This window comes from Streptomyces sp. NPDC047453, from assembly GCF_040643155.1.
GTDB lineage: Bacteria > Actinomycetota > Actinomycetes > Streptomycetales > Streptomycetaceae > Streptomyces.
Map to the genome: position 1 here is coordinate 1 of NZ_JBEYTS010000033.1, position 57,671 is coordinate 57,671.

Here is a 57,671-nt window from a genome sequence, read left to right on the forward strand (position 1 = left end):
CGGGCTTTCCTCCGGGCGCTTCCCTTCGGTGTTTCCGACTCTATCAGATCTTTTTCCGATCCGATTTCCTCGGTGCTTTCCAGGTTTCCGCTCTCGCGTTTCCCTTTCCGGCGATTCCGACTCTATCAGATCCTTTTCTCGACCTGACACCCAGTCAGCGGGGTTTGCCTTCGCGGCCGTTGGGCCGTTCCGACGTCCCAAACCTTAGCGGATTCTCTCGGCGATTCCCAATCGGGCCCTTGGGGCACCGGATCAAGATCGACGAGCCCCACTCGAATTGAATTCGCGCACGCCGAAAACAACCCCGGATGGGAGATCGTGCTGGTGGTTTGGGTGCCGCTCATGCGGCGGAGGTGTCGTCGACGGTCTCTTACGGTCCCGCGGCAACCCGGAGAACATTACGGATCCGGCAGGCGACTGTCAAGCGTCCCCGCCGAGGTGTCAGTCGAGATCGGTGAGCCGACCGCCGGCGTCCGGCTGGTCGTGCTCCACACGGCGCAGGATCCTGGTCAGGACCTCGCCGAGGGCCGTGCGCTCGGCCGGGGACAGGTCCTGGAGGAGGTCCCCCTCGAAGACCGTGGCCAGGCGCATGACCTCGAGCCACTTCTCGCGGCCCTCGGACGTCAGCTCCACGATGACCCGGACCCGGTTGGCCTCGTCTCGCTCCCGGGTGACCAGGCCCTCGGCCACCATCCGGTCGATGCGGTGGGTCATCGCGGCCGGGGTGAGGCCGAGGCGCTTGGCGAGGTCGCTCGGACCCAGGCGATAAGGGGCGCCGGAGAGGACGAGGGCCTTCAGCACCTCCCAGTCGGCGTTGCTGATGCCGAGCGCGGCGGTCTGCCGGCCGTAGGCCACGTTCATCCGCCGGTTGAGCCGGGACAGCGCGGAGACGATCTGCTCGACCTGGGGGTCGAGGTCCTGGAACTCGCGCTGGTAGGCGGCGATCTGTTCGTCGAGCGCTGGCTCGGTGCCGATGCCGCCGGGTGTGTCGCCCATGTCCGCAGTATGGCACGGGGCTGCTTGGCGTTGAAGTCCTTCCAGGTGTACCGTTTAGCATCGAACTTTAGCTTCAAAGTCTTCAGTTCTAACTACTGACCACTTCAAGCAACCTCCTGTCCACTACTTGCTACCTGTTTAAGAGAGGGTGAACGTGACCAGGGCGATGGGCGCAGCGATGCGCCGGATCCACGTGGGCAACGCACTCAGCGCGTTCGGGCTGGGCTTCACCGTTCCCTACCTGTACGTCTATGTGGCGCAGGTGCGGGGTCTGGGAGCCATGACGGCAGGGTTCGTCCTCGCCGTCTTCGCCGTCGCCGCGCTGATCGTGCTGCCGTTCGCCGGCCGGGCGATCGTGCGGCGCGGCCCGCTACCGGTCCTGCTCGCCGCCCTGGTCACGGCCGCGCTCGGCGCGCTGAGCCTGGGGCTGGCGGGTGGAGCCGGAGCCGTACTGCTGTCGGCGGCGGCGCTCGGCGCGGGTCAGGCCGTGATGCAGCCGGCGCTGGCGACGATGATCGTGGACTGCTCGACGACGGAGACGCGGTCGCGGGCGTTCGCGATGCAGTTCTTCCTGCAGAACCTCGGGCTGGGCGTGGGTGGCCTCATCGGGGGGCACCTCGTCGACACCACCCGGGTCTCCTCCTTCACGCTGCTGTTCGCGATCGAGGCGGCGGTGTTCCTGCTGCTGGTCGTGCTGATGTCGACGGTGCGGATGCCGCACTCGCCGCGGATCGCCGACGACCCGGCGGAGGCCGGAAGGGCGGCGGGGACCGGCTGGCGGCAGCTCGTCGGGAACCGCGCGATGGTGCAGCTGTGCGTACTGGGCTTCGTGCTGTTCTTCGCCTGCTACGGGCAGTTCGAGTCGGGCCTGAGCGCGTACGGCGTGGAGGCCGCCGGCATCGACACGTCGACGCTGGGGACGGCGCTGGCCGCGAACACGCTGATGATCGTGGTGGCGCAGTTCGCCGTGCTGAAGTTCGTGGAGCGTCGGCGGCGGTCGCGGATGATCGCGGCCGTGGGGCTGATCTGGGCCGTGGCGTGGGCCGCGGCGGCGTACGCGGGACTCGGGCACGGCAGCCGGGCGATGGCCACGGCCGCGTTCATCTCGACGTACGCCCTGTTCGGGCTCGGTGAGGCGATGCTGTCGCCGACGGTCGCGCCGCTGGTGGCGGACCTCGCACCGGAGGGGATGGCCGGGCAGTACAACTCGGCCTTCGCCCTGGTGAAGCAGCTCGCGCTGGCGCTCGGCCCGGCTGCGGGCGGCCCTCTGGCGGCCTCGCTGCCGGGACCGTACGTGGTGACGTTCCTGCTGTTCTCGCTCCTGATCACCGTCCTGGCGCTGCGGCTGGGGCGGGGGCTCAGCACTGTGCAGGACCATCCGTGGGCCGCGCGGAGCCGGGTGGTCGCTCGAGGCGGGGTGGCCGCGGAGCCGGTGGGCGCGGAGGCCTGAGCCCGCGCCCGTCGGCCGGCCGTGGGGCCGCGCCCCGGACCCCCGCTCCCCGGTGGGCGGTCCGCCTCAGCGCAGGCCCCGCCGGCTCACCTCCCCCGGCAGGGTGAACTCGCACCACACCGCCTTGCCGCCGCCCGGAGTTCTGCGTGAACCCCAGTTGGTGGCGATGGTGGCGATGATGGCGATGCCGCGGCCCGACTCGTCGCCCGGGTCGGCCCGGCGGCGCCTCGGGAGGTGGTCGTCGCCGTCGGTGACCTCGACGATGAGGCGGCGGTCGGTGCGCCGGAGCCGCAGTCGCATGGGCGGGGTGCCGTGCTGGAGGGAATTGGCGACCAGTTCGCTGGCGGCGAGGACGCCCAGGTCGTGCAGATCGGGCGGGAAGCGCCAGCTGGCGAGGACGCCGGAGGCGAACGCACGCGCGCGTGGGGCCGCTTCCACTCCGCCGAGCAGTTCCAGTGCGGCGTTGCGGAAGAGTTCGCCGTCCGGGCCGGTGCGGGCGGGGTGCTGGAGGACGAGGACGGCCACGTCGTCGTCATGGTCGGCCTGCACACCGGCCGAGCGGACCAGTCGGTCGCAGACCACCTGCGGGGAGCCGGTGGCGCCGGCGAGCGCGCGCTCCAGCGCGGCGATCCCCTCGTCGAGGTCCTCGTCGCGGCGTTCCACCAGGCCGTCGGTGTAGAGGACCGCCGTGGAGCCGGGGCCCAGCGGGACCGAGCCGGAGGCGTGCACCCAGCCGCCGGTGCCGAGCGGCGGGCCGGTGGGTTCGTCGGCGCGCAGCACGGTGCCGTTCTCGTCGCGGACCAGAATCGGCAGGTGCCCGGCGGAGGCGTACACCAGCCGGCCCTCGTTGGGGTCGTGGACGGCGTACACGCAGGTGGCGATCTGGTTGGCGTCGATGTCCGCGGCGAGGCCGTCCAGGAGTTGCAGGACCTCGTGCGGGGGCAGGTCCATGCGGGCGTAGGCGCGGACGGCGGTGCGCAGTTGGCCCATGACCGCGGCCGCGCGCACCCCCCTGCCCATCACGTCGCCGATGACCAGTGCCGTGCGGCCGCCGCCGAGGGTGATGACGTCGTACCAGTCGCCGCCGACCGCGGCCTCCGTGCCGCCCGGTTGGTAGGTGGCGGCGATGCGCAGGTCGTCGGGCTGCTCCAGCACCTGGGGCAGGAGCGAGCGCTGGAGGGTGACGGCGGTCTCGCGCTGCCGGCGCTCGCTGGCGCGCAGGCGTTCGGCGGCGTCGGCGTGGTCGGTGACGTCGGTGGCGAAGACCAGAACGCCGCGGCCGTCGTCCTTCGGTTCGGCGACCGGTGTGCACGTGAACGTGTACGAGCGGCCGTCGGGTGCCTTGCGGGACTTCAGGGTGCGGGGCCTGCCGCTGCGCAGCACCTGGTCCAGGAGCGGGAGCAGACCCAGTTCGCGCAGTTCGGGCAGGGCCTCGTGGGCGGGTCCGCCGAGCGGGCGTACGCCGAAGGCCGCCGTGTAGGCGTCGTTGACGTAGGCGATGCGGTGGTCGGAGCCGTGGACGAGGGCGACGAGGGCCGGGACGCGGTCGAGGACCTCGCGTGCGGGGAGTTCGTCGACGGCGGGCACCGGCACCGTCTCGTCGGTCAGTTGTTCGACGCGGGCCGCGGGTACGGTGCCGTCCGCCCGCCGGTCCGGGACGGTCGCGAGATCGGGCCGAGCCGCCGTGCGGCGCTGCGTTCCGTTGATTCCGGGGAGCCGGGCGCTCCAGCGCGTGAAGTTCACGAATCCTTGCCTCGTGTCGTCGTCTCAGGCCAGCTCCGGGCCCGGCCGGGGGTCAGGGGCCGCGCGGCGGTGACCGCACATTCTTACTGTCCCGGCGGTGCGGCACAGCGGGAATGCGTCATCCGTGCCGGGCGGGCGACTGCCCGTCCTCGGCCGCGGGCCGGTTGGGCGGTGTGGCCGACCGCGCCGACATCCGTTGGACGCCGGGGCGTGCGGCGGAGTTCCCCGGTCCGGTCAGGACGACCCTTTCGGGTTGATGTTCGGGTCGAGAGGATGTTTTCCACCAGCCGCGAGTTCGAACTCCGCGCGGGGATGTTCGAGCGAACCCAGGGAGACGATCTCCCGTTTGAAGAGTCCCGCCAGCATCCATTCGGCGAGCACCCGGGTCTTGCGGTTGACCGTGGGCACCCGGCTGAGGTGGTAGGCACGGTGCATGAACCAGGCGGGGTAGCCCTTCAGTTTGCGCCCGTAGACCTGCGCGACGCCCTTGTGCAGTCCGAGCGAGGCGACCGAGCCGGCGTATGTGTGCGCATACGTCTCCAGGGGTTCGCCGCGCAGGGAGTGGCTGATGTTGTCGCCCAGGAGCCTGGCCTGACGGACCGCGTGCTGGGCGTTGGGGGCGGTCAGGCTGCCCGGTTCGCCGGTGGTGACGTCGGGGACGGCGGCGGCGTCACCCGCGGCCCAGGCGTGCTCGACGCCCTCGACGGTCAGCTGCGCGGTGCACTTCAGGCGCCCGCGGCCGTTCAGCGGCAGGTCGCTGGCGGCGAGGATCGGGTGCGGTTTGACGCCCGCGGTCCACACGACCGTACGGGTCGGGAAGCGCTGCCCGTCACTGAGGACGGCGACCCGGCCTGCGCAGGATTCGAGGCGGGTCCGCAGGAGGACCTGGATGTTGCGGCGGCGCAGTTCGGTGACCGTGTAGCGGCCCATCTCCTCGCCGACCTCGGGCAGGATGCGGTCCGAGGCCTCGACGAGGATCCACTTCATGTCCTCGGGCTTGACGTTGTGGTAGTAGCGGGCGGCGTAGCGGGCCATGTCCTCCAGTTCGCCGAGCGCCTCCACGCCCGCGTACCCGCCGCCGACGAAGACGAAGGTGAGGGCCGCGTCGCGGATCGCGGGGTCGCGGGTGGAGGAGGCGATGTCCATCTGCTCGATGACGTGGTTGCGCAGGCCGATGGCCTCTTCGACGGTCTTGAAGCCGATGCCGTAGTCGATCAGGCCGGGGATGGGCAGGGTGCGCGAGACGGATCCCGGGGCGAGGACGAGTTCGTCGTACGCCAGCTTCTCGGTGCCTCCGGCCTCCTCCGTGGCGAGTGTGGTGAGGGTCGCGGTGCGGTGCGCGTGGTCGATGGAGGTGGCCTCGCCGACGATGATGCGGCACCGGTCGAGTACGCGGCGCAGCGGGACGACGACATGCCGGGGTGAGATCGCGCCGGCCGCGGCCTCGGGCAGGAAGGGCTGATACGTCATGTAGGGATCGGGCGTGACCACCGTGATCTCCGCTTCGCCCCGACTGAGCTCCTGTTTCATCCGCCGCTGCAGGCGCAGGGCCGTGTACATCCCGACGTAGCCGCCGCCGACAACGAGAATGCGCGCACGTTCCTTCACCATCCCATGACGCACCCGACGCTCTCGTTTGTCCACAGCCCCGACGAATTGTGTGACCGTCGGCCGGAGCGGTGCGGGGTTGGCCGAATTATCGGGGTGTGAGGAAAGGACGCAGGTCAGTGGGTGCGCGCCGGGGGGCGGAAGGGGGCGCAATACGGACGTATGCGGCTCGTACTCCGATCGGGGGGCGCTCCGTGCGGAACCTGCCCCTTCTGAATTGACTCCCTCTCAACTATGTTCGTGTGTCGACGGGGTGTGGGGGATGTGATCCGAGCGAGCCCGCCGAGTACCACCGGCTCTCGGGGGCGGGCCCGATCGTGCGTGATCCCGTTCCGCGCACTCCGGAATCAGGGACGGGGAGTCTCCGGGGGGAGACGTCATTACCGGGGGATCACATATGCACATTCAGGGCACTCATTGGTCCACCGCGTCCGCCGTGGCACCCGGTGGCGGGGCGATGGGCGCTGCGGCGGGCAACGGGCGCGGGGACGAGCCCCGGACGGGCCGGACGGCGCCGCTGCGCGTGGACGCACAGCGCAACCTCGAGCACGTGCTGCGGGCTGCCCGCGAGGTCTTCGGCGAGCTGGGGTACGGCGCACCGATGGAGGACGTGGCGCGGCGCGCGCGGGTCGGCGTCGGCACGGTGTACCGGCGCTTCCCGAGCAAGGACGTCCTGGTGCGGCGGATAGCCGAGGAGGAGACCTCCCGGCTGGCCGACCAGGCGCGGGCCGCGCTCGGCCAGGAGGACGAGCCGTGGTCGGCGCTCTCCCGCTTCCTGCGGACGTCGGTGGCCTCCGGCGCCGGGCGGCTGCTGCCGCCGCAGGTGCTGCGGGTCTCGGTCGCCGAGGACCGGGCCGACCCCCGGGTGCCGCAGCAGCGCGCCCAGCCGGGCTCCGGGGAGCTCAGGCTCGTGGCCGACGGGGCGGCGCTCAAGTCCGGCGCGGTGGAGGACGACGCGGGGGCGGCGGCGCTGCTGGAGGTCGTGGGCCGGCTCGTGGAGCGGGCGCGCGCGGCGGGCGAACTGCGGCCGGACGTGTCGGTGTCGGACGTGCTGCTGGTCATCGCGACGGCGGCGCCCTCGCTGCCGGACGCGGCGCAGCAGGCCGCCGCTTCGGCCCGGCTGCTGGACATCCTGCTGGAGGGGTTGCGCTCGCGGCCCGCGTGAGCCCTGTCCCCCGCGTGAGCCGTGTCCGACGGGCCTCCCTCTTACGGGTGAGGACGGTACCCGGGCACGACCGGGCCCCACGGACGAGTGGTGGATCCCTGCCACCGGGGCCCGGTGGCGGTCGGTGTGGCAGTCTGGCCCGGTGATCGGGACGGTCTGGCCGACTACGGGGGCGTTTGCGCGATGAGCGTTGACGGGCGTGATGACGGCGCCGGTGACGGCGGGTCGCGAACGGAAGGGCCGGATTCTCCGCAGGTGCCGGCCCAGGGCGGGCCGTCCGAGGTTCCGCGCGACGCCGGGCGGGCCAAGGGAGGCCCCCCGGCACAGGACGGCGTACCGGCCCAGGGCGGCACTCCGGCACACGGTGGCGTACCGGCGCAGCGCGAGCGGCTCGAGGAGAGTGAACCGCCGTACGCGGCGGAGCCGGCGTACGTGGCGGACCTGCCGCCGTCGGACGCCGAGCTGATCGGGCGGGTGCGCTCGGGCGACGACAGCGCGTACGAGGAGCTGTACCGGCGCCACGCCGACGCCGTACGCCGGTACGCGCGCACGTGCTGCCGGGACTCCCACACCGCCGACGACCTGACCGCCGAGGTGTTCGCCCGGGTGCTCCAGGCGGTGCGCGGCGGCTCCGGCCCCGAGCACGCCGTACGCGCCTATCTGCTCACCACCGTCCGGCGGGTCGCCGCGCAGTGGACCAGCACCGCCCGGCGCGAGCAACTGGTCGACGACTTCGCGGTGTTCGCCACGCAGGCGGCGCGGGCCGCGGAGCTGTCGGACGACGCCGCGTCCGCCGGCTCCTTCGGAGCGGGCCTGGACCTCGGCGCCGACGTGCGCGCGTTGCACGAGGCCGAGCAGTCGATGGCCATGCGGGCCTTCCGCTCGCTGCCGGAGCGGTGGCAGGCCGTGCTGTGGCACACGGAGGTCGAGGACGAGTCGCCGAGCTCGGTCGCCACGCTCTTCGGGCTGGACGCCAACGGCACGCGGGTGCTGGCCAGCCGGGCCCGGGAGGGTCTGCGGCAGGCCTACCTCCAGGCCCACGTCAGTGCCGCCCTCACCGCCGACGAGGAGTGCGCCCGGTACGCGGACCAGCTCGGCGGCTACGCCCGCGGCAAGCTGCGCACCCGTGCCGAGCGGGGGCTGCGCAGGCACCTGGAGGAGTGCGCCAGGTGCCGGCTGGCGGCCACCCAGATCGCGGAGGTCGCCGGCGGCATCCCCGCCGTGGTCCCGGTCGCCGTCATCGGCTGGTTCGGCGCCGCCGGGTACGCCAAGGCGCTCGGCATCGTCGCCGGCGGCGCGGGCGCGGCAGGAGCCGCGAGTGCCGCGTCCGGGGGTGCCTCCGGTGGCGGGGGCGCGGCGGCCTCGGAGGGGCTGGGCGCGCCGGTGAAGGCGGGGATCGCGGCCGGTGTGGTCGCCGTGGCCGCCGCGGCGGTCGCGCTCGCGCTGGTCGGTCGGGAGGCCCCGGTCGGGAAGCCGGAGGCGCGGTCCGTCGCGTCCACCCCGGTCGCCGAGCCGCAGCCGCCGACGCCCCCTCCTCCGCCCGCGCCGACCCCGACGCCCGAGCCGCCGAGGCCGGCACCGAAGCCGAAGCCGAAGCCGACACCGAGCGCCAAGCCCCCGGTGCCTCCCGCCGCGGCGACGCCGCCCCCCGCCGCTGCCACCCCCACACCGGCACCCGAGCCGTCACCGTCGCCGACGCCCACCGCGACCAAGGAGCCCGCGCCCACCGCCACGCCGGCTCCCACGCCGACGCCGACTCCTCCTCCCGTGCCGGTGGTCTACCCGTGGAACGAGCTGAAGTACGACATCACCGGAGACGGCACCCGCCCCGAGATGCGGCTCGGCGCGAGCAGTTGGGTGTGGCAGCGCCACAGCCTGTCGATCGCCGGCAAGCGGTACGCGCACGGGGTGACCGTGCACGGCGAGTCGTCCGTCACCGTCGACCTCAACCGGGAGTGCTCCGCCTACGACGCCGTGGTCGGTGTCGACGACCTGACGGCAGGGCTCGGCCGGGTCTCCTTCTCGGTGTACGCCGACGGCGTCCGCCTGTGGAACTCGGGGACCATCGCGGGCGGTGACCCGGCCGTCCCCGTCCATGTGAGCCTCGCCGGCCACCGGACCGTACGGCTGGTCGTCGAGCCGCACAGCGCCTTCGACACCGTGGCCCTCTCGGACTGGGCCGAGTCCAGGTTCAGCTGCCGGTAGGGCTCGGCCGGCCGCCGGAGGCCAGTGCGCCCCGCTGCGGGGTGATGCCCGCCGGTACCGCGCGGGCACGCGCGGGTGTGCCGGTCCAGCAGGTGCCGCGGCGGGACAGCAGGCGCCGCAGCCACAGCTCCAGGGACACCAGCTCCGCCAGGCCGTCCAGCGGCAGCGGCTCGCCCTGCGCCGCCACGCGCAGGGCCTTGCGGACCACACGGGCCTCCACCAGGCCGGCCTCGGCGAGCAGGGGGGTGGCGAACAGGTCCACCAGGTCGTTGACGGCGACGCGCAGGCCGGTGCGGGACGCCGCCGCGGCCGAGGCGTGCGAGGGGGCGCCCCAGCCGGGTGGCAGGTCGCCCACCCCGGCGCCCTGGAGGACCGTGCGCAGGATCACCGCGCGGGCGCCCGGCTGCACCCGCAGGGCCTCCGGCAGGGCCCGGCAGGCGCGGACCACCTGGTTGTCGAGGAAGGGCGTGTGCAGCCGCTGGGAGCGGACCTCGGCAGCCTGCTCTAGCACCCGCAGGTCCGCCGCCTGCCGGGCGAGGGCGGCACGCGCGCGGTAGTCGCCCGGCCGCTGCCCGGGCCCCACCCCCGAACGGATCGTCACCCCTTGCAGGCGAACCGATACTTCAGCCAGCGCCTCTCCGGTCAGCCACCGGGCCGCCGGCCCGGGTCTCGCCCAGGTGAGTGCGGCCAGCGACGCCCCGACGGTGCCCCCGGGCTCGTCGAAGCGGCGGTGCATCAGCCGCTCGGCGAGCAGGTCGAGTCCCGCGCGGTAGGGCGTCCGCGCCAGCCGCCGCGCCGCGCCGTACACGCGCGCGGGGACCATGACCGATCCGTCGGCCTTGGTGAGCGCGGCGACGGGCCGGACCAGATGGCGGCGCTTGCGGTCCATCAGCAGGTCGGCCAGGCGCGCGGGGTGGGCGTCCAGGACCTGCCGGGCGCCGTGGCCGGTGAAGTGGTCCGCGCTGCCCGCCGCGAGCCGTGCGCGGTGCCGTGCCGCCGCGACCAGGGACGGGCCGGGTTCGTCGGTGAGGGGCCCGTCCAGCTCGGCGTAGGGCAGCACGTCCTCGCCGCCGGTCACCACCACGTGGTGCAGGCGCGGGTTGGCCGCGAGCGTCCCGGCGCGTTCCAGTTCGTCCTCGCGCCCATCGGCCGTCAGGTCGTTGAAGGTGACCGCGAGCAGGCGCTCGCCCGCTCCCGTGCCGTGGCCCAGGAGGGTGCCGGGCCGACCCGGAAGCCCGGCGGCCAGCAGCGCGAGCGTGCCCGAGGCCGGTCCGCCGGAAAGGTCGGCCCCGATGCCGGGCACCGGCATCCCGCGGGCCGCGCGGCGCTCGGCGGGGCCCATGCCGGGCACCGGACCGGGGTCGATGTCGGGTACGTGCCGGGGCGCGGACAGACGGGCGCGGACGGCTTCCACCAGCGCGTCGCGCACCGCGTCGACCGCGCTGTCCGGGTCGGCCGGCGGTGCGGCCACCGCGAGCGAGGCGACCGGCTCGTACCCGGCGACCTCACGCGCCCCCGCCCGCAGGATCAGCGCGTGCCCCGGCGGAATGCGCCGTACGCCCTCGTAGGGCGTGGAGTCGTCCAGCGCGGCCGGTACGTCGGGGGCGGCCAGCAGGGCGGCCAGGTGCCCGAAGTCGAGGTTGGCCTCGATGAGGTCGGCCAGCGGCAGCGCGGCCGTCGCGTACGCCGTGCCGCCGGCCCACGGGGTGTGGAACACCGGACGGGCTCCGGCGAGATCGCCGCAGACGGTGATGCGGCGGCCCACCTGCACGACGGCGGTGTAGCTTCCCGGCCAGGCCGTCAGATGCCTGAGCGCGCCCCCGCGCGCGGCGAACAGGCCGACCCGCAACTGCTCGTCGGAGGCCCCGCAGATACCGAGCACCGCGATCCTGGTCTGGGCGTCGGCCTGCACCACGCGGACCTCGTCCGGGCGCCAGTCGCCGACCGCCCACAGCGGATCGGGATCGCCCCACAGGAGCTGGGAGCCCACCGGGTGCAGGGTCTGGCCGTCGTGTCCGGTGGCGCCGGCGGAGCCGGTCCCGATAACACCCGCGGCGGTGCTGCTCCATCCCACCAACCACCGCATCGAAGCCTCCACCGCCTGTGGGCAACCAGTGCACCGCAACGAACCAGGTCACCATGCTGCCACGAAGGAGGCGCGCCGGAGGGGAGGCGGAGCCGCCTTCGGTGCACCGCACACACCCCCGTGCGCCTGCCCCGATGATGGCGAACGCCCTTACCGCGCAAGGCCTCCGCGACTCGAATGCGCCCCCTGATGCGCTCCCCGCAACACCCTTCGCGCCCTCAACTGCCGTGGTGAGAGCGGTAGTCGGCGATGAGGAGCGGGGGCGATTTTCGGCCAATTCCGCGTCATGGGGACACGTGTGCGCACGCTCCGTACTCGCTCTGCGCATCGCGCAGACAACACGCAGTCCGGGAGGCGGAGTTCGCCCCCCGGACCGTTCCGCCACCCGCGGGGATGAAGGCAGCGGTGTCCCCCAGCCCACTGGATCCAGTACAGCGGGCCGACCCACGCAGGACCATGGAATCGCTCCCCCGGTGGCCGGAGAAGAGCGCACGGACGGGCGCACGGCCACACATCGGGGGCACGCCGCAACCCAGCGTGCAGGGCCCGCACTTGAGTGCGGGCCACAATCCCGCCATCCGGAAGAATGCCCCTTAACGCTTGGGATGCGGCGAACTACGCTGGGTTTACGAATGCCGCGTGGTTATGCCAGCGCGGCAGCCGTCTGTGTCGAGGGGTGGCGCATGTCCAGGGAGCAACGCGGGCCGAACGAAAAGCTCGGCGCCGTTCTCGCCCTCGCGGGAATCAGCAACGCAGGACTCGCGCGGCGCGTCAACGACCTCGGCGCCCAGCGCGGGTTGACACTTCGCTACGACAAGACCTCGGTGGCGCGCTGGGTTTCGAAGGGGATGGTGCCGCAGGGTGCGGCGCCGCACCTCATCGCGGCCGCCATCGGGCAGAAGCTCGGCCGCCCGGTGCCGCTCCACGAGATCGGCCTGGCGGACGCGGATCCCGCACCCGAAGTGGGCCTCGCCTTCCCCAGGGACGTGGGCCAGGCGGTGAAGTCGGCGACGGAGCTGTACCGGCTCGACCTCGCCGGCCGCCGGGCCGGCTCCGGCGGCATCTGGCAGTCGCTCGCCGGATCGTTCGCAGTGAGCGCATACGCAACGCCCGCCTCGCGCTGGCTGATAACCCCGGCCGACAGTTCGGTGGCGCGCGAGGCGGGCCCTGCGGAGGCCTCGGGCACACCGGTCAAAGTCGGCCACAGCGATGTGCGGAAGCTGCGGGAGGCCGCCGAGGACGCCAGGCGCTGGGACTCCAAGTACGGAGGCGGCGACTGGCGTTCGTCGATGGTGCCGGAGTGCTTACGCGTGGAGGCGGCGCCCCTGCTGCTCGCCTCGTACTCCGACGAGGTCGGCAGGGCGCTGTTCGGCGCCTCGGCCGAACTGACCCGGCTCGCGGGCTGGATGGCCTTCGACACCGGCCAGCAGGAGGCCGCCCAGCGGTACTACATCCAGGCGCTGCGCCTGGCCCGTGCCGCCGCCGACGTGCCCCTCGGGGGCTACGTCCTGGCCTCCATGTCCCTCCAGGCGACCTACCGCGGCTTCGGCGACGAGGGCGTCGACCTCGCGCAGGCCGCCCTGGAGCGCAACCGGGGCCTGGCCACCGCCCGCACCATGAGCTTCTTCCGGCTCGTCGAGGCTCGCGCCCACGCGCGCGCGGGCGACGCCCAGGCGGCCGGCGCCGCCCTGAAGGCGGCCGAGGGCTGGCTGGAGCGGTCCCGCGACGGGGACAACGACCCGTCCTGGCTCGGCTTCTACGGCTACGACCGGTTCGCCGCCGACGCCGCCGAGTGCTACCGGGACCTGAAGGCACCCCGCCAGGTCCGCCGCTTCACCGAGCAGGCGCTGTCCAAGCCGACGGAGGAGTTCGTCCGCTCGCACGGCCTCAGGCTGGTCGTCTCGGCCGTCGCCGAACTGGAGTCCGGCAACCTGGACGCGGCCTGCGAGCAGGGCGTGCGGGCCGTGGAGGTCGCCGGGCGGATCTCCTCCGCGCGCACCACGGAGTACGTCAAGGACCTCCTGCACCGGCTCGAGCCCTACAGCGACGAGCCGCGCGTCGTGGAGCTGCGCGAGCGGGCCCGCCCGCTGCTGATGACCCCGGCCTGAGCCCCGCCCGGCCGGGCACCCCGGCCGCGCGGTCCCACCGGTTCGAGGGCATTGTCAGTGGCGCAGTGCACTATCGAGGCGGGAGGTGGAGCAGGTGCGGCCGGACATCGCTTACGACTGCGACGTGCTGGTGATCGGAGGTGGCATCGTCGGCCTGTCGACGGCGTACGCGATCACGCGCGCCGCGCCGGGCACGCGCGTGACCGTGCTGGAGAAGGAGCAGGGCCTGGCCCGGCACCAGACGGGACGCAACAGCGGGGTGATCCACAGCGGGATCTACTACCGGCCGGGCTCGCTGAAGGCGCGGTACGCGGCGGGGGGCGCCGCCGAGATGGTCAAGTTCTGCGCGGAGTACGGCATCGCGCACGAGGTGACCGGCAAGCTGATCGTGGCGACCGGGCGGGAGGAGCTGCCCCGGCTGCACGCACTGGTGCAGCGCGGCCGGGAGAACGGCATTCCGGTGCGCGAGCTGGGCCCCGCGCAGATCGAGGAGTACGAGCCGGAGGTCCGCGGACTGGCCGCCATCCACGTGGGGACGACGGGGATCTGCGACTTCACGGCGGTGGCCCGGCAGCTGGCGGAGGCGTCCGGCGCCGAGATCCGGTACGGGGCCCGGGTGGTGCGGGTGGACCGGCGGCCGGAGCTGGGGGTGGCCGTCCTGACCGGGCGCGGTGACGTCGTCCGCGCGCGCGTGCTGGTCAACTGCGCGGGGCTGTACTGCGACGAGGTGGCACGGCTGACCGGGGACGAGCCCGGGGTGCGGATCGTGCCGTTCCGCGGGGAGTACTACGAGCTGGCGCGGCCGGAGCTGGTGCGGGGGCTGGTGTATCCGGTGCCCGACCCGGCGTTTCCCTTCCTCGGCGTGCATCTCACCCGCGGGGTCGACGGCGGTGTGCACATCGGACCCAACGCGGTGCCGGCACTGGCCCGCGAGGGCTACGGATGGGGGGTCGTACGGCCGCGGGAGCTGGCGGGGACGCTGGGCTGGCCCGGGTCCTGGCGGCTCGCCCGCCGGCACTGGCGGTACGGGGCCGGGGAGCTGCGTCGGTCGGTGTCGAAGGGCGCCTTCACGCAGGCGGTGCGCCGGCTGATGCCGGGGGTGCGGGAGGAGGACCTGGTGCCGGCCGCCGCCGGGGTGCGGGCGCAGGCCGTCCTGCGGGACGGCACGCTGGTGGACGACTTCCTGATCCGGGAGGGCGCCCGGGCGGTGCACGTGCTCAACGCGCCCAGTCCCGCGGCGACCGCCTCGCTGCCGATCGGGCGCGAGGTGGCGAGGAGGGCCCTGGCCGTCCTGGAGTCGGCATGAAGGGCGCGCCGGGTCCCGTCGGCCTTGAGAGCCGGTCCGTGCCGGCCCCCCGTAAAATCGGTCCCACTGTGACTGACTCGCTGAACACCCCCCAGGCTCCCGCCCCCGGTGAGCTGCCCCGGCACACGCCCGGCGTGTCCGTGCGGCACACCCGGGCGAAGGGGGAGCCGCGTTTCCCCGACGGGCCCAAGGCCGATCCGGCCGGCTCGCACTTCGAGCGGCGGATCCGCAGCTTCCAGCCGCGCCGGAGCCGGGTCACCGCGGGGCAGGCGGACGCGTTGCAGCGGCTGTGGCCCGCCTGGGGGCTGGACATCGACGGGCAGCGGGTGATCGACCTCGCCGAGCTGTTCGGGAACACCCGCCCGGTCGTGCTGGAGATCGGCTTCGGGATGGGCGAGGCCACCGCACGGATGGCGGCCGAGGACCCGGACACCAACATCCTCGCCGTCGACGTGCACACCCCGGGCCAGGGCAACCTGCTGAGCCTCGCCGACCGGCACGGACTCGGCAACGTCCGCGTCGGCAACGGCGACGCCATCATCCTGCTGCGCGAGATGCTCGCCCCCGACAGCCTCGACGGGCTGCGCGTCTACTTCCCCGACCCCTGGCCGAAGAAGCGGCACCACAAGCGGCGGCTGATCCAGCCGGAGTTCCTGACGCTGGCCGCCACCCGGCTCAGGCCCGGGGCCATCGTGCACTGCGCGACGGACTGGGAGCCGTACGCGCAGCAGATGCTCGACGTGCTGACGGCGCACCCGGACTTCGAGAACACCCAGGCCGACGGCGGTTTCGCGCCACGTCCCGGCTTCCGGCCGCTGACCCGTTTCGAGGGCCAGGGACTGGAGAAGGGTCATGTGGTGAACGATCTGCTCTTCCGTCGCGTGCCACACGAAGACCAGCACCCGCAGTGACCTCGTGAGGGCCGATGCCGTGGCCGCCTGCCCCCCGTACCCGACACCTCCCGGCGCTCCCGTCGGCACGTCCCGCCACGCGCACTGGTGGCAGCGGCGATGGGTCAGGTACGGCGCGCTCGTCAGCCTGCTCGCCCTGTCCGGGCTGGTCATCCTCGCCCTCGTGCGCCGGCAGACCGGCACCGAGGGGTTCCTCGTCGGGCTCGGGCTCGCGGTACTGCCCGTACCGCTGCTGACGGCCGCCTTCCGCTGGCTGGACCGGGTCGAGCCCGGCCCCTGGCGGAACCTGGTGTTCGCCTTCGCCTGGGGCGCCTGCGCGGCGGCCCTGATCGCGATCGTCGCCAACAGCTTCGCCACCCACTGGATCGCCACGGCGACCGCCGATCCCGCGAGCGCGGACACCCTGGGCGCGACCGTGATAGCGCCGGTCGTGGAGGAGTCCGCGAAGGCCGCCGCCGTCCTGCTGGTCTTCCTGTTCCGCAGACGCGACTTCATCGGCATCGTCGACGGGGTCGTCATCGCCGGGGTGACCGCGACCGGCTTCGCGTTCACCGAGAACATCCTCTACCTCGGCAACGCCTTCGGCACCGACCAGCTCACCGGTGACCGGGGCATCGCCTCCGTCACCGCGGCGACGTTCTTCGTCCGCGTCATCATGTCGCCGTTCGCGCACCCGATGTTCACCGTGCTCACCGGCATCGGCTTCGGCATCGCCGCGATGTCCGGGTACCGCCGACGCCTGCGCCGCCTGCTGCCGCCGCCGGGCGGACTGCTGCTCGCGATGGGCATGCACGCCCTGTGGAACGGCTCGGCGACCTTCGGCGAGTACGGCTTCTTCGCGGTGTACGCCGCCATCATGGTGCCCGCGTTCGGGCTGCTGACCTGGCTGGTCGTCTGGACCCGGCAGCGTGAGCTGAGGACCGTGCGCGAGGAGCTGCCCGCGTACACCGCCGCCGGATGGCTCACCCCGGCCGAACCGTTCGCCCTGGCCTCCATGCGGGCGCGCAGACTGGCCCGCGTCCACGCGCGGCGCCGGCTCGGCAGGACGGCGGCACGGACGGTCGCCCAGTACGAGGCGTACGCGACCTCGCTGGCGTTCCTCCGGCACCGCGGGCGCCGGGGGCGGGCCGGAGCCGACTTCGCCGTACGGGAGCGGGAACTGCTGCACGAGCTGTGGCGCAGGCGGGAGGTGGCGCAGCCCGCACTGGAACACGCGGCCAGGATGACGACGCCCATGGCCGCGCCACCCTGGCCGGGGTACGGGGTGTACGGGGTGTACGGGGTTCACCCGCGGCCGCTGGGGTACGGGTCGTACGGACCGGCGGTGCCGTATCCCTCGTACAACCCGTACCGGACACAGCCTTAGCGGCCCCGGGGACGGGAGTTACGCCGACGCCCGCGTCAGCTTCCCGAGCTCCTCCTCCGTCAGCCGCAGCTCCGCGACCTCGAGCAGCGCCGGGAGCTGTTCCACCGTCCGCGCCGAGGCGATCGGGGCGGTCACCGTAGGCTGCGCGGCGAGCCAGGCCAGGGCCACCGTGGCAACCTCGGCGTCATGGGCGCGGGCCACCTCGTCCAGGGCCATAAGGACCTTCTGGCCGCGCTCGGTCTCGAGGTGCCTGGCCGCGCCTTGCGCCCGCGCGCTGTCCACCGTCGTACCGGGCCGGTACTTGCCGGTCAGGAAGCCGGAGGCGAGCGCGTAGTACGGGACGGCGGCCAGGCCGGACCGCTCGGCGACGTTCTCCAGCCCGCCTTCGTAGGTGTCGCGCGAGACCAGGTTGTAGTGCGGCTGGAGCGCCACGTAGCGGGCCAGGCCCTCGCGGTCGGAGAAGTCCAGGGATTCCTGGAGGCGTTCGGCGGAGATGTTGGAGGCGGCGATGTGCCGCACCTTGCCCGCCCTGACCAGCTCGTCGAGCGCGCCGATGATCTCCTCGACGGGGACTTCCGGCTGGTCGAAGTGCGTGTAGTACAGGTCGATGTGGTCCGTGCCCAGGCGCCTGAGGGAGGCGTCGGCCGCGGCCTTGATGTTGGCGGCGCTCAGGCCCTGGTAGTCGGGGTGCTGACTGACCTTGGTGGCGATGACGACGTCGGAGCGGTTGCCGCGCGCCTCGATCCACTTGCCGATGATCGTCTCGGACTCGCCGCCCTGGTTGCCCTCCACCCACGCGGAGTAGGAGTCGGCACTGTCGACGAAGTTGCCTCCGGCGGCCGTGTAGGCGTCGAGGACGGCGAAGGACTGCTCCTGGTCGGCGGTCCAGCCGAAGACGTTGCCACCGAGGGCGAGCGGGAAGACCTCGAGATCGGACGAACCCAGTTTGCGTAGAGAAGTCATGTCCAACATCAACAACCGCGCCGGAGCGGCCCATTCCGGGCCGGGCCGCATCCGGCCGCAAAGGTTGCGCAAACCGGTCTCACGGGCTCGTCAGGGGTGAGACCGGTCCGCGTTCGTCAGGGGGTGATGCCCTTGCCGCGCAGCCACGCCAACGGGTCGATCCCGCTGGACTGGCCGCCCTGGTGGACCTCCAGGTGGAGGTGGGGCCCGGTGACGTTGCCGGTGGCGCCCACGCGGCCGATCACCTCGCCCGTGCTGACCTTCTGGCCGACGCTGACGCTGATCGACGACTGGTGGCAGTACCACAGCTCGGTGCCGTCCTCGAGAGTGAGGATCGTGCGGTAGCCGTAGGAGCCGGCCCAGCCGGCCTCGGTGATGGTGCCGGTGTGGATCGCCTTGAGCAGGGTGCCCGTGGGCGCCGCGAAGTCGAGGCCGGTGTGGTAGCCGGAGGACCACATGGAGCCGGCCTGGCCGAAGGTGGAGGTGAGCGTGTACGAGGAGGTGGGCAGCGCGTACTGCCTGGCCAGCTCGGCCAGCCGGGCCTCCTCGGCCTTCCTCGCCGCCTCCTCGGCCTTCCGCTTGGCCGCCTCCTCCGCCTTCTTCTTCTCGGCGGCGGCCTCGGCCTCGGCCGTCTCCCGCGCCTTCGCCGCCACCTCGGCGGCCTTCTTGGCGGCGGCGGCCTCGGCGTCCGCCTGGGCCTTGGCCTCGATCTGGACCTGCTGCTGCTCGGCCTGCGCCATGATCCGGTTGCGCAGCACCTCGCCCGCGTCCGAGGTGCCGCCCTCGGCCTCGGCGGCGGTCACGCCGACGGCGCTGAGCGCGCTCGACGAGCCCGCGGGTGCGGTGTCGGAGGAGTCCTCGAACAGGGAGCCCACGGAGGGCAGGTCGGGCAGCGAGATGGACACCGGCGGCTTGCCGCTGTTGGCGCTCGCCATGCCGCCCGCGCCGACGGCGGCGATGACGCCGACACCGAGAACGGTGGAGCTGCGGGCGAGTCCGCCGCCGCGCTGCTTGGCGACGCGGTGCCGGCCGCGCACGGGACGGATGGACTCCGCGGTGGGGTTCCACTCCTCCCAGGGGCCCTCCTCGGCGCGGCGGCTGTCGTAGCCGAAGGTCTCTCCGTACTGCCGACTCGGGGCGAACGGGGCTTCCGGGGCAGGCGGGTTGGACGCCACGAAGGCGTACTCCTTTCCTTCCGTCTCGCCTACCGGGTTAGCTGACGGGTTCGGAGCGGGAAGGTCTCCTACGCGCGTAAACAAGCCGTACGTACACGGCGGTTACGCTCGATTCACCCCAAGTTGGTGGTTCCCCGGTTCCCTTGCGGGATTCGGCGTGCGCGCACGGAGCCGACTCTTGTGACGGCTGGGACGACCGTGCTGCGTTATCGAACGTTAATAGACTCGGGGCCCGGATTCCAAGCCGTTCGGCTTGATCACTAAACCTTCCGGCCCGACGTTACGGTCCATGACCACCGAAAACCGGGCGAGTTGACCGCATCTCGGGGAGAGCCATGTGTCCGCGAAACACTCAGGGCCGGAATCCATTGATCGGATTCCGGCCCTGAGCCTTCAGTAGCGGGGACAGGATTTGAACCTGCGACCTCTGGGTTATGAGCCCAGCGAGCTACCGAGCTGCTCCACCCCGCGTCGTTGTGAAACCAGTATATGTCATCCGGAGGACTGCTCGCACCCACCTCACCTGCCACTGTTCGTCACACGGTTCCCGGCCGTGCGACGAGGCCCCGCTCAGCCGAGCAGATGCCGGTTCGGTTCCCTGGCCCGCTCCTCGAACTCCGGCACCACGACGACGTCCGCGCCACCGGCCGCCAGCACCCCGGTCCCGTCGGCGCCCTCGACGAACGTGTCCGGCTCCCGCCACGCGGTCACCACCCGTCGCACCCCCGCGTCCAGAATCAGCCGGGCGCACGGACGCGGCCGGGAGGCGCGGCGGGCGCACGGCTCCAGGCTGCTGTACACCGTGGCGTCCGGCAGCCGCGGATCCGCCGGGTCGACCTTGGCCAGCGCCGCCTCCTCCGCGTGCACGACCGGGTCACCGCCCTCCCGCGAGTACCCGCGGGCGAGTTCGGTCCCGTCGGCGGCGACCACCACGGCGCCCACGCTGAACGCGGTCCGGGACGGCGGGCACTGGGCCGCCAGTTCGCAGGCGAGCCGGAGCCAGTGCCGGTCCGCGGGCACGGCGCGGCCGGCGGTGCCGGGAGCGGTGGGCTCGTAGCGCACGAGGACGACGTCCTCGATGGTCCGCGTCTCCACCAGCCGCAGCCGCCCGCCCTGGTAGGTCCCGGGTCCGAACAGCCGGGGCGCGTCCGCGTCCCCCACGAACAGGGGGGCGAGCACGAGCTGCACCTCGTCCGCGAGCTGCTGCTGGAGCAACTGCGTGTGGACGGTCCCGCCGCCCTCGACCATGAGCCGGCGCACACCGCGTACGTCGTGCAGGTGCTCGAGGAGCCGGGGCCAGCCGAGCTCGGCGCCCAGCGGCACCACGTCGGCGGCCAGGCCCGTACGCCGCAGCCGCAGCGCGCCCTCGTCGGTCGTGTAGAGGACCTTCTCGCCGCCGGTGTGCCAGAAGGGCGCGCCGGGGTCCAGCTCGCCGGAGGCGCTGACCGCGACCTTCAACGGGTACTCCGGCTTCCCGGCGGCGCGGCGTGCGGCCCGCCGCTGCGGCGAGTTCACCAGCAGCCGCGGGTTGTCGGCCCGCAGGGTGCCGGCGCCGATCAGGATCGCGTCGGCCGACGCCCGCACCTCGTCGACCCGGTCGAAGTCGGCGGGGCTGGAGAGCAGCAGGCGCTCGGGACCGGTGTCGTCCAGATAGCCGTCGAGCGAGACGGCGGCGGACAGCAGGACGTACGGGTGGGGCATCGACGCCCTCTCTCTCGGCGGACTGGCTCCCAGTTTGACTGCTCCCCTCCCTGAAGAGGAGGGGATCCCTTGCTGCGCGACCACAAGTCCCGCCAGGACAAGGAACGTGCGGACTGGGGCGATGCCCGGCAGGACACGGGCAAGGTCTTCACGAAGGAGGACGGCTCCTGGCTCCACCCCGAGAGGGTCTCGGAGACGTTCCGCCGAATCCTCGCCACGGTCGACCTACCGCCCGCCACCCTGCGTGACCTGCGCCACGTCTCCGCGACGCTCACCCACGGAGGCGGCGGCGACATCCACGTGGTGGGATCTACTCGCCGCGGCCCACCCGTCCCGGCTGGTCCTGCCGTTCACCACGCGCGCGGCAGACACCGGCGAGCACCCCGGGTCGGCGAGGCGGCGGATCGACTGGCCTACAGCTGGCCGACAGACCGACTACACCGTTCTTTCCGACGACTCCTCCCGGCTGCCAGGCGAGCGAGGGCTCCGCCCATACCCCCGTGCACCGCTCTGTTTCGTCGGTCTCGGGAGGCCGGCCGTCGGCGCCACCCTCCCGTCCGTCGTCAACTCCCCTGTTCCCACCTCTGCTTGCTCCGGCCATCCCATGGGTAGCCATGCGGTGTTCCGCGGCCGGGGAGGGCCGTACGGGGCGGGTGGAGGGACTCATGACGACGGATGGGCACCCGCCGGACGGGGACGCACCGGACGGCTGGGGACCGCACGCGCTCCGCATCCGGGAGGCGTACCGGCTCGGCGAGTGGTGCGACGACGTGCCCGAGGTGGCCGCGGCGGTGCTGCGCCGGGTGCTGCTCGCACCCCCGCCGCCGGTCCCCGGGCACCTGGCCCGGCTCCGTGCGCGGCTGCCTCGAACTGCGTGACACCTCGGTGCGCGGCACCGTCACCCTGAAGCGGGCCCGGCTGGACAACCCGCGCGGCGCTGCGCTGGGCCGTCGTCGCCCTGGTCACCGCCGGGTGGCTGCTCGCCACGACAGTGGCGACGGGGCTGAACCGGGTGCTGCGGCGGAACTGAGCGGGCGGGGGCGGCGAGCCGTCCGGGGAGGGCGGCCGGGACGGCGCGGCCGCCGGCGATGACGTGCCTGTCGCGGCCGCACCCCAGCCGGCCGCCGAGCGGGCCCCGGAAACGATGGAACCCCCCGTCGACGCAGGTCGACGGGGGGTTCGACCCCGAGGGGTCCGGTAGGCCCTGTGGGACTCGAACCCACAACCAATGGATTAAAAGTCCACTGCTCTGCCAATTGAGCTAAGGGCCCAGGCGATGTTGCCTACCCGAGCATAGCGGGAGGAGGGCCCGTCGCCGATCGGGTATCCGGGGTGCCCGGCCGGAAGTTCGGCGCGATCGGCGGTGACCGGGTGACCGTTGCGGTCGGAAGATCCCCTTGTAGCCCTTCCAGCCACCGGAGATCTTCGTGCGGGGGTGTCGGAGCGGTGGCCGCCGCCGAGGCCCGCCGTGGTCAGCGAGGCGCAGGTGGTCAAAAACCGAAGGGCCCGTACGACAGGAGTCGTACGAGCCCTTCGGAGTGGGTTCACCCGGCGTCAGCCGTTGCGCTTCCAGCGCGGCTTGTCGTCGCGGCGGCCGAAGGAACCGCCGCCACCGCCGCGGTGGTCGTCACGACGGCCGTAGGGGCGCTCGTGGCCGCCGGAGCGGAAGCCGGGGCGGTCGCCCTGGCGGTCGCGGTTGAACGGACGGTCGCTGCCACGGTGCCCGCCGCGCTCGTCGCGCCGGGCCGGGCGGTCGTCACGGCGGAAGCCGCCCCGGTCGTCGCGACGGTCGAACGAGCCACGGTCGTCACGACGGTCGAACGAGCCACGGTCGTCACGACGGTCGAAGGAACGGGGCGCACGGTCCCGGTCACGGTGGAAGCCGCCGCGGTCGTCACGCCGCTCGAAGGAACGGCCGCCACGGTCACCCCGGTCACCGCGGTCGTCACGGCGGAAGCCGCCCCGGTCGTCACGACGGTCGAACGAGCCACGGTCGTCACGACGGTCGAAGGAACGGCCACCGCGGTCGCCACGGTCGCCCCGGTCGTCACGGCGGAAGCCGCCCCGGTCACCGCGGTCCCGGTCCCGGTCACGATCCCGGTTGAAGCCACCACGGTCGTCACGACGGTCGAAGGAACGAGGCGCACGATCCCGGTCGCGCTGGAAACCACCACGGTCCTCGCGCCGCTCACCCCGGTCGTACGACGACGGGGCCGCCGTACGCTCCTCACGCTCCACGCGCTCGACGCCCTCTTCCCGGTCGATGCGTTCGACGTCCCGGGCCGCCGGCTGCTCCGGCACCGACACCTCGGCCACCGCCTGCTCCCCGGCCACCGCGTCCGAACCCTCGGACGTCACGGTCTCGCCGCGCTCGCGGGCGAGCCGGGCGACCAGCCGGTCGGCCTCGTCACGCAGCTCGGCCGCACGCCGCTGCGCGCGCTCCAGCTGCTTGGCGAGGTGGGTGACCTCGCGCTCGGCCAGCTGGGCCGCGGTGCCCGCGGACTCGGCCTGCACCTCGGTCATCGACCGGGCACCGGTGATCTCGGCGACCTCCGGATCGAAGGCCGCACCGCCCTGGATGATGTGGCGCGAGGCATCCACGCCCGCGTCCTCCATGAGGCGGAAGATCTGACGCCGCTGGTGCGGCAGGGACAGCGAGACCACCGTGCCCGTACGGCCCGCGCGGGCCGTACGGCCGGCCCGGTGCAGGTAGTCCTTGTGGTCGCCGGCCGGGTCGACGTTCAGCACCAGGTCGATGCCGTCGACGTGGATCCCGCGGGCGGCGACGTCCGTGGCGACCAGGACGTTGACGTAACCGTCCTTGAAGTCGGCCAGGGTGCGGGTGCGGGCGCCCTGGGTCATACCGCCGTGCAGCGCCTCGGCCTTCGCACCGGCCTCGCGCAGCTGCTCGGCCACGCGGTCGGCGCCCAGCTGGGTACGCACGAAGATGATGGTGCGGCCCTTGCGGGAGGCGATGGCCGCGGTGACCGGCGCCTTGTCCTTGGGCTTCACGATCAGGATGTGGTGCGACATGGTCGTCACCGCGCCCTGCGCCGCGTCGACCTCGTGGCTGACCGGGTCGGTCAGGTACCGGTCGACAAGGGTCTTGATCTCGTTCTCCATCGTCGCGGAGAACAGCATCCGCTGACCGCCCGCCGGAACCTGGTCCAGCAGCTCGGTGACCTCGGGCAGGAAGCCCAGGTCGGACATCTGGTCGGCCTCGTCCAGGACCGCGATCCGCACATCCTCCAGCGAGCAGGCGCCGCGGTTGATGAGGTCACGCAGCCGGCCCGGGGTGGCGACCAGGATGTCGACGCCCTTCTCCAGGGCGTAGATCTGGTTGCCCATGGAGGTGCCACCGCAGACGACCTTCATCCGCAGGCCGACGACGTCGCCGTAGGGCTGAAGAGCGTCGGCCACCTGCATGGCCAGCTCACGGGTCGGAGTGAGGATGACCGCACGCGGCCGCTTCCGCTCGGTGCGGCCGCCGGCCAGCGTGGCCAGGGTCGGCAGACCGAAGGAGAGGGTCTTGCCGGAGCCGGTGCGGCCCCGGCCCAGGATGTCCTTCCCGGCCAGGGCGTCCGGGATGGTCGCGGCCTGGATCGGGAAAGGCGTGGTCACGCCGTTCTGCGCGAGCTTGCGGACGACGCCCTCGGGCAGGCCGAGGTCCGCGAAGGTGATCTCCGGGGCCTCGTTGTTCTCGGGAGCGTCGTCGGCGTTCTCGGGCACGACGACGTGATCAGTGGCAATGGACATGCGAATGCGAAACCTTCCGGAGTCTCTTCGGCACGCGCCCGTCAACTCCGTGATTCGCGCCACGACCGCCTCGATGCGGTCCGCCACGGCAAAGGAGAGTACGCGCCACACGGCGCGCTCTGCGTGGGCGCCGGGCAAATGGGATCAAACGATCTGCCACCATACGCACCTTGCACCCCCGAAGGCAAACCGACGGCGCCGCCGCAGGTCAGCCCCTCGTCCGATGCGGGTGCCGGCCCGGCTTGTACAAGCGTTCCCGCTGCTCCAACTGCGACCCCGTGCCATCGTGCGCCGAAGGCGACGGCTCGGCCGACGGCGGATCCGAAGACGCCGGCGGAGCGGGCGGCGAGGCCGGCGGCTGCTCGGGCGTGGCGGACGTCTGCGGGGGCACCGACACCGCCTCGGTCGGCGTCGGCTCACCCGGCTTCGGCGGCAACCCGCCAGTGCCCGGCGCCGCCGACGCGCCCGGCTCGTCCGACGGCGAGGCCGACACGGACGGCGACTCACCGGGCTTCCCCTTCCCCCCGTGACCACGCTTGCCGTCCCCACCGCCACCCGCGCGGCCCGCGCCACCGCCGGACACCGCGTCCTCACCGCCCGGAGCCCCACCACCCCGCTCTCCGGCGGAGTGCGACGGCCTGACCGAGCCGCCGGCGTCCTCCCCCACGCTCACGCAGCCGGCGGCAGCGGTGACGGCGGCGACCGCGGCGGCGAGACGGACGGATACGTACAAGGGGCGCACGGGCAGCCACCTCCGGGAGAAGAAGTCACCATGCCCAACTCCGTTCAGCCGCCGAAGGACACGCGACCGCACCCGGCGACGGTCAGCCGTACCCCAGCGCATGCAGACGTTCGTCGTCGATCCCGAAGTGGTGGGCGATCTCGTGAACCACCGTCACCTCCGTCTCCGCGACCACGTCCTCCCGCGTCTCGCACATGCGCAGCGTCGGCCCGCGGTAGATCGTGATCCGGTCCGGCAGCACCCCCGCGTACCACTCACCGCGTTCCGTCAGCGGGGTCCCCTCGTACAGCCCGAGCAACTCGGGATCGTCGGCGGGCGGCTCGTCCTCGACGAACACCGCCACGTTGTCCATCAGCCGCGTCAGCTCCGGCGGAATCCGGTCGAGGGCCTCGGCCACCAGTTCCTCGAACTCCTCGCGCGTCATCTCCAGCACACCGTCATTGTCCGGTACCGCCCGCGCGACCATGCCGCGCACGGGCATACCGGGTGTCGGGCATGGGCATACGCGCCCAATGCCCCGCGTCCCCGCCTCAGACCCGAACCGCCCGAGCCCCCTCCACGGCATACGGAGGGCGGCGCACGCCGTCACCCTCCGCCGCCGATCGACCCGCCCACGCCCGGACCTCTCACTGACGCACGAGCCGCGCCCCTGGGCACGCGCCGCCGGACTGGTGGCCGTCGTCCTGGTCGGCGCCTGGCTGGGACTGCTCGTCGTCGGCAACGTACGGGCCCCGGTCGGCCCCATGAACACCACAATGACCCTGCGCCCGTCCCTGACCGGCGGCACGAAGATCAACGTCTCTCCGCTGGGCTCCCTGGAACTGGACAGCCATATCGCCCCCGTCCGCCTCGACGTGAACGTCGACCAACTCGACCCGGCCCGCTCCCAGGCCCTGGTCGACCACCCCGAACGCCTCTCCGGCCTCCAGGACGAAGTGGCGCACGACGTCGAACACGGCACCCTCGACCTGGCCCTGCGGTCCTGCGTGGCCGTCGTCTCCGGCGCCACCGCACTCGGCCTCGCGGTCTACCGCCGCCCGCGCCGCGCCCTGGCGGCCGGCGGCCTGGCCCTGACCCTGCTCGCCGCGTCCGGGGCCACGGCGTTCGCCACCTGGAATCCCAAGTCGGTACTGGAGCCGAAGTTCTCCGGACTGCTGTCCTCGGCGCCCTCCGTGGTCGGCAACGCGCGCAGCATCGTCACCGAGTTCGACGTCTACCAGAAGGAACTGGCACGCCTGGTGACGAACGTGACCAAGCTCTACGACGTCACCTCCACGCTCCCCGCCTACCAGCCGGACCCGACGACCATCCGGGTCCTGCACGTCTCCGACATCCACCTCAACCCGGCGAGCTGGAAGATCATCACCTCGCTGGTGGAGCAGTACAAGGTGGGCGTGATCGTCGACTCCGGCGACACGATGGACCACGGCACCGCGGCGGAGAACGGCTTCCTGGACCCGATCGGGGACCTGGGTGTCCCCTATGTCTGGGTGCGCGGCAACCACGACTCGAAGGTCACCCAGCGCCACCTGGAGCGCATGAAGAACGTGCACGTGCTGGACGACGGCCGCGCCGAGACCGTCGCCGGCCTGCGCTTCGCCGGCATCGGCGACCCCCAGTTCACCCCCGACCGCTCCGGCGCGCCGGGCGCCGACGCGTCCGAGGAACTGGCTGGCGCCCGTCTGGCATCGGCCCTGCGCGACCAGCGGGCCAAGGGCACCCCCGTCGACATCGCCATCGCCCACGAACCGTCCGCGGCCCGCGAGACCGACGGCACCGTGCCGCTGGTGCTGTGCGGCCACCTCCACCACCAGGGGACGGAGGTCCTCAGGTACGGCACGCGGCTGCGCATGGAGGGGTCCACGGGCGGCAGCGGGCTGCGCGCGGTCGAGGGCAAGCACCCGGCCCCGATCGAGGCGTCGATCCTCTACCTCGACCGGGACAGCCGCCGCCTCCAGGCCTGGGACGCGATCAAGCTGGGCGGCCTGGGACTGACGACGGCCGAGGTCAGCCGCCATCTGCCCGAGGAGAACAAGCCGGGCGCCACGTCCTCCCCGACCGCGCCCACCCCCTCCACAGCCTCCCCGTCCGCGCCCTCCCCCTCCGGCTCGTAAACGGTTTTGGCGATACCCCCGGCCATCCCCTATGCTTTTCACGTCCCCGACGCGCTGAGAAGCGCCCAGGCGGGCCGATAGCCCTCATCGTCTAGCGGCCTAGGACGCCGCCCTTTCAAGGCGGTAGCACGGGTTCGAATCCCGTTGGGGGCACGCAGTACGGTGTGCGACACTTACGTTCGTTGGTTCGCACACAATCATGGTCCTGTGGAGCAGTTTGGAGTGCTCGCCACCCTGTCAAGGTGGAGGCCGCGGGTTCAAATCCCGTCAGGACCGCTGAGGTTTCACGTGAAACCTCAATGGCTGGGTAGCTCAGTTGGTACGAGCGATCGCCTGAAAAGCGATAGGTCGCCGGTTCGACCCCGGCCCCAGCCACAGCGAAGGCCCCGATCCACGGATCGGGGCCTTGTTGCATGTGTCATGGATCCCGCTCGCCCCACGAGCGCCCTGCCGAGTACGAGCGTCCGCGTCCGCTGCCCGGAAGCTGCGCTCCCCGGCTTGCAGCTCGCTCCCGCCGATGGCTTCGGCGAAAACGGCGCATCCAGCCCTACACGATCAGCGTGAGGACAGGGACCTGTGACTCGGCCCCGCAGACCCACACCCACCAGCCGCGTTGGCCGATGACGTGGGACGCATTGAGGTCCGCGTGCTCAACGAAGCCGCAGGACCTGCACGCGAACACGGCCTGACTGGGCCGGTTGCGTTGGTCGATGTGGTGGCAGCGGGAGCACTCCTGGCTGGTGTAGCTCGGGTCCACGCAGACCACGGGGATGCCGAGTCGGCGTGCCTTGTACGCGATGAACGCGTGCAGCTGGCCGAAGGCCCAGGAGTTCATCGTGACGCGTTGGGGCTTCTTCAGCCGTACCCGTTCGCCGATGCCGCCCAGGTCTTCCAGGGCGATTCCGCGGCCGGTGCGTTGCGCCTCCGCCACGATGTGCTTGCTGCTCTTGTGGTTGATGTCTCGCGCGCGCCGGGCTTCCTTGCCTGCGTGTCGTTTGGCGCGGCGTTTCGCGGACCGAGTGCCTTTCCGCTGGAGTCGGGTGCGTAGCGTGCGGTCGTTTCGCCGGGTGCGGTTGAGGCGGCGGCCGCTGTGTCGGTGGCCGGTCGAGGTGGTGGCGATGTTGACGACGCCGAGGCCGACTCCGATGAACCCTTGGGGCTGCGGGTTCTGTGGGGTTTCGGGTACGTCGATCGTTGCTTCCAGGTACCACTGGCCGGCGCGGAGGAGCAGATCGGATTCGCCTTGGCGGTAGTGCTCGAGCATTGTTCTTGGCCGCCCGTGTAGGCGAGGCGTTTCACCCGCCCGGCCGTGGTCCAGATGGAGACGGTGCGCTGGTCCAGTTGCCAGGAGAGCATGCGGTCGTCGTAGGTCTGGGCTGCGTCGTCGCGGAAGCCGATCGGCTTGCTGATGGCTCCCCGGGCACGACGTGCGCTGGTTTTCCTCCGCCAGGCCCGGAGGGCGGTGTATGCGTCCGCGACCTTCTTCACCACGTGTTGTGCGGCCTGGGCGCCGAGTCCCCAGCCGTTCTTGACGTCGGTGTATACGAGGGCGCGTAGTTCGCGGTTGCGTCGCACGCCCGTGTGGTGGGCGACGCCCGAGACGTGGTTGGCTGCTTGGTTGCAGGCCACCAGGGTCGCCTGCAACGCGGCGGCTTGCTCGGCCGACGGCAGCAGTTTGACGCGCACGACGAGTTTCACGAACAAAGACGCTAGGCGGCCACAGACGTTCGCTCCGGGAAACGCACGTGATTCATCACTCTGGGTGAACATACGCACGTGGGTCACCGCCCGCGGCCCGCGGTAAAAGCGTTCGCCAGGATTTTCCTGGGGATGAGATCCTGGGTCCCGTATGTCTACGCATCCCGCCCCCGCCCTCGGCGCCCTCGCCTCCCGCCTGAACGAGTTGTCGCTGCGTGACGCGCACCGGCTCGGCCGCAGGCTCGAAGGCGCGCGCAAGATTCGCAAGCCGGAGGCGCGTGCCGCCGTTCTCGCCGAGGTCGAGGGCGAGGTCGGGAAGGCCGAGGAGCGCATGTCCGCCCGGCGTTCCCGGGTGCCGGCGATCGGCTATCCCGAGCAGCTGCCGGTCAGCCAGAAGAAGGACGAGATCGCCGACGCGATCCGCGCTCACCAGGTCGTCATCGTCGCCGGTGAGACGGGGTCCGGGAAGACCACGCAGATCCCGAAGATCTGCATGGAGCTGGGCCGGGGTGTGCGGGGCATGATCGGGCACACCCAGCCCCGCCGGATCGCCGCCCGTACCGTCGCCGAGCGTGTGGCGGAGGAGCTGGACACCCCGCTCGGTGCGGCCGTCGGCTGGAAGGTGCGGTTCACCGACCAGGTGGATCCCGACGCCACGTTCGTGAAGCTGATGACGGACGGCATCCTGCTCGCCGAGATCCAGACCGACCGCGAGCTGCGGGCCTACGACACGATCATCATCGACGAGGCCCACGAGCGGTCCCTCAACATCGACTTCCTGCTGGGCTATCTCGCGCAGCTGCTGCCGCGGCGGCCGGACCTCAAGGTCGTCATCACCTCGGCCACCATCGATCCCGAGCGCTTCTCCCGGCACTTCGGCGACGCCCCGATCGTCGAGGTCAGCGGGCGGACGTATCCCGTGGAGGTGCGGTACCGGCCGCTGCTGGAGGAGGACTCCGACGACGCCGACCGGGACCAGATCACCGCGATCACGGACGCGGTGGAGGAGCTCATGGCCGAGGGGTCCGGGGACATCCTCGTCTTCCTCTCGGGGGAGCGGGAGATCCGTGACACGGCCGACGCTCTCAACAAGAAGAACTACCGGTTCACCGAGGTGCTGCCGCTGTACGCCCGGCTGTCGCACGCCGAGCAGCACCGGGTCTTCCAGCCGCACACCGGCCGCAGGATCGTCCTGGCGACCAACGTCGCCGAGACCTCCCTGACCGTCCCGGGCATCAAGTACGTCATCGACCCCGGCTTCGCCCGGATCTCCCGGTACAGCCACCGCACCAAGGTGCAGCGGCTGCCGATCGAGCCGGTCTCGCAGGCCAGCGCCAACCAGCGCAAGGGCCGCTGCGGGCGTACGTCCGACGGCATCTGCATCCGGCTCTACGGCGAGGACGACTTCCTCACCCGTCCGGAGTTCACGGACGCGGAGATCCTGCGCACCAACCTCGCCTCCGTCATCCTCCAGATGACCGCGGCCGGCCTCGGCGACATCGAGAAGTTCCCGTTCATCGACCCGCCGGATCACCGCAACATCCGTGACGGCGTGCAGCTGCTCCAGGAGCTTGGCGCGCTGGACCCGGCGCAGAAGGACCCGCGCAAACGGCTCACGGAGACCGGCCGCAAGCTCGCCCAGCTGCCGGTCGACCCGCGTCTGGCCCGCATGGTGCTGGAGGCCGACCGCAACGGCTGCGTCCGCGAGGTCATGGTGATCGCCGCCGCGCTGTCCATCCAGGACCCGCGCGAGCGTCCCGCCGAGAAGCAGGCCCAGGCCGATCAGCAGCACGCCCGTTTCCGGGACGAGACCAGCGACTTCCTCGCCTACCTCAACCTGTGGCGCTACATCCGCGAGCAGCAGAAGGAGCGGGGCTCCTCGTCGTTCCGGCGCATGTGCAAGCAGGAGTTCCTGAACTTCCTGCGTATTCGCGAATGGCAGGACATCTACAGCCAGTTGCGTACGGTCGCCAAGCAGATGGGCATCCATCTGGACGACCAGGACGCGCCCGCCGACCGGATCCACGTCTCGCTGCTGGCCGGTCTGCTCTCGCACGTCGGCATGAAGGACGTGAAGGAGTCCAAGGACTCCGGGCCCGGCGCGCGCAAGGACGGCGGCCGGAACGAGTACCTGGGCGCCCGCAACGCCAAGTTCGCGATCTTCCCCGGCTCGGCGCTGTTCAAGAAGCCGCCGCGCTTCGTGATGTCCGCCGAGCTCGTCGAGACCTCCCGGCTGTGGGCCCGCGTCAACGCGAGGATCGAACCGGAGTGGGTCGAGCCGCTGGCCGGGCATCTGCTGAAGCGGACCTACAGCGAACCGCACTGGGAGAAGGACCAGGCGGCGGTGATGGCGTACGAGAAGGTCACGCTGTACGGCGTTCCGATCGTCGCCCAGCGGAAGGTGAACTACGGGCGGATCGACGCGGAGCTCAGCCGGGAGCTGTTCATCCGCAACGCGCTCGTCGAGGGCGACTGGCGCACGCACCACAAGTTCTTCGCCGACAACCGCAAGCTCCTCAGCGAGGTGGAGGAGCTGGAGCACCGGGCCCGGCGCCGGGACATCGTCGTGGACGACGAGACGCTGTTCGACTTCTACGACCGGCGGGTGCCCGAACACGTCGTCTCCGGGGCGCACTTCGACTCCTGGTGGAAGCGCAAGCGGCACGAGCAGCCGGACTTCCTGGACTTCGAGCGGGAGATGCTCATCCGGGAGTCGGCGGAGGCGGTCACCAAGGCCGACTATCCGGATTCCTGGCGGCAGGGGAACCTCAAGTTCCGGGTGACGTACCAGTTCGAGCCGGGCGCGGACGCGGACGGCGTGACCGTCCACATCCCGTTGCAGGTGCTGAACCAGGTCACGGACGAGGGCTTCGACTGGCAGATCCCGGGGCTGCGCGGGGAGGTCGTCACCGAGCTGATCCGCTCCCTGCCCAAGCCCATCCGCCGCAACTACGTTCCGGCGCCGAACTACGCGAAGGCGTTCCTGGAGTCGGCGGTGCCGTTGCAGGAGCCGTTGACCACCACCATGGCGCGTGAGCTGAAGCGCATGGTCGGTGTGCCCTTCGAGGCCGAGGACTTCGACTGGTCCAGGGTCCCGGACCATCTGAAGATCACCTTCCGGATCGTCGACGAGCGGCGCCGCAAGCTGGCCGAGGACAAGGACCTCCAGGCGCTGAAGCTGCAGCTGAAGCCCAGGGCGCGCAAGGCCCTGTCCCAGGCCGCCGCGGCGACCGCGGAGCGGCAGGGCGGGGAGTCCCTGGAGCGCAAGGGCCTGACCGACTGGACCATCGGCACGCTCACCAGGGTCTTCGAGACCCGCCGGGCCGGCCAGCCGGTGAAGGCCTTTCCGGCGCTCGTCGACGACGGCGACACCGTGTCCGTACGGCTCTTCGACACCGAGGCCGAGCAGGCCGAGGCGATGTGGCGGGGCACGCGGCGGCTGATCCTGCGCAACATCCCGGTCAACCCGGCGAAGTTCGCGTCCGAAAAGCTGAGCAACCAGCAGAAGCTCGCTCTCTCGGCGAACCCGCACGGTTCGATCCAGGCGCTGTTCGACGACTGCGCGACGGCGGCGGCGGACCGGCTGATCGCGGACTTCGGCGGGCCGGTCTGGGACGAGGAGTCGTACCGGAAGCTGTACGACAAGGTGCGTGCCGACATCGTGGACACGACCGTGCGGACGGTGGGCCAGGTGCAGCAGGTGCTGGCCGCCTGGCAGGCCTGTGAGCGCCGTCTGAAGGCCGTACGCAGCCCCGCGCTGCTGCCGAACCTGGCGGACCTGCGGGCTCAGCTGGACGGCTTGGTGAAGCCCGGCTTCGTCACGGCGTCCGGGGTACGGCGTCTGCCGGACCTGATGCGCTATCTGGTGGCCGCCGACCGCCGCCTTCAGCAGATGCCGGCGAACGTCCAGCGGGACACCACGCGGATGGAGAAGGTCCACGAGATGCGGGACGAGTACGCGTGGCTGCTCGAGCAGATGCCACGGGGCCGGCCGGTGCCGTCCTCGGTCCTGGACATCCGCTGGATGATCGAGGAGCTGCGGGTGAGCTACTTCGCGCACGCGCTGGGCACGGCGTATCCGGTCTCGGACAAGCGGATCGTGAAGGCGATCGACGCGGCCGTGCCGTAATGACACGTGCACGCTAAGTGAGTTCGACCCCGGGCTCCTGCTCCTGTACAGTCTCTTCTCGCAGCGCAACGCACGAATGGCGCCGCGAAATCTGGTCCTGTGGAGCAGTTTGGAGTGCTCGCCACCCTGTCAAGGTGGAGGCCGCGGGTTCAAATCCCGTCAGGACCGCATTGTCAAGAGGGCCCGACCCCCCGAGGGGGTTCGGGCCCTCTTCTCGTGTGCTCGCGCATCCCGTCCGCGCGGCCCCTTCCGGAGGGGCGGAGGGGCCCTGTGGCGGCCTGTGGCGCGCCGCCGTGTCTTGACGGCGTCACATTCCCTCGGTACCCAGGGAGCAGGCTCCGCTCCCCTGCGGTCCACTGGAGGTGGCGTATGGCGGCATCGGCCAGGCACGAGACGCGGGCGCTGCTCCGCGCACATCTCGCGGCAGCCTCGTCGTACCGCCATCTCACGCGCCGCTGCGCGGTCTGCCATCAGCTGCTGCGACTGGAGATGGCCGGCGCCCCGCGGGCGGCCTCAGGCGCCCCGGAGGAGCTGGTGGAGGACGACAGCCCCTCGACGGCGTGAACCGCACCGGGGCGCACCTCGAATCCCGAACTCCCTTGCAGGCGTGGGGCGATGGAACCGGAGCCTCCACTAGCGCAGAGGCACGGCCGGCAACAAGCGCCTCGGCATGTGACGGGTGTCACCGAATGGGTTTCTGAAAGTGCGGTACTTACTCCCGCCCTACACAGGGTCAATTTAATATGTGCAATTGCACTGCCCTGCGCGTTGCTCCACAGATGATCCGCCGAGCCTCCCCAGACTCCGACAAGCCCGCTCACAGAGACACCCCGCGGGCTCCGGAAGGCACACAAAAAAGATCGCGCTGGACCCGGCGGAGTCCAGCGCGATCGACGACGCACCCTTGTTCAGTTGCCTGCGGAGCTCAGACGGCTTGGGCGTGGGGCCTGTTGGGGCAGGACCCGTGTCGCTTGGAGCTGTGGTTCCGGGCGCCTCGGCCAGAGGGGGACCAGCCGGTTCGTCCGGTTATTCGGTTGTTCAGGCCTCGCTGCGCTGCTGCGGAATACCCGCGAGCAGCGCGCGGACCTCGGCCTCGCGGTATCGGCGGTGCCCGCCGAGCGTACGGATCGACGTGAGCTTGCCGGCCTTCGCCCAGCGCGTGACCGTCTTGGGGTCGACGCGGAACATGGTGGCGACCTCAGCCGGGGTCAGCAGCGGCTCGGCATCAGGGGTGCGAGCGGTCATGAGCGGCCTCCTCGGGAGAACCGAACCTTCTCGGTTCTTTCCTCTAAATTCTGCACCTTGACCCGCGTTGCCCGAAATGGCGGACGCGAGTCGAGTCGGTTATAGGACGAACGGCTTGTCCTCGGCACTACAACTACACCATCTGTCCAGCCGCGTCGGCCAAACCGATGGAATTGCCCTCCCAGGTGTTCATCAGCGACGGAAGCCGATGGACCATGCCATAGCGGACAGTCACGCCGCTGTGACGATCAGTCACAGCGCGATCAGGAGTCGCCAGACCCCCCAAAGAGTGCAATGCGGAGATTCCGCCCATGGTGGAGCACAGTTGGACGGATGGAGCCCTCCCCGGACTCCTTGTCCTATTTTGGCACGAGGAGTGGCAAGCGGCGCAAGGGTCGGGTAAGTGCCGTCCGTCACCCTTGATGCAAACGCCCGGATCGGAACCTACGTCCCGTCAGCTCCCGGAAACGCCCCCGACCGCACGCCGTTCACCATCCGTTCAACCGTGATTTGCGTCACCCCGGACACGAAATCGCACGAGATCGGACGGGTCGGACGGGCTCGCACGGGCTCGGACCTGGCGCGGCGTCAGTTCGCGGAGCGCCGGTCGCGTACAGCCCGCCAGCGCTCCACGAGCCGCCCGTACGCCTCTCCCGCGGCCGCCCCGTCGCCCTGGCGCAGCGCCTCGATGCCCTCGGCCACATCGGCGGCCGAGTGGTCGCCCTCCAACTCGCCGACCGGCAGCGCGTGCACCAGCCCGCCGTAGTCCAGCTCCACCAGCGAGCGCGGATGGAACTCCTCCAGCCAGCGTCCGACGTCCACCAGGCCGTCGATCAGCGGCCCCTCGTCGACGGCGTCCTTGAGCGCCCGCAGCCCGCGCGCCACCCGCCGCCGCGCCTGCACCATCGGCGTCCGGTAGCGCAGTACCGGCACGTCGCCACCGAAGCCGCCGGGGTCCCCGGCCTCGCCGGAGCCCTTGACGTACTCCCGCTCCTCGTCGGAGACCAGCACGAACCAGTTCAGCGGCACCTGCCAGGTCGCGGTGCGGATCCAGGGGCGGGCGTCGGGGTTGTCGGCCAGCCAGCGCTCGTAGTCCTGGGTGGCCTGGCGGCGCACCACCGGCGGCAGGACCGCGTCCAGCACGGCGGCCGGGAACTCCTCGGCGAGGTCGCCCAGGGCCTGCCAGCCGCGCAGCCGGGTGCGCCAGGGGCAGACGCAGACCACCCCGTCGACGTCGAGCACGAACGCGTCCGGGCTCTCGTGCACCGGAACCGGTACCGGCGGGGTGGGCAGCAGGTCGGCCAGCGAGCGGCGCAGTTCGTCCTGGTAGGAAGGGCGGTCGGGGCGGCGGGCATAGCGCGCCCAGTGGCTGCGCTCCGGCTCCGGGAAGGCGGCCAGCGGCTCGTAGACGCGCAAGTAGGTCGCGTACGGGACGACCACGGAGGACACCTTGGGCACGCCTGCTCCCTCCCCACCGGACCGGACCCGAAACCCGCCCGGCCCGCACCCGGGTGGACGGAAAACCACTGCAAATCGTCCCACGCCCGGGTGGCGGCGTACTCCGGGGGAGGGTGATCCCCACCACCAGGGTCATGGAAGGCGGGGTCAGGGTCTAATCTCCTGCTGAGCGGCCCACCGGCCGCCGCACACCACCCCTCCTCCCGCCTCCGCCACCACAACGCGCGAGGGTCCTCGGAGGGCCAGTCCCCGCTCGCCGCTACTTCCCCGGGAGTCACCACCGTGACCGACGTGACCAACGGCGTCCTGCACACCCTGTTCCACTCGGAGCAGGGGGGTCATGAGCAAGTCGTGCTCTGTCAGGACCGCGCCAGCGGCCTCAAGGCCGTCATCGCCATCCACTCCACCGCTCTGGGCCCCGCGCTCGGCGGTACGCGCTTCTACCCGTACGCGAACGAGGAGCAGGCCGTCGCCGACGCGCTGAACCTCGCGCGCGGCATGTCGTACAAGAACGCCATGGCCGGCCTCCGTCACGGTGGCGGCAAGGCCGTGATCATCGGTGACCCGGAGCAGATCAAGACCGAGGAACTGCTGCTCGCCTACGGGCGGTTCGTCGCCTCGCTCGGCGGGCGCTACGTCACCGCCTGCGACGTCGGCACGTACGTGGCCGACATGGACGTCGTGGCGCGCGAGTGCCGCTGGACCACCGGCCGCTCGCCCGAGAACGGCGGCGCCGGCGACTCCTCGGTGCTGACCTCCTTCGGTGTCTACCAGGGCATGCGCGCCTCCGCCCAGCACCTGTGGGGCGACCCGTCGCTGCGTGACCGCAAGGTCGGCATCGCCGGCGTCGGCAAGGTCGGGCACCACCTCGTCGAGCACCTGCTCAAGGAGGGCGCCCAGGTCGTGATCACGGACGTCCGGCAGGACGCCGTGCGGCGCATCGTCGACAAGCACCCCGCGGTTCAGGTGGCGGCCGACACCGACGCGCTGATCCGCACCGAGGGGCTGGACGTCTACGCCCCCTGCGCGCTCGGCGGTGCTCTGAACGACGACACCGTGCCGGTGCTGACCGCCAAGGTGGTGTGCGGTGCGGCCAACAACCAGCTCGCCCACCCGGGTGTCGAGAAGGATCTGGCCGACCGTTCGATCCTCTACGCGCCGGACTACGTGGTGAACGCCGGCGGTGTCATCCAGGTCGCCGACGAGCTGAACGGCTTCGACTTCGACCGGTGCAAGGCGAAGGCGTCGGAGATCTTCGACACCACGCTGGCCATATTCGCACGTGCGAAGGAAGACGGGATTCCGCCGGCCGCGGCGGCCGACCGGATCGCCGAGCAGCGGATGTCGGAGGCCAGGGCCGCCAAGGCCGCCGGGGGAGCCCGGGCCGCGGGCTGACGGCACGGCGGACGTCACGCGTCCGCGCGGTACCTGCCGGTGGACAGTTGGAGAGAACTCTCACTTCCACCGGCGGGTCGTCTGCGGATAAGTGGTTAAAATCGCCACTGACCAGCAAGGACAGGCTTCCTCGACGGTCCTGTGCACACGCGCGTCCGGTGGGCGACGTACCGTATGGGCGTGGGCTCAGGTACCGTGGAAGCCCTACGGACCGGTCTCTCCACGGAGAGCCCGTTCCGGATCATGAACGCGTGTCAGACTCTGGGGCCGTTGAGCCCCGTCGTTGAGGGGGTCGAGCCATGGGGCGCGGCCGGGCCAAGGCCAAGCAGACGAAGGTCGCCCGCCAGCTGAAGTACAACAGCGGTGGGACGGATCTCTCACGCCTGGCCGAGGAGCTGGGCGCATCGACGTCGAATCAGTCACCGAACGGTGACCGTTTCGAGGACGATGAGCATGACGACGACCTGTACTCACGGTACGCCGAGTTGTACGAGGACGACGACGAGGACGAGGACGACAACTCCTCGCGGCAACACCGTCGCGGCGCATAGCGCCCGCGGCGGCTCAGCCGTTTCCTGCGTGCCGTAGGCATCGCACCTCACCCGGTCCGGGGCTCACGCACCGGACCGGGTTTCGTGCGCCCGCCGACGCCCACCGGGCGCCGGCGGCCGGAGCGTGCCGGTCACAGGTGTGGTTCACGCGTGGTCCCCCACCAGGGCCGCGCCCGTGGTGTGCTCGCCGCGGTCGATGATCTCGCCGGCCACCCAGGCGTCGAGCCCGCGGTCGGCCAAGGTGGCGAGGGCCACGTCGACCGACTCCTCGGGCACGATCGCGATCATGCCCACGCCCATGTTGAGGGTCTTCTCCAGCTCCAGCCGCTCGACGTCGCCGGTCTTGGCGACCAGGTCGAAGACGGGGGCCGGGGTCCAGGTGGAGCGGTCGACCACGGCGTGCAGGCCGTCCGGGATCACCCGGGCCAGGTTGGCGGCGAGACCGCCGCCGGTCACGTGGCTGAAGGCGTGCACCTCGGTGGTGCGGATCAGCGCCAGGCAGTCCAGCGAGTAGATCCTGGTCGGCTCCAGCAGCTCCTCGCCGAGGGTGCGGCCGAGGTCCTCGACGTGCCCCTCCAGCGGCAGCCCGGCCCGGTCCAGCAGCACGTGCCTGACCAGGGAGTACCCGTTGGAGTGAAGCCCGGAGGCCGCCATGGCGATCACCGCGTCACCCGTACGGATGCGATCGGGGCCGAGCAGCCGGTCCGCCTCCACGACGCCCGTGCCGGCGCCGGCGACGTCGAAGTCGTCCTCGCCGAGCAGGCCCGGGTGTTCCGCCGTCTCGCCGCCGATCAGCGCGCAGCCGGCCAGGACGCAGCCCTCGGCGATGCCCTTGACGATGGCGGCGACCCGCTCGGGGTGGACCTTGCCGACGCAGATGTAGTCGGTCATGAACAGCGGCTCGGCGCCGCACACGACGATGTCGTCCATGACCATGGCGACCAGGTCGTGGCCGATGGTGTCGTACACGCCGAGCCGGCGGGCGATGTCGACCTTGGTGCCGACGCCGTCCGTGGCGGAGGCGAGCAGCGGGCGCTCGTAGCGCTTGAGGGCGGAGGCGTCGAAGAGGCCGGCGAAGCCGCCGAGGCCGCCGAGCACCTCGGGGCGGCCGGTCTTCTTCACCCACTCCTTCATGAGCTCTACGGCGCGGTCGCCCGCCTCGATGTCGACGCCCGCGCTCGCGTAGCTGGCGCCAGTGGTCTCGGAAGACATGACCTTGGGAACCTTCGTGTCGTCTTGCGTGCTTACGGGCGGCGGATCGCGTCGGCCGCGGCCGTGGCGGCCGGCCCGGCGGCCAGCTCGGACTCCAGCAGCTGCTTGCCGAGCAGCTCGGGGTCGGGCAGCTCCATCGGGTACTCGCCGTCGAAGCAGGCGCGGCACAGGTTCGGCTTGGCGATGGTGGTCGCCTCGATCATGCCGTCAATGGAGATGTACGCCAGCGAGTCGGCTCCCAGCGAGGTGCCGATCTCGTCGATGCTCATGCCGTTGGCGATGAGCTCGGCCCGGGTGGCGAAGTCGATGCCGAAGAAGCAGGGCCACTTCACCGGCGGCGAGGAGATCCGGATGTGGACCTCGGCGGCACCGGCCTCGCGCAGCATCCGCACCAGGGCCCGCTGGGTGTTGCCGCGCACGATCGAGTCGTCGACGACGACCAGGCGCTTGCCCTTGATGACTTCCTTCAGCGGGTTCAGCTTCAGGCGGATGCCGATCTGGCGGATGGTCTGCGAGGGCTGGATGAAGGTGCGGCCGACGTAGGCGTTCTTCACCAGTCCGCTGCCGAAGGGGATGCCGGACGCCTCCGCGTAGCCGATGGCGGCGGGGGTGCCGGACTCCGGGGTGGCTATGACGAGGTCGGCCTCGACGGGGGCCTCCTTCGCCAGGCGGCGGCCCATCTCGACGCGTGAGAGGTAGACGTTCCGGCCGGCGATGTCGGTGTCCGGGCGGGCCAGGTACACGTACTCGAAGACACAGCCCTTGGGCTTCGCTTCCGCGAATCGGGACGTGCGCAGACCGTTCTCGTCGATGGCGACGAACTCGCCGGGCTCGATCTCCCGGACGAAGCTGGCACCGGTGATGTCCAGCGCGGCGGTCTCCGAGGCGACGACCCAGCCACGCTCCAGGCGGCCCAGGACCAGCGGGCGGATGCCCTGCGGGTCACGGGCGGCGTAGAGCGTGTGCTCGTCCATGAAGACGAGGCTGAAGGCGCCCTTGACCTGCGGCAGGACGGTGTGGGCCGCCTCCTCGATGGTCAGCGGCTTGCCGTCGGCGTCGACCTGGGCGGCCAGCAGGGCCGTGAGCAGGTCGGTGTCGTTGGTGGCCGCGACGCGGGTGGAGCGCCCGTTGTTGTCCTTCGGCAGGTCGGCGACCAGCTCGGCGAGCCGGGCGGTGTTGACCAGGTTCCCGTTGTGGCCGAGAGCGATCGATCCGTGCGCGGTGGCACGGAACGTCGGCTGGGCGTTCTCCCACACGGAGGCGCCGGTGGTCGAGTAGCGGGCGTGTCCGACCGCGATATGACCTTGGAGGGAGCCGAGCGAGGTCTCGTCGAAGACCTGGGAAACCAGTCCCATGTCCTTGAAGACGAGGATCTGGGAGCCGTTGCTGACCGCGATACCCGCGGATTCCTGGCCCCGATGCTGGAGGGCGTAGAGCCCGAAGTACGTGAGTTTTGCGACCTCTTCACCCGGAGCCCAGACACCGAAGACGCCGCACGCGTCCTGGGGGCCCTTCTCACCGGGGAGCAGGTCGTGGTTGAGTCGTCCGTCACCACGTGGCACGGCTCCGAGTGTAGGCGAGGTCGACCACTGGTCCGAATTGGGGGATGCGCGCCGGTCCGGTACCGCTCTCGCGCCGCTTCCCGTGCCCCGTCGCCGTTTTAGCAGGTCAGAGAGCTGCATCGATGATCCATCCGCTGACGATGGTGCCGCAGGGAAGGCGCTGCGGACTTTTCCGGGATGGACATGAGTGAGGTGTCGCACATCATTCGGGCCGTGAACGCCATGGGGAGCGGGTTCAGGCCAGGAGCGGAAGCAGCCCACTGAGATCGGCCCGCTCCCCGCTCGCGCTGACCTCGGCGGCCGCCACGGCGTCCTGCCACGCCAGCCGGCCGGCGGCCAGCCGGACCCAGGTCAGCGGGTCGGTCTCGACGACGTTGGGCGGAGTGCCGCGGGTGTGCCGGGGGCCCTGCACGCACTGCACGACGGCGTACGGCGGGATGCGCACCTCGGTCGATCCGCCGGGCGCGCGGGCGGCGAGCGCGTCGGCCAGCAGCCGGGTGGCGGCGGCCAGCGCCTGGCGTTCGTAGGGGATGTCCAGGCCCGGCACGGCGGCGTTCAGGTCGTCGGTGTGGACGACGAGTTCGACGGCGCGGGTGACGACGTAGTCGGCCAGCGGCAGGGCGCCCGCGCTGGTGCCGAGCAGCCGGGTGCCGGGGTGCCCGGTGACAGCGGCCGTGAAGTTCCGCTCGGCGGCGTCGAGGCAGGCGACGAGGTCGGGGTTGCGCTCGGCGAGCTCGCGGGCGTGTGCCGCGATGGCCGGGGCATCGGCGCCGATGGCCGACGGCCAGTCGAGCAGGGTGCCGTCCTGCCGTGCAGGCTCGGGCCGGTCGAGCAGCCGGCCGACGGCCGACAGGACCATGCCGACGTGGGCGACCAGATCCCGCACGGTCCAGTCACCGAGCCGCGTGGGCAGCGCGAGCTGCTCGGGAGACAGCGTGCGTACGGCGTCCCGCACATGACCGAACTGCGCCAGCACGGCGGCGCGGGTCTTGCCGGGGTCGTAGGTCCGGGTGCGCTTCTTGACCGGGGGCATGGCGGCGAGCCTATGCCTTCACGGCTCGGCCGCCTCGGCCTGTGACCGGCGGCCGCGCCCGTGCGGAACGCACAGGCGGGCCCCGCCCTGGACCGGGCGGGGCCCGCACCGCGTATGCCGAGGGGGCTTACGCCAGCAGCGCCGGAATCGTTCCCTCGTGGGCGTCGCGCAGTTCGGCCAGGGGCAGCTCGAACTCGCCCTGGACCTCGATCGCGTCGCCGTCCACGACACCGATGCGGGTGACGGGCAGACCGCGCGCGCCGCACATGTCGTTGAAGCGGACCTCCTCGGAGCGCGGCACGGCGACGATCGCGCGGCCGGCCGACTCCGACAGGAGGAAGGTGAACGCGTCCAGGCCGTCGGGTACGACCAGACGCGCGCCCTTGCCGCCCAGGAGGGCGGACTCCACGACCGCCTGCACGAGGCCGCCGTCGGACAGGTCGTGCGCGGAGTCGATCATGCCGTCGCGGGAGGCGGAGATCAGGATCTCGGCCAGCAGCCGCTCACGCTCCAGGTCGACCTTCGGGGGCAGGCCGCCGAGGTGGTCGTGGACCACCTGCGACCAGGCCGAGCCGCCGAACTCCTCGCGGGTGTCGCCGAGGAGGTACAGCAGCTGGCCCTCCTCCTGGAAGGCGACCGGGGTGCGGCGGGAGACGTCGTCGATCACACCGAGGACGGCGACGACCGGGGTCGGGTGGATGGCGGCCTCGCCCGTCTGGTTGTAGAGCGAGACGTTGCCGCCGGTCACCGGGGTGCCCAGCTGCTTGCAGCCGTCCGCCAGGCCGCGCACGGCCTCCGCGAACTGCCACATCACGGCCGGGTCCTCGGGCGAGCCGAAGTTCAGGCAGTCGGAGACCGCCAGCGGCTTCGCGCCCGTGGTGGCGACGTTGCGGTACGCCTCCGCCAGCGCGAGCTGGGCGCCCGTGTACGGGTCGAGCTTGGCGTAGCGGCCGTTGCCGTCGGTGGCGAGGGCGACTCCGAGGCCGGTCTCCTCGTCGATCCGGATCATGCCGGAGTCCTCGGGCATGGCCAGCACGGTGTTGCCCTGCACGAAGTGGTCGTACTGCTGGGTGATCCACTTCTTGGACGCCTGGTTCGGGGACGCCACGAGCTTCAGGACCTGGTCCTTCAGCTCCTCGGCCGTCCGCGGGCGCGGCAGCTTGTTCGCGTCGTCGGCCTGGAGGGCGTCCTGCCACTGGGGGCGCGCGTACGGGCGCTCGTAGACCGGGCCCTCGTGGGCGACCGTGCGCGGGTCGACATCGACGATCTTGCCGCCGTGCCAGTAGATCTCCAGCCGGTCGCCGTCCGTCACCTCGCCGATGACGGTGGCGATGACGTCCCACTTCTCGCAGATCTCCAGGAAGCGGTCGACCTTCTCCGGTTCGACCACCGCGCACATGCGCTCCTGCGACTCGCTCATGAGGATCTCCTCGGGCGAGAGCGTGGAGTCGCGCAGCGGGACGTCGTCCAGGGTGACGCGCATGCCGCCGGAGCCGTTGGAGGCCAGTTCGCTCGTCGCGCAGGACAGGCCGGCCGCGCCGAGGTCCTGGATGCCGACGACCAGCTTCTCGGCGAAGGCCTCCAGGGTGCACTCGATGAGCAGCTTCTCCTGGAAGGGGTCGCCGACCTGGACCGCGGGGCGCTTGGACGGCTTGGCGTCGTCGAAGGTCTCCGAGGCGAGGATCGACGCGCCGCCGATGCCGTCGCCGCCCGTGCGGGCGCCGTACAGGATGACCTTGTTGCCCGTGCCCGAGGCCTTGGCCAGGTGGATGTCCTCGTGCCGCATCACGCCGATGCAGCCTGCGTTGACCAGCGGGTTGCCCTGGTAGCAGGCGTCGAAGACGACCTCGCCGCCGATGTTGGGCAGGCCCAGGCAGTTGCCGTAGCCGCCGATGCCCGCCACCACGCCGGGGAGCACCCGCTTGGTGTCGGGGTGGTTGGCGGCGCCGAAGCGCAGAGGGTCGACGACGGCGACCGGGCGCGCGCCCATCGCGATGATGTCGCGCACGATGCCGCCGACGCCCGTGGCCGCGCCCTGGTAGGGCTCGACGTAGGAGGGGTGGTTGTGCGACTCGACCTTGAAGGTGACCGCGTAGCCCTGGCCGACGTCCACCACACCGGCGTTCTCGCCGATGCCGACGAGCAGGGCGTCGTTCTCGGGGGCCTTCTCGCCGAACTGGCGCAGGTGCACCTTGGAGGACTTGTACGAACAGTGCTCGGACCACATCACGGAGTACATGGCGAGCTCGGCGCCGGTCGGGCGGCGGCCCAGGATCTCCACGACCCGCTCGTACTCGTCCTTCTTCAGACCGAGTTCGGCCCAGGGCAGCTCGACGTCGGGGGTCGCGGCCGCGTGCTCGACCGTGTCCAGAGGCGTCCTGCTCATGCGGTGACCAGCTTCTTGAGGATCGAGGTGAAGAAGGGCAGGCCGTCGGTACGTCCCGTACCGATCAGCGGCTCGGTGGCGTGCTCGGGGTGCGGCATGAGGCCCACGACGTTGCCGGCCTCGTTGGTGATGCCGGCGATGTCCCGCAGGGAGCCGTTGGGGTTGCCGTCCAGGTACCGGAAGGCGACGCGGCCCTCCGCCTCCAGCTTGTCCAGCGTGTACGTGTCGGCGACGTACCGGCCGTCCATGTTCTTCAGCGGGATGTGGATCTCCTGGCCGGCGGTGTAGTCGCTCGTCCAGGCGGTCGACGCGTTCTCCACCCGCAGCTTCTGGTCGCGGCAGATGAAGTGCAGGTGGTCGTTGCCGAGCATCGCGCCCGGGAGGAGGTGGGCCTCGGTGAGGACCTGGAAGCCGTTGCAGATGCCGAGCACCGGCAGGCCGGCCCTCGCCTGCTCGATGACGGTCCCCATCACCGGCGAGAAGCGGGAGATGGCGCCGGCCCGCAGATAGTCGCCGTAGGAGAAACCGCCCGGCAGGACGACCGCGTCGACCTGCTTGAGGTCCTTGTCCCGGTGCCAGAGGGCGACCGGTTCGGCGCCGGCGAGGCGGATCGCCCGCTGGGTGTCACGGTCGTCCAGGCTGCCCGGGAAAGTGACGACGCCAATACGAGCGGTCACTTCGCGGCCCCCGCGACTACGTCATCGGACTCGACCTTGACGGTGAAGTCCTCGATCACGGTGTTGGCGAGGAAGGATTCGGCAAGATCGTGAATGCGGGCGAGCGCGGCCTCGTCGACGGGCCCGTCCACTTCCAGTTCGAATCGCTTTCCCTGACGGACGTCGGAGATGCCTTCGAAACCCAGCCGCGGCAGTGCGCGCTGCACCGCCTGGCCCTGGGGGTCGAGGATCTCCGGCTTGAGCATGACGTCGACTACGACGCGTGCCACTGGCACTCCCGGTGTGTGGTGCTGAGCAGGTTCCTTCAGACTACCCGCACAAAATTTCTACGCGAGTAGACTCGTAGGAATCTACGTGACGCCCGTCACGGCCCCACACCGTTGGGCGGTCTTCGTGAAAAGTTCTGGGAAAGTTCGGTGTTCGGCGGCCGATCCGGTATTGCACCGGGACACGCGGACAGATTTAGTCGGGCTTCCCATTGCAATGCCTGGCACTGTACAAATGAATTGGCAACAGCCGATACTTTTCCCGATAACAGGCGGACAGTCGGCATCTCCAACATCTCCGCACGTCATGCACGGCATGGCGGAGCAGGTGAGCCGCAGAGGTGTCGCACGAAGGGACCGATATTCGTGGCGCAGCGTGTCGTGGTCACTCTCTTTGACGACATCGACGGCTCGGAAGCGGCGGAGACGATCGCCTTCGGACTGGACGGCAAGTTCTATGAGATCGACCTGAACCAAGCCAATGCCAAGAAACTGCGTAAGGCGCTCGCGCCGTACGTGGAAGCCGGCCGCAAACGGTCGAAGTCGGGCAAGACCTACCGGCAGACGGAGGTCGCCCCCGATCCCGCCGCCGTCCGCGCCTGGGCGCAGGCCCACAAAATGGACGTGCCGGCCCGCGGCCGCATCCCCAAGAAGGTCTACGAGGCGTTCAGCGCGGCCCAGTGACGGGTCGCGCCCGAAGCGCCCGGCCGTGGTCCAGGGCCCGTCAGTGGGCCCTGGGGACAACCGACTTGCGCACACCCCCTGTTGATCAGCTAATGTCTGGAGCACGCCGAGGGGCGAGGCCGGAAGGCCGAGACCCACGGAGTCCATGCGGGTGTAGTTCAGTAGTAGAACATCCCCCTTCCAGGGGGAAGGCGCAGTGTGCAATTCCTGTCACCCGCTCTGCACCGCCGGCCCGACCACTCCTGTGGATCAGGTAGGCTGGTGCTCGCGCCGATCGGTGGGAGCCGGTCGGAGGCAATGCGGACGTAGCTCAGTTGGTAGAGCGCAACCTTGCCAAGGTTGAGGTCGCGAGTTCGAGCCTCGTCGTCCGCTCGGGAAAAAGACCCCGGTCCATCGGATCGGGGTCTTTTCGTTGTCCCCGGGATCTGCTCTGGTCCGCGGTATCCACCCCGGTCCGCGCCGTCTCCCGGTCGCTCTGACATTTGTCATGCCGGGTGATGACACCGCGCACTGCTGTGGCGCCCCGGCCACCGGGACGCTGGATCCATGGACACGGACGAGCACGTGATTGAGGTGACCGGCCTCCAGCGGGTGTACGAGGGCGGATTCGAGGCGGTGCGCGGTATCTCCTTCCACGTGGCCCCGGGCGAGATCTTCGCGCTGCTGGGCACCAACGGCGCCGGCAAGACCTCGACGGTCGAACTCCTGGAGGGCCTCGCGGCACCGACCTCGGGGCGCGTACGGGTGCTCGGACACGACCCGTACACCGAGCGGGCGCTGGTGCGGCCGCGCACCGGGGTGATGCTCCAGGAGGGCGGCTTCCCCTCCGAGCTGACCGTCGCCGAGACCGCGCGGATGTGGGCGGGCTGTGTCAGCGGGGCCCGCCCGCCCCGCGAGGTGCTGGCGCTGGTCGGACTCGAGCGGCGGACGGACGTACGGGTCAAGCAGCTGTCCGGCGGCGAACGGCGCCGCCTGGACCTGGCGCTCGCGCTGCTCGGCGAGCCCGAGGTGCTGTTCCTGGACGAGCCGACGACCGGGCTGGACGCCGAAGGACGCCGGGACACCTGGGAGTTGGTGCGGGCGCTGCGCGACGGCGGGACGACCGTGCTGCTCACCACGCACTACCTGGAGGAGGCCGAAGGGCTCGCCGACCGGATCGCGATCCTGCACGAGGGACGCATCGCGGCCGCCGGGACCCCGGCCGAGGTGACCGCCGCGCAGCCGTCCCGGATCTCCTTCGAACTACCCATGGGCTTCTTCCTGGGCGACCTGCCCCCGCTCGCCGAACTGGGCGTGTGCGGTCACGAGTTGGACGGCCGCGCCGTACGGCTGCGCACCCGCGAACTCCAGCGGACCGCCACGGAACTGCTGCTGTGGGCCCGGCGGGCCGGAGTCGAAATGCGCGCGCTCGACGTGCGGTCGGCCTCGCTGGAGGAGGCGTTCCTCGGCATCGCGCGGGACGCCGCCGCGCCTCGGACGAAGGAGCACAAGGAGCACAAGGAGCACGAGGAACACAAGGAGCACGCAGCATGAGCGCCGCCGTCACCACCCCCGCCGGCCGGATGGCCGCGCTCGCGCGTGCCGAGCTGGCCCTGCTGGCCCGCAGCCGGAGCGCCCTGGTGGCGGGCGTGCTCCTGCCGCTGGTGCTGCCGTTCAGCGTGCGGACGGCGGCCGCGCAGATGAACCTGAAGGACGCCGGGCTGACCATCGGGCTGGTCATCCTGCCCGCCGCGATCGGCTTCTCCCTGCTGTTCGCCGTGTACTCCACTCTGGTCAGCGTGTTCGTCTCCCGGCGCGAGCAACTGGTCCTCAAGCGGCTGCGCACGGGCGAGCTGCGGGACTCCGAGATCCTCACCGGGGCCGCGCTGCCGGCCGTCGCCACAGGCCTCGTCCAGTGCCTGCTGCTGACCGGCGCGTGCACCGCGCTGCTCCACGTCCCCGCCCCGCGCGCGCCCCACCTCGCCGTCGCCGGGCTGCTGTCGGGTCTGCTGCTCAGCGTGCTGCTGGCGGCCGTCACCGCGGGCTTCACCCGGACCACCGAGAGCTCCCAGGTCACCTCGCTCCCGCTGCTGATGGTCTCGATGGTGGGCTCCGGGCTGACTGTGCCGCTGGAGCTGCTGCCCGAGCGGCTGGCCCGGTTCTGCGAGCTGCTGCCGATGACTCCGGTGATCACGCTGGTGCGCGGCGGCTGGACCGGAGACCTGAGCGTCTACGACACCCTTCGGGCCCTGGCCGTCGCGCTGGCCTGGATCGCGATCGCGGTGTTTGCTGTACGGCGCCGGTTCCGCTGGGAGCCGAGGCGCTGAGAGGTGGCGTGAGAGGCAGGGGGAGAGTGGGGGAAGAGACCATGCGCGGACCCGTTGGCTGGTGGCGCGGCAAGAGCACGCCGGCGAAGGTCGAGACGTACACACGGTGGTCGTTCCACTTCTTCGCGCTGATCGAGGCGGTCACTCTCGGACTCTCGGCCTTCCGGGAAGTGGGGCCGAACCCGGGGACCTGGCTGCTGCTTCTGGCGTGCGGACACTCCTTGACCTGTGCGGTGACGGCGTCCCGGGCGCTGGACTGGACACGCGGCCGCCGTCCACAGCCCGTGCGGATGCTGTGGACGCTGGCCGCCGTCACCGCGGCGACCGCCACCGTGGCGATCGCGGTGGCGGAGCGCACGCACGGCCCCAAGGCCGACGAGGTCGTCACCGCGGCCGGCTCCGTCTTCGGGGGCGTGCTGGTCCTGGGCGCCGGCATCATCGCGCTCGGCGTGCGCAACCGGCGGCGTGTGGTCGCGATCGTGCTGGGCTTCGCGGCCGGCGCCGGTCTCTGCGCCTTCCCGTTGGGCATCGCCGCGCTGGCCACGGCGGGCGCGGTGCTGGTCGGCGGCGCGTTCGTCGCCTTCACCTCCGTCTTCTCCGTGTGGCTGCTGGACGCCGTCTACGCGCTCGACGAGGCCCGGGAGACCCGCGCCCGGCTCGCGGTCGCCGAGGAGCGGCTGCGGTTCGGGCGGGACCTGCACGACGTGCTGGGGCGCAACCTCGCGGTGATCGCTCTGAAGGCGGAACTGGCCGTGCAACTGGGCCGGCGCGGCCGGCCCGAGGCGGTGGAGCAGATGATCGAGGTGCAGCGGCTGGCCCAGGAGTCGCAGCGCGAGGTCCGTGCCGTGGTCCGCGGCTACCGGGAGGCCGACCTCGCCGCGGAACTCGCCGGCGCCCAGGGCGTCCTGGCGGCGGCCGGCATCGACTGCGCGGTCACCGGCTCGACGGCCGGTCTGCCCGCGCCGGTGCAGTCCGCGCTCGCCTGGGTCGTCCGGGAGGCCGCCACGAACGTGCTGCGGCACGGAGACGCCCAGCGGTGCACCGTGTCCCTGCGCGTCGCAGGCGGCCGGGCCGAGCTGTGCGTCGAGAACGACGGGGTGCCCGACTCCCCCGCCGGTGACCGGCCGGGCTCCGGGCTCGCCGGTCTGCGGGAACGGCTGTCGGAACTCGACGGCACCCTGCGGGCGGGTCCCGCGGAACGCGGCCGGTTCCGGCTGACCGCCGAGGTGCCGCTGCCGCCGCCCGCCGCCGATCCCGAGACCGCCCGTCCGTTGAGCGAGGCCACCCGATGACGACGTCCCCCGTGCCCGTACGGCTGCTGCTGGCCGACGACGAGCACCTGATCCGCGGCGCGCTCGCCGCCCTGCTCTCGCTGGAGGACGACCTGCTGGTCGTCGCGGAGGCGGCGAGCGGGCCGGAGGCGCTGGCCATGGCGCGGGCACACGTGCCCGACGTGGCCGTGCTGGATCTGCAGATGCCGGGCGCGGACGGTGTGAAGGTCGCCACATCCCTGCGGGCCGAGCTGCCGGACTGCCGGGTGCTGATCGTGACCAGTCACGGACGGCCCGGACACCTGAAGCGGGCGCTAGCCGCGGGTGTGCGCGGGTTCGTCCCGAAGACCGTCAGCGCCCAGCGGCTCGCCGAGATCATCCGCACCGTGCATGCCGGAAACCGCTACGTCGACCCGGAGTTGGCCGCGGACGCGATCTCCGCCGGGGACTCCCCACTGACCGCGCGGGAGGCCGAGGTACTGGAGTTCGCCGCCGACGGGGCACCGGTCGCGGAGATCGCGGAGCGGGCCGCGCTGTCACCGGGGACCGTACGGAACTACCTGTCGTCGGCCGTGACCAAACTGAGCGCGGAGAATCGACATGCGGCAGTACGGCTCGCACGGGAGCGAGGTTGGGTATAGTTGGCCTCGCGCCACGGCGCAATGCGGACGTAGCTCAGTTGGTAGAGCGCAACCTTGCCAAGGTTGAGGTCGCGAGTTCGAGCCTCGTCGTCCGCTCGGGAAAAAGACCCCGGTCCATCGGACCGGGGTCTTTTCGTCTGCTACGACCAGCTCGTTCCCGTCAGCCGCTCGTACGCCTCCACGTACTTCGCCCGGCTCGCCTCCACGACCGGCTCCGGCAGCGGCGGCGGGGGCTGCTCGCTCCTGCGGTCCCAGCCGGACTCGGCGGACGTCAGCCAGTCGCGGACGTACTGCTTGTCGTACGAGGGCTGCGCACGGCCCGGCTGCCACTGGTCGGCCGGCCAGAAGCGGGAGGAGTCCGGAGTGAGGACCTCGTCGGCGAGGACGAGCGTGTCCCCGTCGAAGCCGAACTCGAACTTGGTGTCGGCGAGGATGATCCCGCGGTCGCGGGCGATGTCCCGGGCCCGGCCGTAGACGGCGAGCGTCGCCTGGCGCAGCTGGGCGGCCGTCTCCGCGCCGACCTGGCGGGCCACCTCCTCGTAGGAGACGTTCTCGTCGTGCTCGCCGACCTCGGCCTTGGTGGCCGGGGTGAAGATCGGGGCGGGCAGCTCGGAGCCGTCGGTCAGGCCCTCGGGCAGGGCGAGGCCGCAGACCGTGCGGGTCTGCTCGTACTCGGCCAGGCCCGAACCCGTGAGGTAGCCGCGGGCCACGCACTCCACGGGGACCATCCGCAGGGACTTGCAGATCAGGGTGCGGCCCGCCCAGTCGGCGGGAGCGCCCGCGGGCACCTCGGTGGACAGGACGTGGTTCGGGGCCAGGTCGGCGAGCCGGTCGAACCACCACAGGGACAGCTGCGTGAGGACGCGGCCCTTGTCGGGGATCTCGGTCGGCAGCACCCAGTCGTAGGCGGACATGCGGTCGCTGGCGACCATGACGAGGTCACCCGCCTCGTTCTGGTACAGGTCGCGCACCTTGCCGGTGTGCAGATGCACCAGGCCCGGAACCTGGATCGGCTCGGGCTTTTCGACGAATCCGGACACGGTTCCTCCCCGTGGTTCTGTCCAATGGCTCGATTCTCCCGTATGGGAGGGATCGGTTCCGGGCTGGGGTGGCTTCGCGGTGGCGTTCAGTCGCGCTTGCAGATGCGATCCAGGAGGTTGGCGGTGGCGCGCTGGACCCGGGCGTCGACGTGGCCGGGCCGGTCCAGGGCCGGGGACCAGGCGAACGTCCCGGAGGCGAAGACCAGGGCGCCGGAGGGGGCCCGGTACAGGGACGTCTCCTGGTGGCGCGTCACGCCCTCGCCGTCCGTGTACGGGGAGTGGGCGAGCAGGATGCGGTCCTGGTACTCGGGCAGCGGGGTGCGCGGGAAGTAGCGGTCGGCCTCGCCCGCGACCAGGCCCGCGATCTCCTCGCCCTCCTCGGCCCCGGTCCCCTCCCAGAGCCAGTGGTCGGCGTTGCGGACGATCAGCGGATGCGGCTCGGGGACGCGCCCGGCGTACTGGATGCCGACCATCTGCTGCTCGGGCCGGTCGATCTCCCGCCACAGCACCGGCCGGCCGGGGCCCCTGCGCTTGCGGCAGGTCAGCAGGCGGTCGGGGACGCCGGACGGGGAGGGGCCCAGTTCGACCTGCCAGTACATGGTGTTGGCCGAGAGGAACACCAGGGACGTGCTGTGCTCGCGGGCGAGTTCGACGGTGCGGCGCATGCCGGCCGACCAGTACTCGTCGTGGCCGGGGAAGACCAGGCCGCGGTAGCGGGTGGGGTCGACACGGCCGGCGTGCAGGTCGCGGGCGTCGGCGTAGGCGAGGTCGTAGCCGTAGCGCTCGGCCCAGCGGATGACGTCGTAGGCGTGGCCCACGTGCAGGGGCAGGCCCGCGCCCGCGTAGGGGCGGTCGAAGGAGACCGTGGTCGCGGCGTCGGCCTCGCCGAGCAGTCGGCCGTGCTCGTCCCAGGCGTGGTAGAGGCTGGCACCGGTGTGGCCGTCCTCCGGGTAGAGGTTGTAGGCCTGCCAGGTGATGTCGGGCAGGAGCAGCAGCAGGTCCGCGGGACGGTTGTCGCGGACGGTGAACGGGATGTGGGAGCGGTAGCCGTCGGTGGTGGTGAGCACGGCCACGTACGCGCCGACGCACCAGTAGGACGGCACCTGCAACCGCCAGGACAGCCACCAGTGGTGGCAGGAGACCGTGCGGTCGGCGGTCAGCGGCGGGGGCTGGACGATGCCGGACAGGCGCGGGCTGGTGGTGATCTTGGCGGCGCCGTCGCCGCCGTAGTGCCCGATGCGGTAGACGTCCACGCCGAACTGCTGGGGCGGGTCGACGGTGATGTGGAAGTCGATCGCCTCGCCGGGCGCGACGGCGCCGGTGGAGACGAAGCCCTTGATCTGCCGGTGGACGTCGTCGGCGGAACGGGGGCCGACGCCGGAGGTGCGGGGGGCGGGGACGCGGGGGCCGCCGGGCGCCGTCTGCGGGGACGGGTCGACGTACCAGGGGACGACGTGGCCGGTGTCGTCGAAGTACGTCTCGCTGCCGCGCAGCCAGGGGACGGGGCCCAGGCCGAAGGGGTCCGTCACGGCGTGCGCGAGGGCTCCCGACTCCCAGCGGCGAATCTGCTCCGATCCCATGCCCGATCCCCTCCCTCGTGCCCCCGTGGTCTGTCGTGCGGCGGTGCGGGTCTGTCGGTGGCCGCGGTGGCCGACGTGTCGGGTCGGCGTGTGACGGTCGGCGTGTCCGGCTGTGGCTGTGTCTGTGGCTGTCGTATGTCGCACGCGCTTGCCACGTGCGCTATCGGTCCCAGCACATCACATGACGCGCGCATCCTGTCACTATTCGTTGTGAATTGGCCGAAAGTGGAAGAATGGCATCCGGTAACGCGGCCGCCGGGACGGCGTCGACCCAGGTCAGACCAGCCGTACGGGCTTTTCCGGACGTATGCCCGAGTCGACCAGCCAGGTCCGCAGCGGGACCGGGTCGCCGTCCTCGACCAGGGCGAGGACCTTGGGGCTGAGGTCGGCGGCCCTCACGCCGTTGATCAGGAGGGCGGGGCCGTCGAGCCAGTCGAGGCCCGGGGCGGCGTCGGCGGTGTCCATCGCGGCGCAGCACACCATCGCGGTGACGTGGTCGGCGAGGAGTTCGCGGCCGGTGCGGGGTGGTTCGAGCGGGGAGAGGGGCAGCGAGTCCTCGTTCCGGAGGGGCGTGCCGCCGAGCTGGTCGGCTACCGCCGACGCCGTGCACCCCGGTGGCGCCGACGCCTCCTCGCGGGCCAGCTCGGCGCTGATGCCGGCCGCGAGTGCGGCGCCGCGCTCGCTGCCGAGGCCGGGGTCTTCGTCCGGCAGGGCGGACCCTTCGGGAGCGGTGTGGCGCTCCGGAGTCGCGTGCCGGTCGTGTTCTGCGGGGTCTGTCGGTTCTCGGTACTCGCCGTGACCTTGGCTGTCGCCGTGCTCGCCGTACTCGTCGTGCCCGCCGTGCCCTCCGTACGAGTGGTGCGCGCCGTCGCCGTGAGCCGGCCGAGCGCCGTCGGCCGGGAGGCCCGTCCGCTCGGGGAGCTTGCCGGAGGGGGACGGAGCGGACAGGTGCTCCAGGACGCGGGCCAGGGTCGGTCCGTGCGGATCGGCGGCGGAGCCGGGGGAGCGGCGGACGCCCAGGGCGTCCAGAACGCGGTGGAGGCGAGCGGCGTCGGTACGCCATTTGCGGTCGACGACCTCATCCGGGTACTCCTGCCAGTCCACCGGGCACCAGTCCGGGCCGCGCTCGGCGGGGCCGCCGTGGAAGAGGCGCGCGGCCAGCAGCGAGGCGGCCTCGTCGATGACGCCGGGCTCCTCCAGCAGGTCGCAGGCCGGGCGCTCGCCTAGCCGGGAGGCGAAACCCTCGGCCAGGCGGTCGCGGCGGGACAGTTCAGTGAGGGCCGCGACGACACCGGCGTCGAGGCGGGAGGGCCAGCGGCCCATGCGCCAGGCGGGGAGCGCGACCCGGGTCAGCAGCCGGTCCCAGCCCGCGTACGCCAGGCCCACCTGCTCCTGGGCGACGATCCTGAGCCCGTAGTCCACGGCCTGTGCGCGTTCCGCCGCCGCGGCCGCCACGCCGCGCTCCATCTGGGCCGCGTGCTCCCGGCAGCCGCGCAGCAGCAGCCGGGCCACCCAGCCGAGTCCGGCGTACACCGGGCGGATGAGGGGGCGGCGGCCGGGTGCCGACGCGACGGCCACCGCCGCGTCCAGACCGCGGACGAAACGCCGGGCCGCGGCTATGTCCGGATGCGCCGAGGGTCCCGTACCGGCGACGACCGGGGCGAGCACGGCCCGCAGTTCGCCGACGCGCATCCACCACAGGAACGGGGAGCCGATGACGAGGACGGGCGCCGCCGCCGTACGGCGCGGGCGGGCCGAGGAGAGCCCGCGCAGCGCGTCCGGCGCGTCGTGGAGGTGATCCTCCCCCGGTGGGGGGCCGTGGGCCGGGTGCGTACGGTCCTCCAGCCAGCTGTCGCAGTCCGGGGTGAGCTCTATGGCCGACGGGGCGGGGACGCCGAGGCGGTCGGCCAGGTCGTGCACCAGGCGGTACAGGTCCGGGGCCGACTCCTCGGCTATCGGGACGGTCGGGCTCATCGCGGGGCGGGCACGGGCCACGACCAGCCCGATGCCCGCGGCCAGGAGCAGGACGACGACCGCGACGGCGCCGACCACCCAGCGGGCGACGTCCCAGCCGCGGCCCACGAGGTGCCCGGCCGAACCGCCGGCGAGCAGGATCACGGCGAGGGCGGCGGGCAGCAGGGCGAGTGCCAGCGCCCGGCTGCGCACGCGCAGCACGGCCAGGGCCCTGGAGCGCGCGGCCTGCACAGCGACCTCCACACCCATACCGGTCACGACCGCCCGTCACCCCCTCCCGACTGTCCTGGCGTTGCTCATTCCCCCACTGTGGCACCCATGACTGACATCGCAATGCCGGTGGGCCAAGTGCCGGAATGCCTGCGCGCACCCTAGTTGGGCCCCCGGCCCGCGTCAGCCGGATAGAGCATTGCTCACTCGATGGAATGGCTTTGGTCAGAGCCGGACGACAGAGCGCAATGATCAGGCCCCGGCTCATGGAGCCGGGGCCTGCTGGTGAGGAACGGGGCCGGTGGGAAGAACCGGTGCGAGGGTAGGGACGGGTTGCCGCGCTAGGCGTCCGCCGCGGCCCGCGCCGCGATGTCCGAGCGGTGCTGGGAGCCGTCGAGACGGACACGGGCGACGGCGGTGTAGGCGCGGTCGCGCGCCTCGGTCAGGTCCTTGCCGGTCGCCGTGACGGACAGCACGCGGCCACCCGCGCTCAGAACGGCGTCGCCCTCGCGCCGGGTGCCGGCGTGCAGCACGTACGCGTGCGGGGCGTCCAGCGCGGCCACCTCGTCGAGGCCGGTGATCGGGTCGCCGGTGCGCGGGGTGCCCGGGTAGTTGTGCGAGGCGACGACCACCGTGACGGCCGCGTCGTCGCTCCAGCGCAGGGGCTCCAGATGGGCGAGATCACCGGTGGCGGCGGCCATCAGGACACCCGCCAGCGGGGTCTGGAGGCGGGCGAGGACCACCTGGGTCTCGGGGTCGCCGAAACGGGCGTTGAACTCGATCACGCGGATGCCGCGGCTGGTGAGGGCGAGCCCCGCGTAGAGCAGGCCGGAGAACGGCGTGCCGCGGCGGCGCATCTCGTCGACGGTGGGCTGAAGGACGCTGTGCAGGACGTCGTCCACGAGCTTGGGGTCGGCCCAGGGCAGCGGCGAGTACGCGCCCATGCCACCGGTGTTCGGGCCCTCGTCGTCGTCGAGCGCCCGCTTGAAGTCCTGGGCGGGCTGGAGCGGCAGGACCGTCTCGCCGTCGGTGACGGCGAAGAGGGAGACCTCGGGTCCGTCGAGATACTCCTCGATCACCACTCGGTCACAGGCCGCCGCGTGCGCCCTGGCCGCCTCGATGTCGTCGGTGACGACGACGCCCTTGCCGGCGGCGAGCCCGTCGTCCTTGACGACATAGGGGGCGCCGAAGGCGTTGAGGGCCGCGTCGACCTCCTCGACCGTCGTACAGACGTACGAACGGGCCGTGGGCACGCCCGCCCCGGCCATCACGTCCTTGGCGAAGGCCTTGGAGCCCTCCAGCCGCGCGGCCTCCTTGGAGGGGCCGAACACCGGGACGCCGGCCTCGCGCAGGGCGTCGGCGACCCCGGCTACCAGGGGGGCCTCGGGGCCGACGACCACGAGGTCGGCACCCAGCTCGGCGGCCAGCGCGGACACGGCCGCGCCGTCGAGGGCGTCGACCTGGTGCAGCTCGGCGACCTCGGCGATGCCGGCGTTGCCGGGCGCGCAGTGCAACGCGGTGACGGCGGGGTCGAGGGACAGGGAACGGCACAGGGCGTGCTCGCGGGCGCCGCTGCCGATGACGAGGACCTTCACGAGGTCAGCCTAACGGCAGCGGCGCGGGGCCCTTTGTGCGGGCCGCCGAGGGGACGGCGGCAGGGTGTTCGTAGGTTCCTCCGAGCGGGGACCGGCCGAGTGGGCCGAGCCGGGACGGGACCGAGGTCCCACAGCGCCGCTCCGTCCCTCAGCAGCTCCGCTACTCCGTCGAATACTCCTCGACCACCGTCGCGCCCAGCTCCCGCACGATCAGTTCGTGACCGGACAGGGCCGACTCGTCGAGGTCCGGATCGTCGTCCTCGGGGATGTCGTCCTCGGGGGCGACGGGAGCCGGCTCGGGGGTGGAGGGGCGGGGTGCCGGGGCGGGCGCGTGTGCCGCCGCGGACGGCGGCCGGCTCGGGGACGAGGCGGGTACGGGCGCCGCCGGAGCCGTGGGCTGGGGAGCCGCCGTACGCTGCGCTGCCGCGCCTCCGCCACCGCCGTAGCCTCCGCCACCGCCGCTGCCGTAGCCGCCGCCTCCGGGGCCCGCACCGTAGCCGCCGCCCGGGGGCGAGGGCGTGGAGCCGCCGCCTCCCGTCGGGTCGACGATCGCCTCGATCTTCCACTGGACGTTGAACTGCTCGGCCAGCGCCTGGCGCAGCACGTCCTCGCTGCCGCTGCTCGCGAAGTTGTCGCGGGCGCCGGCGTTGACGAAGCCGATCTGGAGGGTGGTGCCGTCGAAACCGGAGACCTGGGCGTTCTGGCTGAGCAGGATCCAGGTGAAGCGACGGCGGTTCTTCACCGCTTCGAGGATGTTCGGCCAGAGGGCGCGGGGGTCGAGCCCGCCGCCCGCCGGGGCCGGTGGGGCGGGGGACACCGGTGCGGCGGCAGGCCTCGCCGCGGGTGCCTGCTGTGCGGGCTCCGGGGCACTGGGCGCACTGGGCGCACCCGCTGCCTGCCCACCGCCCGGGGCTGCCGCGGTGGGCCAGCCGCCCGGTCGGCGGCCACCACCCGCGGCCGCCGCGGTGGGCCAGGCACCGGGCGCGGAGGATGCGGCGGCCGGCGGGGCGGCAGTGGGCGCTGCGGGGGCGGCCGGCGGGGCGGGCGGAGCCGCCTCCTGGGGACGGTCACTCACGGCGGGCGCGGGCGGTTCGGGGGGCGCGGGGGGCGCGTCAGGGGCCCCCGCGCCCCGCACGGCCGCCCGAGCCGCGGCGGGCCCACCGCCCGGCGGAACAGGAGGAACAGGAGGAGCCGGAGGTGCCGGCGCCGCAGCCGCGGGACCCCCCGCCGCGGTCGGCGCTCCCCCGTGCACATCGGGTCCGGGCACGTACCCCATCGCAGGCGCAGCCGCGCCCGTGGAGAAGCTGACGCCGCGCTCGATCCGGTCGAGGCGGGCCATCACCGACCGTTCGTCGCCGTAGGC

The 57,671-nt window shown here is 71.9% G+C and carries 42 protein-coding genes, 9 tRNA genes, 1 pseudogene and 1 riboswitch (1 of these 53 running past the window's edge); of the genes and pseudogenes, 27 read left to right on the forward strand and 25 right to left on the reverse strand.

From position 1 onward, the window contains the following. Positions 1-441 precede the first annotated feature (441 nt). Positions 442-996 (reverse strand): MarR family transcriptional regulator, encoded by a 555-nt coding sequence (locus ABZ818_RS25490; protein ID WP_361418957.1) that lies wholly within the window; start codon positions 994-996, stop codon positions 442-444. A 178-nt stretch (positions 997-1,174) separates the two neighbouring features. Between ABZ818_RS25490 and ABZ818_RS25495 the strand changes: the two genes are divergently transcribed. Beyond that, positions 1,175-2,446 (forward strand): MFS transporter, encoded by a 1,272-nt coding sequence (locus ABZ818_RS25495; RefSeq protein ID WP_361419117.1) that lies wholly within the window; start codon positions 1,175-1,177, stop codon positions 2,444-2,446. Positions 2,447-2,512: 66 nt separating this feature from the next. On the opposite strand, the gene ABZ818_RS25500 is transcribed toward ABZ818_RS25495, so the two are convergent. After that, entirely contained in the window at positions 2,513-4,189 is a 1,677-nt protein-coding gene (locus ABZ818_RS25500) for a SpoIIE family protein phosphatase (protein ID WP_361418960.1), read from the reverse strand. A gap of 234 nt (positions 4,190-4,423) precedes the next feature. Then, entirely contained in the window at positions 4,424-5,800 is a 1,377-nt protein-coding gene (locus tag ABZ818_RS25505; protein WP_361418963.1) for an NAD(P)/FAD-dependent oxidoreductase, read from the reverse strand. A gap of 394 nt (positions 5,801-6,194) precedes the next feature. On the opposite strand from ABZ818_RS25505, the gene ABZ818_RS25510 reads away from it, so the two are divergent. Continuing rightward, positions 6,195-6,962 (forward strand): helix-turn-helix domain-containing protein, encoded by a 768-nt coding sequence (locus ABZ818_RS25510; RefSeq protein ID WP_361418966.1) that lies wholly within the window; start codon positions 6,195-6,197, stop codon positions 6,960-6,962. 183 nt (positions 6,963-7,145) lie between these two features. Beyond that, complete coding sequence (locus tag ABZ818_RS25515; protein ID WP_361418970.1) at positions 7,146-9,167, forward strand: sigma-70 family RNA polymerase sigma factor; 2,022 nt, start codon at positions 7,146-7,148, stop codon at positions 9,165-9,167. On the opposite strand, the gene ABZ818_RS25520 is transcribed toward ABZ818_RS25515, so the two are convergent. Next, complete coding sequence (locus tag ABZ818_RS25520; protein ID WP_361418973.1) at positions 9,154-11,253, reverse strand: asparagine synthase-related protein; 2,100 nt, start codon at positions 11,251-11,253, stop codon at positions 9,154-9,156. The two genes, ABZ818_RS25515 and ABZ818_RS25520, sit on opposite strands and share 14 nt — an antisense overlap. Before the next feature lie 683 nt (positions 11,254-11,936). Between ABZ818_RS25520 and ABZ818_RS25525 the strand changes: the two genes are divergently transcribed. The 4 genes from ABZ818_RS25525 to ABZ818_RS25540 all read left to right on the forward strand — a co-directional run bounded on the left by ABZ818_RS25525 (position 11,937) and on the right by ABZ818_RS25540 (position 16,944). Next, the gene (locus tag ABZ818_RS25525) at positions 11,937-13,361 is read left to right on the forward strand and encodes an MFS transporter (protein ID WP_361418976.1); all 1,425 of its coding nucleotides are present in this window, start codon (positions 11,937-11,939) and stop codon (positions 13,359-13,361) included. An 85-nt stretch (positions 13,362-13,446) separates the two neighbouring features. Further along, on the forward strand, positions 13,447-14,667 hold the full coding sequence (lhgO, locus tag ABZ818_RS25530; protein ID WP_361418979.1) for an L-2-hydroxyglutarate oxidase: 1,221 nt from the start codon (positions 13,447-13,449) through the stop codon (positions 14,665-14,667). A 68-nt stretch (positions 14,668-14,735) separates the two neighbouring features. After that, positions 14,736-15,578 carry a tRNA (guanosine(46)-N7)-methyltransferase TrmB gene (gene trmB, locus ABZ818_RS25535; protein WP_361418982.1) on the forward strand — a complete coding sequence of 281 codons (843 nt, stop codon included), beginning with the start codon at positions 14,736-14,738 and terminating at the stop codon, positions 15,576-15,578. Between the two features lie 19 nt (positions 15,579-15,597). After that, positions 15,598-16,944 (forward strand): PrsW family intramembrane metalloprotease, encoded by a 1,347-nt coding sequence (locus ABZ818_RS25540; protein WP_361419120.1) that lies wholly within the window; start codon positions 15,598-15,600, stop codon positions 16,942-16,944. Between the two features lie 18 nt (positions 16,945-16,962). Here ABZ818_RS25540 and ABZ818_RS25545 read toward each other — a convergent pair whose 3' ends face one another. The 4 genes from ABZ818_RS25545 to ABZ818_RS25560 form a co-directional block, all read right to left on the reverse strand. Continuing rightward, complete coding sequence (locus ABZ818_RS25545) at positions 16,963-17,907, reverse strand: aldo/keto reductase (RefSeq protein WP_361418985.1); 945 nt, start codon at positions 17,905-17,907, stop codon at positions 16,963-16,965. A 116-nt stretch (positions 17,908-18,023) separates the two neighbouring features. Then, the gene (locus ABZ818_RS25550) at positions 18,024-19,082 is read right to left on the reverse strand and encodes a M23 family metallopeptidase (protein ID WP_361418988.1); all 1,059 of its coding nucleotides are present in this window, start codon (positions 19,080-19,082) and stop codon (positions 18,024-18,026) included. Between the two features lie 11 nt (positions 19,083-19,093). Continuing rightward, a riboswitch (cyclic di-AMP (ydaO/yuaA leader) is annotated at positions 19,094-19,250 on the reverse strand. Positions 19,251-19,479: 229 nt separating this feature from the next. Continuing rightward, positions 19,480-19,553: transfer RNA gene (locus ABZ818_RS25555), tRNA-Met, on the reverse strand. Positions 19,554-19,652: 99 nt separating this feature from the next. Further along, positions 19,653-20,783, reverse strand: coding sequence for a dihydrofolate reductase family protein (locus tag ABZ818_RS25560; RefSeq protein WP_361418991.1), 1,131 nt, complete (start codon positions 20,781-20,783; stop codon positions 19,653-19,655). Between the two features lie 72 nt (positions 20,784-20,855). On the opposite strand from ABZ818_RS25560, the pseudogene ABZ818_RS25565 reads away from it, so the two are divergent. Then, a pseudogene (locus ABZ818_RS25565) lies at positions 20,856-21,083 on the forward strand (site-specific integrase); the annotation flags it as partial. Between the two features lie 365 nt (positions 21,084-21,448). After that, positions 21,449-21,661, forward strand: coding sequence for a hypothetical protein (locus ABZ818_RS25570; protein WP_361418994.1), 213 nt, complete (start codon positions 21,449-21,451; stop codon positions 21,659-21,661). A 320-nt stretch (positions 21,662-21,981) separates the two neighbouring features. Here ABZ818_RS25570 and ABZ818_RS25575 read toward each other — a convergent pair. Together ABZ818_RS25575 and ABZ818_RS25580 are read right to left on the reverse strand one after the other, a co-directional pair. Further along, a tRNA-Lys gene (locus ABZ818_RS25575) sits at positions 21,982-22,054 on the reverse strand. A gap of 283 nt (positions 22,055-22,337) precedes the next feature. Next, positions 22,338-24,539, reverse strand: a complete 2,202-nt coding sequence (locus ABZ818_RS25580) for a DEAD/DEAH box helicase (protein WP_361418997.1) — start codon at positions 24,537-24,539, stop codon at positions 22,338-22,340. Between the two features lie 242 nt (positions 24,540-24,781). Between ABZ818_RS25580 and ABZ818_RS25585 the strand changes: the two genes are divergently transcribed. After that, a complete protein-coding gene (locus ABZ818_RS25585) occupies positions 24,782-25,069 on the forward strand; it encodes a hypothetical protein (RefSeq protein WP_361419000.1) in 288 nt (95 codons plus the stop codon). 294 nt (positions 25,070-25,363) lie between these two features. Here the strand turns inward: ABZ818_RS25585 and ABZ818_RS25590 are convergent, their stop codons facing one another. Continuing rightward, positions 25,364-25,714 (reverse strand): metallopeptidase family protein, encoded by a 351-nt coding sequence (locus ABZ818_RS25590; RefSeq protein ID WP_225076323.1) that lies wholly within the window; start codon positions 25,712-25,714, stop codon positions 25,364-25,366. 79 nt (positions 25,715-25,793) lie between these two features. On the opposite strand from ABZ818_RS25590, the gene ABZ818_RS25595 reads away from it, so the two are divergent. The 4 genes from ABZ818_RS25595 to ABZ818_RS25610 all read left to right on the forward strand — a co-directional run bounded on the left by ABZ818_RS25595 (position 25,794) and on the right by ABZ818_RS25610 (position 27,770). Next, positions 25,794-27,395 (forward strand): metallophosphoesterase, encoded by a 1,602-nt coding sequence (locus ABZ818_RS25595; protein ID WP_361419004.1) that lies wholly within the window; start codon positions 25,794-25,796, stop codon positions 27,393-27,395. A gap of 80 nt (positions 27,396-27,475) precedes the next feature. Continuing rightward, positions 27,476-27,548 (forward strand) — tRNA-Glu (locus tag ABZ818_RS25600). Positions 27,549-27,596: 48 nt separating this feature from the next. After that, positions 27,597-27,671: transfer RNA gene (locus ABZ818_RS25605), tRNA-Asp, on the forward strand. Between the two features lie 25 nt (positions 27,672-27,696). Further along, positions 27,697-27,770, forward strand: a tRNA-Phe gene (locus ABZ818_RS25610). A 172-nt stretch (positions 27,771-27,942) separates the two neighbouring features. Here ABZ818_RS25610 and ABZ818_RS25615 read toward each other — a convergent pair. Further along, entirely contained in the window at positions 27,943-28,659 is a 717-nt protein-coding gene (locus ABZ818_RS25615; protein WP_361419007.1) for a transposase, read from the reverse strand. Between the two features lie 585 nt (positions 28,660-29,244). Between ABZ818_RS25615 and hrpA the strand changes: the two genes are divergently transcribed. The 3 genes from hrpA (at position 29,245) to ABZ818_RS25630 (ending at position 33,786) form a co-directional block, all read left to right on the forward strand. After that, positions 29,245-33,222, forward strand: coding sequence for an ATP-dependent RNA helicase HrpA (hrpA, locus tag ABZ818_RS25620; RefSeq protein WP_361419010.1), 3,978 nt, complete (start codon positions 29,245-29,247; stop codon positions 33,220-33,222). Between the two features lie 93 nt (positions 33,223-33,315). Beyond that, positions 33,316-33,390, forward strand: a tRNA-Asp gene (locus ABZ818_RS25625). A gap of 201 nt (positions 33,391-33,591) precedes the next feature. Then, positions 33,592-33,786 carry a DUF6274 family protein gene (locus ABZ818_RS25630; RefSeq protein WP_361419013.1) on the forward strand — a complete coding sequence of 65 codons (195 nt, stop codon included), beginning with the start codon at positions 33,592-33,594 and terminating at the stop codon, positions 33,784-33,786. A gap of 474 nt (positions 33,787-34,260) precedes the next feature. Here ABZ818_RS25630 and bldC read toward each other — a convergent pair whose 3' ends face one another. Together bldC and ABZ818_RS25640 are read right to left on the reverse strand one after the other, a co-directional pair. Next, positions 34,261-34,467, reverse strand: a complete 207-nt coding sequence (bldC, locus tag ABZ818_RS25635) for a developmental transcriptional regulator BldC (RefSeq protein ID WP_003949541.1) — start codon at positions 34,465-34,467, stop codon at positions 34,261-34,263. Positions 34,468-35,055: 588 nt separating this feature from the next. Further along, on the reverse strand, positions 35,056-35,925 hold the full coding sequence (locus ABZ818_RS25640) for a hypothetical protein (RefSeq protein WP_361419016.1): 870 nt from the start codon (positions 35,923-35,925) through the stop codon (positions 35,056-35,058). 282 nt (positions 35,926-36,207) lie between these two features. Between ABZ818_RS25640 and ABZ818_RS25645 the strand changes: the two genes are divergently transcribed. Continuing rightward, a complete protein-coding gene (locus ABZ818_RS25645) occupies positions 36,208-37,320 on the forward strand; it encodes an amino acid dehydrogenase (RefSeq protein WP_361419019.1) in 1,113 nt (370 codons plus the stop codon). A 299-nt stretch (positions 37,321-37,619) separates the two neighbouring features. Continuing rightward, positions 37,620-37,871 (forward strand): DUF3073 domain-containing protein, encoded by a 252-nt coding sequence (locus tag ABZ818_RS25650; protein WP_361419022.1) that lies wholly within the window; start codon positions 37,620-37,622, stop codon positions 37,869-37,871. A 144-nt stretch (positions 37,872-38,015) separates the two neighbouring features. On the opposite strand, the gene purM is transcribed toward ABZ818_RS25650, so the two are convergent. The 6 genes from purM to purS form a co-directional block, all read right to left on the reverse strand. Further along, entirely contained in the window at positions 38,016-39,083 is a 1,068-nt protein-coding gene (gene purM / locus ABZ818_RS25655; protein ID WP_361419025.1) for a phosphoribosylformylglycinamidine cyclo-ligase, read from the reverse strand. Between the two features lie 32 nt (positions 39,084-39,115). Beyond that, entirely contained in the window at positions 39,116-40,645 is a 1,530-nt protein-coding gene (purF, locus tag ABZ818_RS25660; protein ID WP_361419028.1) for an amidophosphoribosyltransferase, read from the reverse strand. A 235-nt stretch (positions 40,646-40,880) separates the two neighbouring features. Next, on the reverse strand, positions 40,881-41,678 hold the full coding sequence (locus ABZ818_RS25665) for a sterol carrier family protein (protein WP_361419031.1): 798 nt from the start codon (positions 41,676-41,678) through the stop codon (positions 40,881-40,883). A 127-nt stretch (positions 41,679-41,805) separates the two neighbouring features. Continuing rightward, positions 41,806-44,064: a phosphoribosylformylglycinamidine synthase subunit PurL gene (gene purL / locus ABZ818_RS25670; RefSeq protein ID WP_361419034.1), complete on the reverse strand. Its 2,259-nt coding sequence runs from the start codon at positions 44,062-44,064 to the stop codon at positions 41,806-41,808. Continuing rightward, positions 44,061-44,741, reverse strand: coding sequence for a phosphoribosylformylglycinamidine synthase subunit PurQ (gene purQ, locus ABZ818_RS25675; RefSeq protein ID WP_361419036.1), 681 nt, complete (start codon positions 44,739-44,741; stop codon positions 44,061-44,063). Before purQ ends, purL begins: the two co-directional genes overlap by 4 nt. After that, positions 44,738-45,010 (reverse strand): phosphoribosylformylglycinamidine synthase subunit PurS, encoded by a 273-nt coding sequence (gene purS / locus ABZ818_RS25680; RefSeq protein WP_190176121.1) that lies wholly within the window; start codon positions 45,008-45,010, stop codon positions 44,738-44,740. The genes purQ and purS overlap by 4 nt, the downstream gene beginning before the upstream one ends. Before the next feature lie 363 nt (positions 45,011-45,373). Between purS and ABZ818_RS25685 the strand changes: the two genes are divergently transcribed. The 8 genes from ABZ818_RS25685 to ABZ818_RS25720 all read left to right on the forward strand — a co-directional run bounded on the left by ABZ818_RS25685 (position 45,374) and on the right by ABZ818_RS25720 (position 50,005). Continuing rightward, on the forward strand, positions 45,374-45,691 hold the full coding sequence (locus ABZ818_RS25685) for an Lsr2 family protein (RefSeq protein ID WP_141359994.1): 318 nt from the start codon (positions 45,374-45,376) through the stop codon (positions 45,689-45,691). A 147-nt stretch (positions 45,692-45,838) separates the two neighbouring features. After that, a tRNA-Gly gene (locus ABZ818_RS25690) sits at positions 45,839-45,910 on the forward strand. Between the two features lie 80 nt (positions 45,911-45,990). Continuing rightward, positions 45,991-46,063, forward strand: a tRNA-Gly gene (locus ABZ818_RS25695). Positions 46,064-46,237: 174 nt separating this feature from the next. Then, a complete protein-coding gene (locus ABZ818_RS25700) occupies positions 46,238-47,224 on the forward strand; it encodes an ABC transporter ATP-binding protein (RefSeq protein WP_361419040.1) in 987 nt (328 codons plus the stop codon). Continuing rightward, on the forward strand, positions 47,221-47,997 hold the full coding sequence (locus tag ABZ818_RS25705) for an ABC transporter permease (protein WP_361419044.1): 777 nt from the start codon (positions 47,221-47,223) through the stop codon (positions 47,995-47,997). The genes ABZ818_RS25700 and ABZ818_RS25705 overlap by 4 nt, the downstream gene beginning before the upstream one ends. Positions 47,998-48,038: 41 nt before the next feature. Beyond that, entirely contained in the window at positions 48,039-49,289 is a 1,251-nt protein-coding gene (locus ABZ818_RS25710; protein WP_361419047.1) for a sensor histidine kinase, read from the forward strand. Continuing rightward, a complete protein-coding gene (locus tag ABZ818_RS25715; RefSeq protein ID WP_361419050.1) occupies positions 49,286-49,909 on the forward strand; it encodes a response regulator transcription factor in 624 nt (207 codons plus the stop codon). The genes ABZ818_RS25710 and ABZ818_RS25715 overlap by 4 nt, the downstream gene beginning before the upstream one ends. 23 nt (positions 49,910-49,932) lie before the next feature. Beyond that, positions 49,933-50,005 (forward strand) — tRNA-Gly (locus ABZ818_RS25720). 44 nt (positions 50,006-50,049) lie between these two features. On the opposite strand, the gene ABZ818_RS25725 is transcribed toward ABZ818_RS25720, so the two are convergent. The 5 genes from ABZ818_RS25725 to ABZ818_RS25745 form a co-directional block, all read right to left on the reverse strand. Further along, complete coding sequence (locus ABZ818_RS25725) at positions 50,050-50,949, reverse strand: phosphoribosylaminoimidazolesuccinocarboxamide synthase (RefSeq protein WP_361419053.1); 900 nt, start codon at positions 50,947-50,949, stop codon at positions 50,050-50,052. Positions 50,950-51,035: 86 nt separating this feature from the next. Then, positions 51,036-52,529, reverse strand: coding sequence for a N,N-dimethylformamidase beta subunit family domain-containing protein (locus ABZ818_RS25730; RefSeq protein WP_361419055.1), 1,494 nt, complete (start codon positions 52,527-52,529; stop codon positions 51,036-51,038). Positions 52,530-52,805: 276 nt separating this feature from the next. Continuing rightward, entirely contained in the window at positions 52,806-54,761 is a 1,956-nt protein-coding gene (locus tag ABZ818_RS25735; protein WP_361419058.1) for a hypothetical protein, read from the reverse strand. A gap of 293 nt (positions 54,762-55,054) precedes the next feature. Next, positions 55,055-56,308, reverse strand: coding sequence for a phosphoribosylamine--glycine ligase (gene purD, locus ABZ818_RS25740; RefSeq protein WP_361419061.1), 1,254 nt, complete (start codon positions 56,306-56,308; stop codon positions 55,055-55,057). A gap of 160 nt (positions 56,309-56,468) precedes the next feature. Then, on the reverse strand, positions 56,469-57,671 hold the 3' portion of the coding sequence (locus ABZ818_RS25745) for a DNA polymerase III subunit gamma and tau (protein ID WP_361419064.1). It continues 1,101 nt past the right edge of the window; the window shows 1,203 of its 2,304 coding nt (coding positions 1,102-2,304); its start codon lies off the right edge, out of view — the gene reads right to left on this strand; its stop codon occupies positions 56,469-56,471.

Excerpts from the sequence above, each read along its gene's own strand:
- ABZ818_RS25490 (WP_361418957.1), bottom strand. The coding sequence starts at position 996 with ATGGGCGACACACCCGGCGGCATCGGCACCGAGCCAGCGCTCGACGAA.
- ABZ818_RS25495 (WP_361419117.1), top strand. The coding sequence starts at position 1,175 with ATGCGCCGGATCCACGTGGGCAACGCACTCAGCGCGTTCGGGCTGGGC.
- ABZ818_RS25505 (WP_361418963.1), bottom strand. The coding sequence starts at position 5,800 with ATGGTGAAGGAACGTGCGCGCATTCTCGTTGTCGGCGGCGGCTACGTC.
- ABZ818_RS25510 (WP_361418966.1), top strand. The coding sequence starts at position 6,195 with ATGCACATTCAGGGCACTCATTGGTCCACCGCGTCCGCCGTGGCACCC.
- ABZ818_RS25515 (WP_361418970.1), top strand. The coding sequence starts at position 7,146 with ATGAGCGTTGACGGGCGTGATGACGGCGCCGGTGACGGCGGGTCGCGA.
- ABZ818_RS25520 (WP_361418973.1), bottom strand. The coding sequence starts at position 11,253 with ATGCGGTGGTTGGTGGGATGGAGCAGCACCGCCGCGGGTGTTATCGGG.
- ABZ818_RS25525 (WP_361418976.1), top strand. The coding sequence starts at position 11,937 with ATGTCCAGGGAGCAACGCGGGCCGAACGAAAAGCTCGGCGCCGTTCTC.
- ABZ818_RS25545 (WP_361418985.1), bottom strand. The coding sequence starts at position 17,907 with ATGACTTCTCTACGCAAACTGGGTTCGTCCGATCTCGAGGTCTTCCCG.
- ABZ818_RS25560 (WP_361418991.1), bottom strand. The coding sequence starts at position 20,783 with ATGCCCCACCCGTACGTCCTGCTGTCCGCCGCCGTCTCGCTCGACGGC.
- ABZ818_RS25570 (WP_361418994.1), top strand. The coding sequence starts at position 21,449 with ATGACGACGGATGGGCACCCGCCGGACGGGGACGCACCGGACGGCTGG.
- ABZ818_RS25580 (WP_361418997.1), bottom strand. The coding sequence starts at position 24,539 with ATGTCCATTGCCACTGATCACGTCGTCGTGCCCGAGAACGCCGACGAC.
- ABZ818_RS25595 (WP_361419004.1), top strand. The coding sequence starts at position 25,794 with ATGCCCCGCGTCCCCGCCTCAGACCCGAACCGCCCGAGCCCCCTCCAC.
- ABZ818_RS25615 (WP_361419007.1), bottom strand. The coding sequence starts at position 28,659 with ATGCTCGAGCACTACCGCCAAGGCGAATCCGATCTGCTCCTCCGCGCC.
- hrpA (WP_361419010.1), top strand. The coding sequence starts at position 29,245 with ATGTCTACGCATCCCGCCCCCGCCCTCGGCGCCCTCGCCTCCCGCCTG.
- ABZ818_RS25630 (WP_361419013.1), top strand. The coding sequence starts at position 33,592 with ATGGCGGCATCGGCCAGGCACGAGACGCGGGCGCTGCTCCGCGCACAT.
- bldC (WP_003949541.1), bottom strand. The coding sequence starts at position 34,467 with ATGACCGCTCGCACCCCTGATGCCGAGCCGCTGCTGACCCCGGCTGAG.
- ABZ818_RS25650 (WP_361419022.1), top strand. The coding sequence starts at position 37,620 with ATGGGGCGCGGCCGGGCCAAGGCCAAGCAGACGAAGGTCGCCCGCCAG.
- purM (WP_361419025.1), bottom strand. The coding sequence starts at position 39,083 with ATGTCTTCCGAGACCACTGGCGCCAGCTACGCGAGCGCGGGCGTCGAC.
- ABZ818_RS25665 (WP_361419031.1), bottom strand. The coding sequence starts at position 41,678 with ATGCCCCCGGTCAAGAAGCGCACCCGGACCTACGACCCCGGCAAGACC.
- purL (WP_361419034.1), bottom strand. The coding sequence starts at position 44,064 with ATGAGCAGGACGCCTCTGGACACGGTCGAGCACGCGGCCGCGACCCCC.
- ABZ818_RS25700 (WP_361419040.1), top strand. The coding sequence starts at position 46,238 with ATGGACACGGACGAGCACGTGATTGAGGTGACCGGCCTCCAGCGGGTG.
- ABZ818_RS25705 (WP_361419044.1), top strand. The coding sequence starts at position 47,221 with ATGAGCGCCGCCGTCACCACCCCCGCCGGCCGGATGGCCGCGCTCGCG.
- ABZ818_RS25710 (WP_361419047.1), top strand. The coding sequence starts at position 48,039 with ATGCGCGGACCCGTTGGCTGGTGGCGCGGCAAGAGCACGCCGGCGAAG.
- ABZ818_RS25715 (WP_361419050.1), top strand. The coding sequence starts at position 49,286 with ATGACGACGTCCCCCGTGCCCGTACGGCTGCTGCTGGCCGACGACGAG.
- ABZ818_RS25730 (WP_361419055.1), bottom strand. The coding sequence starts at position 52,529 with ATGGGATCGGAGCAGATTCGCCGCTGGGAGTCGGGAGCCCTCGCGCAC.